Source organism: Peribacillus sp. 05N428, assembly GCF_056397085.1.
This window is the reverse complement of sequence record NZ_JBFTMS010000026.1, coordinates 1-57,527: the sequence shown is the minus strand read 5'-3', so window position 1 is coordinate 57,527 and position 57,527 is coordinate 1. Positions and strand designations below refer to the sequence as shown.

Annotated in this window: 61 protein-coding genes and 1 riboswitch (1 of these 62 running past the window's edge); of the genes, 48 read left to right on the top strand and 13 right to left on the bottom strand. The window is 41.1% G+C overall.

Annotated elements, in window-relative coordinates; all coding sequences use genetic code 11:
* The 6 genes from AC1DIV_RS20860 to AC1DIV_RS20835 all read left to right on the top strand — a co-directional run.
* On the top strand, window positions 1-21 hold the 3' portion of the coding sequence (locus AC1DIV_RS20860) for an ABC transporter permease (protein ID WP_048687496.1). 768 nt of this gene lie to the left of the window's left edge; the window shows 21 of its 789 coding nt (coding positions 769-789); its start codon lies beyond the left edge, outside the window; the stop codon is at window positions 19-21.
* A 15-nt stretch (window positions 22-36) separates the two neighbouring features.
* Window positions 37-1,101: an ABC transporter ATP-binding protein gene (locus tag AC1DIV_RS20855; protein ID WP_063575186.1), complete on the top strand. Its 1,065-nt coding sequence runs from the start codon at window positions 37-39 to the stop codon at window positions 1,099-1,101.
* A 16-nt stretch (window positions 1,102-1,117) separates the two neighbouring features.
* Window positions 1,118-2,836, top strand: a complete 1,719-nt coding sequence (locus AC1DIV_RS20850; protein WP_340877541.1) for an adenine deaminase — start codon at window positions 1,118-1,120, stop codon at window positions 2,834-2,836.
* A 186-nt stretch (window positions 2,837-3,022) separates the two neighbouring features.
* Complete coding sequence (locus tag AC1DIV_RS20845; protein WP_153246156.1) at window positions 3,023-3,175, top strand: hypothetical protein; 153 nt, start codon at window positions 3,023-3,025, stop codon at window positions 3,173-3,175.
* Between the two features lie 654 nt (window positions 3,176-3,829).
* On the top strand, window positions 3,830-5,734 hold the full coding sequence (locus AC1DIV_RS20840; RefSeq protein ID WP_340877540.1) for an endonuclease MutS2: 1,905 nt from the start codon (window positions 3,830-3,832) through the stop codon (window positions 5,732-5,734).
* Between the two features lie 635 nt (window positions 5,735-6,369).
* Complete coding sequence (locus tag AC1DIV_RS20835) at window positions 6,370-6,669, top strand: hypothetical protein (protein ID WP_340877539.1); 300 nt, start codon at window positions 6,370-6,372, stop codon at window positions 6,667-6,669.
* Between the two features lie 30 nt (window positions 6,670-6,699).
* Here AC1DIV_RS20835 and AC1DIV_RS20830 read toward each other — a convergent pair whose 3' ends face one another.
* The gene (locus AC1DIV_RS20830) at window positions 6,700-6,843 is read right to left on the bottom strand and encodes a YrzO family protein (RefSeq protein ID WP_264639427.1); all 144 of its coding nucleotides are present in this window, start codon (window positions 6,841-6,843) and stop codon (window positions 6,700-6,702) included.
* 10 nt (window positions 6,844-6,853) lie between these two features.
* Window positions 6,854-7,837 carry a DMT family transporter gene (locus AC1DIV_RS20825; protein ID WP_477577328.1) on the bottom strand — a complete coding sequence of 328 codons (984 nt, stop codon included), beginning with the start codon at window positions 7,835-7,837 and terminating at the stop codon, window positions 6,854-6,856.
* 134 nt (window positions 7,838-7,971) lie between these two features.
* Between AC1DIV_RS20825 and AC1DIV_RS20820 the strand changes: the two genes are divergently transcribed.
* The 5 genes from AC1DIV_RS20820 to AC1DIV_RS20800 all read left to right on the top strand — a co-directional run bounded on the left by AC1DIV_RS20820 (window position 7,972) and on the right by AC1DIV_RS20800 (window position 12,051).
* The gene (locus tag AC1DIV_RS20820) at window positions 7,972-8,868 is read left to right on the top strand and encodes a LysR family transcriptional regulator (RefSeq protein WP_340877536.1); all 897 of its coding nucleotides are present in this window, start codon (window positions 7,972-7,974) and stop codon (window positions 8,866-8,868) included.
* 372 nt (window positions 8,869-9,240) lie between these two features.
* Window positions 9,241-9,417, top strand: coding sequence for a hypothetical protein (locus tag AC1DIV_RS20815; protein ID WP_164855090.1), 177 nt, complete (start codon window positions 9,241-9,243; stop codon window positions 9,415-9,417).
* 318 nt (window positions 9,418-9,735) lie between these two features.
* Window positions 9,736-10,437 carry a hypothetical protein gene (locus AC1DIV_RS20810; RefSeq protein WP_340877535.1) on the top strand — a complete coding sequence of 234 codons (702 nt, stop codon included), beginning with the start codon at window positions 9,736-9,738 and terminating at the stop codon, window positions 10,435-10,437.
* Between the two features lie 196 nt (window positions 10,438-10,633).
* Window positions 10,634-11,503 (top strand): RNA polymerase sigma-70 factor, encoded by an 870-nt coding sequence (locus AC1DIV_RS20805; protein ID WP_340877533.1) that lies wholly within the window; start codon window positions 10,634-10,636, stop codon window positions 11,501-11,503.
* Between the two features lie 86 nt (window positions 11,504-11,589).
* Window positions 11,590-12,051 (top strand): carboxymuconolactone decarboxylase family protein, encoded by a 462-nt coding sequence (locus tag AC1DIV_RS20800; protein ID WP_054399644.1) that lies wholly within the window; start codon window positions 11,590-11,592, stop codon window positions 12,049-12,051.
* 64 nt (window positions 12,052-12,115) lie between these two features.
* Here AC1DIV_RS20800 and AC1DIV_RS20795 read toward each other — a convergent pair whose 3' ends face one another.
* From AC1DIV_RS20795 to AC1DIV_RS20785, 3 genes are all read right to left on the bottom strand, one after another.
* Window positions 12,116-12,343 (bottom strand): hypothetical protein, encoded by a 228-nt coding sequence (locus AC1DIV_RS20795; RefSeq protein WP_048683493.1) that lies wholly within the window; start codon window positions 12,341-12,343, stop codon window positions 12,116-12,118.
* A complete protein-coding gene (locus AC1DIV_RS20790) occupies window positions 12,343-12,663 on the bottom strand; it encodes a YbjQ family protein (protein ID WP_034304199.1) in 321 nt (106 codons plus the stop codon). Before AC1DIV_RS20790 ends, AC1DIV_RS20795 begins: the two co-directional genes overlap by 1 nt.
* Before the next feature lie 295 nt (window positions 12,664-12,958).
* Window positions 12,959-13,648 carry a response regulator transcription factor gene (locus tag AC1DIV_RS20785; protein WP_340877532.1) on the bottom strand — a complete coding sequence of 230 codons (690 nt, stop codon included), beginning with the start codon at window positions 13,646-13,648 and terminating at the stop codon, window positions 12,959-12,961.
* Window positions 13,649-14,321: 673 nt separating this feature from the next.
* On the opposite strand from AC1DIV_RS20785, the gene AC1DIV_RS20780 reads away from it, so the two are divergent.
* The 6 genes from AC1DIV_RS20780 to AC1DIV_RS20755 all read left to right on the top strand — a co-directional run bounded on the left by AC1DIV_RS20780 (window position 14,322) and on the right by AC1DIV_RS20755 (window position 20,678).
* On the top strand, window positions 14,322-15,446 hold the full coding sequence (locus tag AC1DIV_RS20780; protein ID WP_477577340.1) for a GerAB/ArcD/ProY family transporter: 1,125 nt from the start codon (window positions 14,322-14,324) through the stop codon (window positions 15,444-15,446).
* Window positions 15,447-15,685: 239 nt separating this feature from the next.
* On the top strand, window positions 15,686-17,443 hold the full coding sequence (locus AC1DIV_RS20775; protein WP_477577338.1) for a LytS/YhcK type 5TM receptor domain-containing protein: 1,758 nt from the start codon (window positions 15,686-15,688) through the stop codon (window positions 17,441-17,443).
* On the top strand, window positions 17,440-18,186 hold the full coding sequence (locus tag AC1DIV_RS20770; protein ID WP_477577327.1) for a LytR/AlgR family response regulator transcription factor: 747 nt from the start codon (window positions 17,440-17,442) through the stop codon (window positions 18,184-18,186). Before AC1DIV_RS20775 ends, AC1DIV_RS20770 begins: the two co-directional genes overlap by 4 nt.
* Before the next feature lie 141 nt (window positions 18,187-18,327).
* Window positions 18,328-20,121, top strand: coding sequence for a carbon starvation protein CstA (gene cstA / locus AC1DIV_RS20765; RefSeq protein ID WP_048679266.1), 1,794 nt, complete (start codon window positions 18,328-18,330; stop codon window positions 20,119-20,121).
* Window positions 20,122-20,264: 143 nt separating this feature from the next.
* The gene (locus AC1DIV_RS20760) at window positions 20,265-20,420 is read left to right on the top strand and encodes a DUF1540 domain-containing protein (RefSeq protein WP_065421101.1); all 156 of its coding nucleotides are present in this window, start codon (window positions 20,265-20,267) and stop codon (window positions 20,418-20,420) included.
* Window positions 20,421-20,552: 132 nt separating this feature from the next.
* Window positions 20,553-20,678, top strand: coding sequence for a hypothetical protein (locus AC1DIV_RS20755; RefSeq protein ID WP_477577325.1), 126 nt, complete (start codon window positions 20,553-20,555; stop codon window positions 20,676-20,678).
* A 74-nt stretch (window positions 20,679-20,752) separates the two neighbouring features.
* On the opposite strand, the gene AC1DIV_RS20750 is transcribed toward AC1DIV_RS20755, so the two are convergent.
* Entirely contained in the window at window positions 20,753-21,403 is a 651-nt protein-coding gene (locus AC1DIV_RS20750; protein ID WP_477577323.1) for an O-methyltransferase, read from the bottom strand.
* Complete coding sequence (locus AC1DIV_RS20745; protein ID WP_048681517.1) at window positions 21,390-21,722, bottom strand: hypothetical protein; 333 nt, start codon at window positions 21,720-21,722, stop codon at window positions 21,390-21,392. The genes AC1DIV_RS20750 and AC1DIV_RS20745 overlap by 14 nt, the downstream gene beginning before the upstream one ends.
* Window positions 21,723-21,953: 231 nt before the next feature.
* Between AC1DIV_RS20745 and AC1DIV_RS20740 the strand changes: the two genes are divergently transcribed.
* On the top strand, window positions 21,954-22,514 hold the full coding sequence (locus AC1DIV_RS20740) for a TetR/AcrR family transcriptional regulator (protein WP_340877527.1): 561 nt from the start codon (window positions 21,954-21,956) through the stop codon (window positions 22,512-22,514).
* Window positions 22,515-22,549: 35 nt separating this feature from the next.
* Entirely contained in the window at window positions 22,550-23,905 is a 1,356-nt protein-coding gene (locus AC1DIV_RS20735; protein ID WP_477577336.1) for a DHA2 family efflux MFS transporter permease subunit, read from the top strand.
* Window positions 23,906-23,952: 47 nt separating this feature from the next.
* Here AC1DIV_RS20735 and AC1DIV_RS20730 read toward each other — a convergent pair whose 3' ends face one another.
* Window positions 23,953-24,381, bottom strand: coding sequence for a MarR family winged helix-turn-helix transcriptional regulator (locus AC1DIV_RS20730; protein ID WP_048681510.1), 429 nt, complete (start codon window positions 24,379-24,381; stop codon window positions 23,953-23,955).
* Window positions 24,382-24,514: 133 nt separating this feature from the next.
* Window positions 24,515-25,606 carry a low temperature requirement protein A gene (locus AC1DIV_RS20725; protein WP_048681506.1) on the bottom strand — a complete coding sequence of 364 codons (1,092 nt, stop codon included), beginning with the start codon at window positions 25,604-25,606 and terminating at the stop codon, window positions 24,515-24,517.
* A gap of 223 nt (window positions 25,607-25,829) precedes the next feature.
* Here AC1DIV_RS20725 and AC1DIV_RS20720 point away from each other — a divergent pair, with 223 nt between their 5' ends.
* The 12 genes from AC1DIV_RS20720 to AC1DIV_RS20665 all read left to right on the top strand — a co-directional run bounded on the left by AC1DIV_RS20720 (window position 25,830) and on the right by AC1DIV_RS20665 (window position 37,477).
* Window positions 25,830-26,390, top strand: a complete 561-nt coding sequence (locus tag AC1DIV_RS20720; RefSeq protein WP_053536265.1) for an NADPH-dependent FMN reductase — start codon at window positions 25,830-25,832, stop codon at window positions 26,388-26,390.
* Between the two features lie 173 nt (window positions 26,391-26,563).
* The gene (gene ycaC / locus AC1DIV_RS20715; protein WP_048681500.1) at window positions 26,564-27,205 is read left to right on the top strand and encodes an isochorismate family cysteine hydrolase YcaC; all 642 of its coding nucleotides are present in this window, start codon (window positions 26,564-26,566) and stop codon (window positions 27,203-27,205) included.
* Between the two features lie 1,016 nt (window positions 27,206-28,221).
* On the top strand, window positions 28,222-30,288 hold the full coding sequence (locus AC1DIV_RS20710; protein WP_477577321.1) for a BglG family transcription antiterminator: 2,067 nt from the start codon (window positions 28,222-28,224) through the stop codon (window positions 30,286-30,288).
* Window positions 30,285-30,551, top strand: a complete 267-nt coding sequence (locus AC1DIV_RS20705) for a PTS sugar transporter subunit IIB (protein ID WP_048883162.1) — start codon at window positions 30,285-30,287, stop codon at window positions 30,549-30,551. Before AC1DIV_RS20710 ends, AC1DIV_RS20705 begins: the two co-directional genes overlap by 4 nt.
* A gap of 17 nt (window positions 30,552-30,568) precedes the next feature.
* On the top strand, window positions 30,569-30,835 hold the full coding sequence (locus AC1DIV_RS20700) for a PTS sugar transporter subunit IIB (protein ID WP_048883161.1): 267 nt from the start codon (window positions 30,569-30,571) through the stop codon (window positions 30,833-30,835).
* A 31-nt stretch (window positions 30,836-30,866) separates the two neighbouring features.
* On the top strand, window positions 30,867-32,135 hold the full coding sequence (locus AC1DIV_RS20695) for a PTS ascorbate transporter subunit IIC (RefSeq protein WP_048689424.1): 1,269 nt from the start codon (window positions 30,867-30,869) through the stop codon (window positions 32,133-32,135).
* Window positions 32,136-32,254: 119 nt separating this feature from the next.
* A complete protein-coding gene (locus tag AC1DIV_RS20690) occupies window positions 32,255-33,100 on the top strand; it encodes an HAD family hydrolase (RefSeq protein WP_323602807.1) in 846 nt (281 codons plus the stop codon).
* 29 nt (window positions 33,101-33,129) lie between these two features.
* On the top strand, window positions 33,130-33,348 hold the full coding sequence (locus AC1DIV_RS20685; protein ID WP_283932143.1) for an MFS transporter: 219 nt from the start codon (window positions 33,130-33,132) through the stop codon (window positions 33,346-33,348).
* Window positions 33,349-33,604: 256 nt separating this feature from the next.
* Window positions 33,605-34,573, top strand: a complete 969-nt coding sequence (locus tag AC1DIV_RS20680; protein ID WP_477577319.1) for an ABC transporter substrate-binding protein — start codon at window positions 33,605-33,607, stop codon at window positions 34,571-34,573.
* 85 nt (window positions 34,574-34,658) lie between these two features.
* Complete coding sequence (locus tag AC1DIV_RS20675; protein ID WP_477577317.1) at window positions 34,659-35,663, top strand: FecCD family ABC transporter permease; 1,005 nt, start codon at window positions 34,659-34,661, stop codon at window positions 35,661-35,663.
* Window positions 35,660-36,673, top strand: coding sequence for a FecCD family ABC transporter permease (locus AC1DIV_RS20670; RefSeq protein ID WP_477577315.1), 1,014 nt, complete (start codon window positions 35,660-35,662; stop codon window positions 36,671-36,673). The genes AC1DIV_RS20675 and AC1DIV_RS20670 overlap by 4 nt, the downstream gene beginning before the upstream one ends.
* Window positions 36,674-36,688: 15 nt before the next feature.
* A complete protein-coding gene (locus tag AC1DIV_RS20665) occupies window positions 36,689-37,477 on the top strand; it encodes an ABC transporter ATP-binding protein (protein ID WP_095393428.1) in 789 nt (262 codons plus the stop codon).
* A gap of 96 nt (window positions 37,478-37,573) precedes the next feature.
* Here the strand turns inward: AC1DIV_RS20665 and AC1DIV_RS20660 are convergent, their stop codons facing one another.
* Window positions 37,574-37,912 (bottom strand): YmaF family protein, encoded by a 339-nt coding sequence (locus AC1DIV_RS20660; protein WP_053537360.1) that lies wholly within the window; start codon window positions 37,910-37,912, stop codon window positions 37,574-37,576.
* 185 nt (window positions 37,913-38,097) lie between these two features.
* On the opposite strand from AC1DIV_RS20660, the gene AC1DIV_RS20655 reads away from it, so the two are divergent.
* The 10 genes from AC1DIV_RS20655 to AC1DIV_RS20610 all read left to right on the top strand — a co-directional run bounded on the left by AC1DIV_RS20655 (window position 38,098) and on the right by AC1DIV_RS20610 (window position 47,772).
* Entirely contained in the window at window positions 38,098-39,075 is a 978-nt protein-coding gene (locus AC1DIV_RS20655) for a zinc-dependent alcohol dehydrogenase family protein (RefSeq protein WP_340877514.1), read from the top strand.
* 180 nt (window positions 39,076-39,255) lie between these two features.
* The gene (locus AC1DIV_RS20650; RefSeq protein ID WP_477577313.1) at window positions 39,256-40,566 is read left to right on the top strand and encodes an amidohydrolase family protein; all 1,311 of its coding nucleotides are present in this window, start codon (window positions 39,256-39,258) and stop codon (window positions 40,564-40,566) included.
* Between the two features lie 420 nt (window positions 40,567-40,986).
* The gene (locus AC1DIV_RS20645) at window positions 40,987-41,322 is read left to right on the top strand and encodes a nuclear transport factor 2 family protein (RefSeq protein ID WP_477577312.1); all 336 of its coding nucleotides are present in this window, start codon (window positions 40,987-40,989) and stop codon (window positions 41,320-41,322) included.
* A gap of 93 nt (window positions 41,323-41,415) precedes the next feature.
* Window positions 41,416-41,892, top strand: coding sequence for a GNAT family N-acetyltransferase (locus AC1DIV_RS20640; protein WP_477577310.1), 477 nt, complete (start codon window positions 41,416-41,418; stop codon window positions 41,890-41,892).
* Between the two features lie 117 nt (window positions 41,893-42,009).
* A riboswitch (SAM riboswitch) is annotated at window positions 42,010-42,121 on the top strand.
* 259 nt (window positions 42,122-42,380) lie between these two features.
* Complete coding sequence (locus tag AC1DIV_RS20635; protein ID WP_072273526.1) at window positions 42,381-43,397, top strand: methionine ABC transporter ATP-binding protein; 1,017 nt, start codon at window positions 42,381-42,383, stop codon at window positions 43,395-43,397.
* A gap of 21 nt (window positions 43,398-43,418) precedes the next feature.
* Entirely contained in the window at window positions 43,419-44,069 is a 651-nt protein-coding gene (locus AC1DIV_RS20630) for a methionine ABC transporter permease (protein WP_477577334.1), read from the top strand.
* Between the two features lie 21 nt (window positions 44,070-44,090).
* Entirely contained in the window at window positions 44,091-44,963 is an 873-nt protein-coding gene (locus AC1DIV_RS20625) for a MetQ/NlpA family ABC transporter substrate-binding protein (protein WP_340877511.1), read from the top strand.
* 33 nt (window positions 44,964-44,996) lie between these two features.
* Window positions 44,997-46,208, top strand: a complete 1,212-nt coding sequence (locus tag AC1DIV_RS20620; protein WP_477577308.1) for a M20 family metallopeptidase — start codon at window positions 44,997-44,999, stop codon at window positions 46,206-46,208.
* Window positions 46,209-46,531: 323 nt separating this feature from the next.
* Window positions 46,532-47,107 (top strand): TetR/AcrR family transcriptional regulator, encoded by a 576-nt coding sequence (locus AC1DIV_RS20615; RefSeq protein ID WP_340877509.1) that lies wholly within the window; start codon window positions 46,532-46,534, stop codon window positions 47,105-47,107.
* A gap of 434 nt (window positions 47,108-47,541) precedes the next feature.
* On the top strand, window positions 47,542-47,772 hold the full coding sequence (locus AC1DIV_RS20610) for a Fur-regulated basic protein FbpA (RefSeq protein ID WP_063594715.1): 231 nt from the start codon (window positions 47,542-47,544) through the stop codon (window positions 47,770-47,772).
* Between the two features lie 211 nt (window positions 47,773-47,983).
* Here the strand turns inward: AC1DIV_RS20610 and AC1DIV_RS20605 are convergent, their stop codons facing one another.
* Together AC1DIV_RS20605 and AC1DIV_RS20600 are read right to left on the bottom strand one after the other, a co-directional pair.
* Window positions 47,984-48,577, bottom strand: coding sequence for a dienelactone hydrolase family protein (locus tag AC1DIV_RS20605; protein WP_477577307.1), 594 nt, complete (start codon window positions 48,575-48,577; stop codon window positions 47,984-47,986).
* Window positions 48,578-48,704: 127 nt separating this feature from the next.
* Window positions 48,705-49,100, bottom strand: coding sequence for an SRPBCC family protein (locus tag AC1DIV_RS20600; RefSeq protein ID WP_477577305.1), 396 nt, complete (start codon window positions 49,098-49,100; stop codon window positions 48,705-48,707).
* A gap of 184 nt (window positions 49,101-49,284) precedes the next feature.
* Between AC1DIV_RS20600 and AC1DIV_RS20595 the strand changes: the two genes are divergently transcribed.
* The 3 genes from AC1DIV_RS20595 to AC1DIV_RS20585 all read left to right on the top strand — a co-directional run bounded on the left by AC1DIV_RS20595 (window position 49,285) and on the right by AC1DIV_RS20585 (window position 50,859).
* Complete coding sequence (locus AC1DIV_RS20595; protein ID WP_477577303.1) at window positions 49,285-49,899, top strand: undecaprenyl-diphosphatase; 615 nt, start codon at window positions 49,285-49,287, stop codon at window positions 49,897-49,899.
* A gap of 113 nt (window positions 49,900-50,012) precedes the next feature.
* A complete protein-coding gene (gene fabZ / locus AC1DIV_RS20590; RefSeq protein ID WP_063575217.1) occupies window positions 50,013-50,438 on the top strand; it encodes a 3-hydroxyacyl-ACP dehydratase FabZ in 426 nt (141 codons plus the stop codon).
* A gap of 1 nt (window position 50,439) precedes the next feature.
* Window positions 50,440-50,859, top strand: coding sequence for an NUDIX hydrolase (locus AC1DIV_RS20585; RefSeq protein WP_340877504.1), 420 nt, complete (start codon window positions 50,440-50,442; stop codon window positions 50,857-50,859).
* Window positions 50,860-50,920: 61 nt separating this feature from the next.
* On the opposite strand, the gene AC1DIV_RS20580 is transcribed toward AC1DIV_RS20585, so the two are convergent.
* Window positions 50,921-51,502: an LOG family protein gene (locus AC1DIV_RS20580; protein WP_063594709.1), complete on the bottom strand. Its 582-nt coding sequence runs from the start codon at window positions 51,500-51,502 to the stop codon at window positions 50,921-50,923.
* A 97-nt stretch (window positions 51,503-51,599) separates the two neighbouring features.
* Here AC1DIV_RS20580 and AC1DIV_RS20575 point away from each other — a divergent pair, with 97 nt between their 5' ends.
* The 4 genes from AC1DIV_RS20575 (at window position 51,600) to AC1DIV_RS20560 (ending at window position 57,156) form a co-directional block, all read left to right on the top strand.
* Window positions 51,600-51,920, top strand: coding sequence for a MazG nucleotide pyrophosphohydrolase domain-containing protein (locus tag AC1DIV_RS20575; protein ID WP_477577332.1), 321 nt, complete (start codon window positions 51,600-51,602; stop codon window positions 51,918-51,920).
* Window positions 51,921-52,197: 277 nt separating this feature from the next.
* Window positions 52,198-52,773 carry a TetR/AcrR family transcriptional regulator gene (locus AC1DIV_RS20570; RefSeq protein ID WP_323598243.1) on the top strand — a complete coding sequence of 192 codons (576 nt, stop codon included), beginning with the start codon at window positions 52,198-52,200 and terminating at the stop codon, window positions 52,771-52,773.
* A 69-nt stretch (window positions 52,774-52,842) separates the two neighbouring features.
* A complete protein-coding gene (locus AC1DIV_RS20565; RefSeq protein WP_477577301.1) occupies window positions 52,843-56,013 on the top strand; it encodes a bifunctional cytochrome P450/NADPH--P450 reductase in 3,171 nt (1,056 codons plus the stop codon).
* Between the two features lie 693 nt (window positions 56,014-56,706).
* Window positions 56,707-57,156: an NUDIX hydrolase gene (locus tag AC1DIV_RS20560; protein WP_477577300.1), complete on the top strand. Its 450-nt coding sequence runs from the start codon at window positions 56,707-56,709 to the stop codon at window positions 57,154-57,156.
* The last annotated feature ends 371 nt before the right edge of the window (window positions 57,157-57,527 follow it).

Sequence of the window (57,527 nt, the reverse complement as noted above, 5' to 3'; positions counted from 1 at the left end):
TCTTATTTCACAAAACGATAAAGGAGGTAATGATGGGTGGCTTTATTCACTTTACAAGATATATCTGTAGCATATAACAAACAGAATATATTAAAGGATTTCAATCTTGAGATTGAAAAAGGGAAACTGGTATCCCTTCTTGGCCCGAGCGGCTGTGGGAAAACGACGACCCTCCGTTTAATTGCCGGGTTTTTACAGGCGAATGAAGGGAAGTTTTTATTCAAGGAAAAGGACTATACGAAAGTGCCCGTCAACAAGCGGAACTTTGGCTTTGTGTTCCAAAACTATGCATTATTTCCGCATTTGTCGATATTCGATAATATTGCATTCGGTCTCCGTCTGAGAAAGAATGCTAAAAGTGAAATCGAAAAAAAAGTAATGAATGTGCTCGAGATCGTTAATTTGAAAGGTTTTGAAAAACGATATCCCCAAGAGCTTTCCGGAGGGCAAAAGCAGCGGGTAGCGATTGCCAGGGCGCTGGTGATTGAACCGGACATCCTCTTATTTGACGAGCCATTGAGTAATCTTGATGCCAACTTACGGGTGAATATGAGAGTCGAGATTCGCCGTATCCAACAAGAGCTGGGGATTACAACGGTATATGTTTCCCATGACCAGGAAGAATGCTTTTCGATATCCGACCAGGTGGCGATCATGAACAAAGGGATCATCGAACAGCTTAGTGACCCCGCTACCATTTACAAATATCCTGAAACCAAATTTGTCGCGGACTTCATCGGCTTCAAGAACTTCATTGACTTCGATAAGCGGACAGATCATGACGGTAAAATCGAACTGAACAAATCTGGATACTCATTTGTGCTGCACAAGGATCCGCAGATGAGCAATTCAACGGGAAAAATAGGCGCCATCAGGCCGGACGATCTGCTGATCAGGGAAAAAGATAACACGGGAGCTGTTCAGGAAAATAGTTTACCTGGCCGAGTCAAGGTAAGTACGTATCTTGGAAGAAGCTATCAATATGTCGTTGAAACTCCAATAGGGGATTTCACTGTGAACAAGGAAATGGCGGAATCCTATCGGACGGGTCAGGAAATCATCCTTGAAATTCCGAGAAACCAGATGGTGCTTGTTGACTAGCTTAGGAGGGTAAGTTATGCGAATGGATATGCTTGTAAGGGATATCAACGTGTTTAACAGCTATTTTAAAAGATTCATTAAAGGGAATGCAGCCATCAAGGATGGAAAGTTCTATTATATTGGAGAACGTGAATTGGATGCCTTCGAACCGGATACAATCGTCGATGGACAGGGGAAGTATATGGTTCCAGGTCTGATCGATATCCATCTCCACATTGAAAGTACGATGGTGACGCCTGCGACTTTTTCCTACGGGTTAATCAAAAATGGCGTGACGACGATCGTGCCGGAACCGCATGAAATGGCCAATGTTTTCGGCATTTCCGGTGTGAAGGAAATGATCAAAGCAAGTCAAGATTGCGTAGCGGATATGTTTTATGCCATCCCGAGTTCCGTTCCAGCCACATCGATGGAAACAACAGGCGGTTCGATCGAAATAGATGATATAGACGAATTGATGCAAACGGAGGACATTATATGTCTCGGCGAGATCATGAATTACTATGAGGTCATAACAGACCCGGATTGCAAAACGAATAAGATCTTGTCCCATATCCGTTCCCGGTATCCAGATCTGATCATAGAGGGGCACGTTCCAAAGCTGCTTGACTTGGACTTGCAAAAGATTATTAATGCCGGAGTGAATTCAGATCATACACACCAGACCGTGGAAGGGATGTATGCGAGGATCGCAGCCGGGATGTTCATTGAGATTCAAGAGAAATCAATGACTGAAGAAGTGATAGATTACTTGAAGGAAAATCAGGTGGATGAACATTTCTGCTTTGTCACCGATGATGTCATGACCGACTCTTTCCAAAACAGAGGACATCTGAACGTCCTTTTAAAGAAAGCCATCCAAATGGGGATGACTCCGGAAAAAGCCATTTATGCATGCACCTATACACCTGCACAGCGGATGCGGATGTATGACCGCGGCGCCATTGCACCTGGAAAAACAGCAGACTTCCTGCTGCTATCGGATTTGGAAACATTTGAAATTGAACAAGTATACAAAAAAGGTGAGCTAGTTTATGAATCTTCACGCCCATATGTCCAAGAAGTGAAGGAAGAACAATTTCCTGAGCATTTCTATCAAAGTGTGAAGCTTGCGGAACTTACCGAAAATGATTTTAACATCACGATCCCGGATAGTCTTGAAAGCAGCAAGTGCCGGATCATAAACGTGCAGAACGGTTCTACTTTCACATCTGAAACCCATGATCGTATCGAAGGGAAGGATGGTCAATTAAGCTGGGAAGAAAGCCCTTATGGTTTAATCGCCACATTCGAACGATACGGGAAAAACGGTAATCGGGCGCACGGGTTGATCACCGGCGATGTATTGAAGCGTGGAGCTGTCGCCACAACCTATTCGCATGATAACCATAATCTTCTGGTGATTGGTCATAATAAGCAGGATATGATGATTGCCGCTAACGAAGTGATAAGGAAGCAAGGCGGTGTCTGCTGCGTCCACGATGGCAAGGTCCTATCGATGATTCCCCTGCCGGTAGGAGGGATTCTTTCCGAAGAGCCGATGGACATCGTATCAAAGCAGGTTCAGCACCTGACAGATGCACTTAAATCGTTAGGCTACGAACATTATAATGTCATCATGTCATTAAGCACCTTATCGCTTCCTGTCAGCCCGGCTCTGAAAATAACCGACCATGGATTGATCAACGTGAACGAAGGGAAAACAGTCCCTCTCATGATGAGTGATGAAGCTTAAACCGAAAAGGGGATTATCCAATGGATAATCCCCTTTCTTAATGCATCAAATGTTAGCTGGACTTGTTTATTTTCATATAATTACCATTAAGGTAAAAATATGATAAAATAGAGGAACAACTGAGGATAGAGTGGTAGGTCACGCTTTGCTTTTCCATCTAATGTAGATTGGAAAGGAGGTGACCGCTTGATTCATTTCTTATTGAACTTGATAACAGATATGGGTAAAGAGATATTTGTTGCAGTAGCAACCAGTCTTATCCTGTCTATGTTCGCCAAGAAACGGAAAAAGAACCACTCATCCTCCCAAGATGGCAATGGTTCTTCTTCTGACGATTAATTAAGTTAGTTGTGACCAACCACTCTTGCTAGTTGTCGGCCTCATGTTAGCGCATGAGGCTGTTTTTAGTTTATGTCAATATAAGGATAACATACCCCGATTTTAAAGTAAATATTCAGACAATGAATTGGGGAGTACCATGGGCTTGGCTGCATTTTTTTCTTGAATCTTTTAATGAAACTTTGGTAAACGGCAAAAAATGAATTGACTCTTTCTTACTGATATGGTATGTTAATTCCAATCTAAGAAAAGGTGTGGTGTTTTATGTCGGGAGTAGGTATCAACTAATTTAGTTGAATAAGGTATTTAATCACTGTTATGTCAGTGGATTACGTATGCCTTTTTTCACAATGCAATTCTGCATTGTGAATACCTACCTTAAGACTGCTTCCTTTTCCATAAATCGTGTAACATGTAGGTGTTACGGCGAAAAGCATGGTGGGATTTGTCCTATCATGCTTTTTTGTGCACGCAGGTCTATTCGAGCTGCCCTATTTGTTATCGATTTTAGGCACTTATCCATGGATAAGGCCGATGCCCGCAGGAGCTTTCTACTCAAATGGCTTGTTCATTTGTAAAGGTAGGGGGGACCATTGCGGGCATTTTTTGGATTCGGGAATTTCATTCACTCACTCATTCAAGGAGGATCATTAGATGAATACAATGACTTATGAAAAATTACAATATATCCAACTCAAGGAAATGGTCAAAAACCATTGCGTAAGCGGTTTAGGAAAAGCGTTATTGGATCAGCTTAAGCCGAGCAGCACCTTGAAGGTCGTTAAAAATCGTTTGAACGAGACCACGGAGGCAAGGAACTTACTGAATGCGGAAAGCCATATTCCCTTGAAGGGCATTTCACATATTGGCCTCCATATCGACAAACTGGAAAAAGGAATGATTTTGGAGCCGTCAGAGTTAGTGGCGATAGCAGACTTCTTAAGAGGATGCAGGAATATTAAGAAATTCATGACCGATAAAGAGTTCTTTGCACCGACACTGCATTCCTACGCCCGCTCCATGACTGAATTCAGGAGCATTGAAGAAGAAATCCAATTCACCATAAAGGGAAATGCTGTCGTTTCCGAAGCAAGCAAGGACCTGAAACGGATCAGGAACCAAATCATCAAGACAGAAGGTAAAATAGAGGAACGGCTGAATAAGTTCTTGAAGAGCGGAGCCAATAAAGAGTTCATTCAGGAATTTTTCATCAGTAAAAAGGATGATCGCTACACCATCCCGATCAAAGCCTCCTATAAAAATCAAGTGGCCGGAACAATCGTGGAAGTATCGGCAAAAGGGGCTACCGTGTTCATTGAACCTGCCTCTGTTACGAAATTGAATGTAGAATTGGCAAGCTTAAAGGCGGAGGAATCGATGGAAGAGTATCAACTTTTGGCCACATTATCCGGAACGGTTTTCGAACAGCTGAAACCGATCAAGATAAACATCGAGTTGATCAGTCAATATGACATGATCTTCGCAAAAGCCAAGTTCAGTAAAAGCATGGATGCCATCGAACCGAAAATCAATGATCACGGTTATATTAAATTAACGGGCTGTAAGCATCCACTATTGCCGCAAGGCAGCGTACCTTTGGATTTTGAAATCGGTAAGGACTATCGCAGCTTGATTATCACAGGCCCTAATGCCGGGGGTAAAACTGTCGTCCTGAAAACGATCGGCATCCTTACATTGGCTGTCATGTCAGGACTGCATGTTGCCGGGAAAGAGGGGACGGAGCTTGCCGTCTTTGACCAGGTATTCGTCGATATCGGCGATAATCAAAGCATGGAAAATGCACTGAGCACGTTTTCATCGCATATGAAAAACATCTCGGAAATCATGGGGGCAATAACCAATAACTCCTTGCTGCTGTTCGATGAAATTGGGAGCGGAACGGAACCGAATGAAGGAGCCGCATTGGCGATTAGCATCCTTGAGGAATTTTATCAAAGAGGGTGCATAACCATTGCGACGACCCATTATGGTGAAATCAAGCGCTATTCGGAAATACACAGTGATTTCATGAATGCAGCCATGCAATTCAACAGTGAAACACTTGAGCCAAAATACAAGCTGTTGATCGGTCAATCCGGGGAAAGCAATGCCCTTTGGATAGCCAAAAAAATGAATGTCCGTGAAAAGGTTCTGCAAAAGGCAAAGCTCTATATCGAAAATAAAGACTACGACTTGGAGCGTGTCCAGGAAAGTAAAATCAAAAAAGCGAAGCCAGCGGCCGTTCCTAAAGAATCATCTTATGAATATGAAGTCGGCGACAAAGTGAAGGTAAGCGAACTGAATGGGCACGCGATCGTTTATAAGAAAAAGGACTCCTTCAATAATGTCGTCGTACTTTTCGAAGATACCTTCAAGGAAGTTCATGCCAATAAGCTCGAGCTTGAAATAAAGGCCGTCGATTTATACCCTGAAGGCTATGATCTCAATACATTATTTGTCGGCTACAAAGAAAGGAAATTGAACCATGACTTAGAACGGGGATCGAAAAAGGCGCTAAAGAACGTAGCAGCGGATATCCGGAAGAAGCTTGGTGAATAAACAGGGATGGATTATGAACGGGAAAAACCAAATCCTGATGACTTATGAAATTGTAATATAGCGGTTGTGATAACCGTGTTCACCAAAAAAAGTTAGACATCGGCAGGGTATGAGTTCTGTTTTAACAGGGCTCATACCCTTTAATATTGTCATAATTTCTAGTGTGAAGAAAGAAGGATTAGGCTCTAGACTCAGATATAAAAGGTATTAAACAATCAAAATCAATTAGAGATGAAAGATAAAATAAGAAAGGGATACATACATCATCTGAAAAAGGCTGTTAGTATCACCTAGATATTTAGCCTCTTACATCTTTTGAATGATCAAACATCTTTAAAATAAAAATTGAACTTAGAAAAAGTACTGGTATTCCTACAACAAAATAATAAATACCTTTGGGCATATACATATCAAAGAAATATAAAAATAATACTACCCAGAGAAATAGGACAATATATTTTTTTGATTTTTTCATTATTAATCAATCATCCTTTGAATTTAATAAAAATCTATCCGACCATAGCAAAGCCAATTGCTCCGTTCAGGTTAAACACCCAAATACCTAGAATGAAAATCACAGTTTACTAATCCTTGTTTCCAAAATAAACGATTTTATTAGTCGGTGGGTTCCAGATATGACCAGTACAATTTCAAAAATGATACGGCCCTCCTTGTTTAGCGGGATAGATGTCGTCGTACTTTTCGAAGATACCTTCAAGGAGGTTCATGCCGATAGGCTCGAGCTTGATATAAAGGCCGTCGATTTATATCCTGAAGGCTATGATCTCAATACTTTATCTGTCGGCTACAAGGAAAGGAAATTGAACCATGACTTAGAGCGGGGATCGAAAAAGGCGCTAAAGAACGTAGCAGCGGATATCCGGAAGAAGCTTGGTGAAAAGTACGATCATCAAAATGCAAAAAAGCCTCTCTAAATGAGAGGATTTTTTACATTGAAGTCTATTTTATTGAATTCTTTTCCTTCTTTCATTATACAGATTGATCAATTCTGCATTTTGCTCATTCATCTTTTTCACATTCTTATTAATCGTTGCCAATTCCCAAAGTATAGCCAATCCAAAGATTAGCATAAGCGTTAATAAATCCATTGTTGCCCTCCTATTGATGTTGTGTACCTTTAATTAAATGATTCTCTTCACTTGGATTCATTTCCTTAACCCGGGAAGGCAAGTTCTTTCTTTGAAAATAATTGTTTTGAATCAAAGCATATATCACTAAAAAAGTTCCGAGTAATTCGTAGGATGATAGTGATCCTCCTTGGATGAAAACGATGGCCAACGTGGTGATTGGAACTAAATTGATAAATAGGATTCCATTGATCGGCGTTAAAAGTTTAATGCCTAAATTCCAGCTTAAAAGGGCTATGGCACCAGGGAAAATAATCATGAAAATCATTTCGCCATAAATGGATTGCATAACCTCTGCCGTAGGGACGGACAGGCCCATTGCCGTTGCGAGGAAGGTTATGATGGCTGATACTGCTGTTCCTAAAATGCATGTTAAAGTCGAATAGCGAAGTGTTGACCATCCGTTAAATTGGTTGCCGCCCATCGTATAAATAACCCACCCTATAACCCCGATAAGAATGAAAAGGATAGGGATGATACTATCTTTCAATAAAAATACGAATGATAAGCTGCCATTGGTAATGACAAGAATGGCCCCTATCAAGGCAAGGAACATGCTGGCGATTGTATACTTCATGGGTCTGGCACTTTTGAAAACCCACAGAATTAAAATTGAAATCATGGGCATTAATGATTCCATGATGGAAGCAACAATCACCCCGTTATGCCCCAGTAAATCTTGACCTGCGAAAATGAGAAAATTGTATACAGTGAACGCCATCGTCCCAAAAAACAATAATTTCTTTCCTTGCCCTTCCAGGCTAAAAGACTTCTTACCCTCTTTCATTAAAAGTAATATCCCTAAAAGGACGCTAACAGCTAAATATCGCAAAAAAGCGAAATAAAAAGGATCAATATACATTAAGGCCCTTTCTGCAACTGGAAACATCGCTCCCCAAGAAATGCTGGCAGTCAAACATAAAAGTGCACCGATTAAAACTTGATTTTTTTTCATAAAAGCTTCCCCTCAAAAATAATGATTGATTTAATTCCTATACACACCTTATGATAAAGTCATTATCATGTAAAATGACTTAAAATGAATATAATCATCATTATTAATGATAGTTGAGAAAGGGGGGCACTTTTATGGAAATGCGGGATTTGCAAATATTCCAGTGCGTCGCTAAATATGGCAGCGTAAGTAAGGCGGCTGTTGAGTTGAATTACGTCCAATCCAATGTAACGGCGAGGATTAAGCATTTAGAGCAGGAGTTACGGACGCCTTTATTCAATAGGCATAAACGTGGCATGTCACTAACTGCGGAGGCCAGAAAAATGCTGGAGTATGTAAACAAAATTTTGCTTGATGTGGAAGAACTCAAGCAAGTATTCCTGGATAGTGAAACACCTACAGGGATATTGAACATCGGTACAGTTGAAACGGTCAGCGATCTTCCCAAGATTCTAGCCTCCTATCATAAACAGTATCCAAATGTCGATTTATCCATAAAGGCGGGGTTAACGGAAGACTTAATCAAAGATGTCATTGAACACAGGCTGGATGGCGCTTTTGTTACAGGACCGATCAAACATCCGCTCATTCAGCCATACGATGTATGTACAGAAAAACTTGTATTAGTTACAAGAAATGAAACATTTAACCTTGAAGAAATCATAACGGAACCATTTTTAGTATTCAGTCAGGGGTGTGGCTATCGCTCCAAGCTGGAACAATGGCTGAGGGAAGAAGAAGTGATGCCTAAAAGGATCATGGAGTTCAATGTATTGGAAACGATCTTAACCAGCGTAACACTCGGCCTTGGCATTACCCTCGTACCACAATCGGCGGTGAATCACCTAACAGCCAATGAAAAAGTCCACGTGCATCCCATTCCGGAAGAATACCGCAATATCTCGACAGTCTTCATTCACCGTAAAGATGCTTATATGACAAACTCCATGAAAAGCTTTCTGCACACGATTGAAGCTCATCATGAAGACCGATTCAAGCAAAATCCAGAAGAAGCTCCTGAGCTGATATGAAGGGTGAGCAGCAACTCGCTTTGCATAGAATGATAGAGGATTGCTGAATAGGCTGCGAAACTATTCATAAAAAGTAAAACATAAAAAACATGGCGAAACTGGGACAGCGATATAGCATGGTATGGCATTTATTATTGTTTCGGTTCCTTATGCTTGTCGTTTATTAATCATGTTACTTCTAGAAAGTATTTTGGGAATTATTTAGACAAAAAGCCGACGATTTCGTTGGCTTTTTGTCTGTAGGATCCTTTCAATTATCATACATTCAAATAACCTTCTTAAACTAAACTGGTAGTTTAGTTTAAGAAAAATTGTATTACTTTTCATCAATTGGGAAAAAATATAAATAAGAACTAGAAGGAGGGAACAGAGATGGAAGTGAATATGAGTGTTGAAGAAGTCGTGAATCAAATTTCTGCATTGGTAGAAAAAGAAGGGAAGCCACCTCGAAAGAAAGAGGTAAAGAAGTCAGATCCGGAGTTAATGAAAAATGCATTGTATTATTTTCCTAGTTGGGATACTGCAGTAGAACATAGCATTGGATCTTAACCAAAACATTTATTTTTCAATTAGTACATATGAGGCAAGGGAAGTTATGAAGGCCGCCAATTGGCGGCCTTTTGAACGTGCGATTCTTTACATTATCATACATTCAAGCACTCCCTATTCAAACTATCTATCGAATAGTTTAGTTAAATAAAGATATAGACGCATCAAAGTGAATCAATCTCATATTTTCTTTTCGGAACGAGTGGAGTATCAATCTTTTTAGTCGATAAAGTCTGATATTTCAATGAAGCATAGTGTAACTTTTTTCCATATGGGACCGTATAATAATTTGTTAAAACACAAGAAAAGAGGGTTCCAATGAAAAAGATATTGTTGATTTTGGCAGCCGTTTTTTTGGTAACAGGACTTAGTGCTTGTAAAGAAGTCCAGGAGGGAAATGAGGAATCTCCGCCAATTTCAGAAAAGCCAAGTGATAATCCTAAGCAAACCGACGGGCAAGAAGATCCTCCAGGTGAATCGGTCGATGATCCGGCAAAAGATCTGCCAAATACGAAAACGGATACGATCATATTAGAAGGTATGGAAGAACCATTCCAATTCACGCTTCATCACAGTCAGGCATTGGGATTCTCAACCTACATCGTGGATGACATGGTCGTTGAAGAGGCTAGTTCTGGTGAAGGAGATGGAATGATTGTTTTTGCAAATTTTGCAGGAAAGAGAAATGAGAATGCCAAAGTTCAGATTTTTTCCAAAAGTGAGGGTACGAATGCGACAATAGAAGAACAGGCGGAGTTTGCGAGGGAAGTTGTGATAAGCAACGGCTTTGAGATAAAACAGCGATCTGATAATTCGCCTAACCGATTTGATTGGTCTGAGGTGGAATTTGACATTAGCCAGAAGGGCAGTAATTATTCCATATTGGGTACAGTGTCGGTTTTTCAACATGGCGACCGCGTTTACTATGCGATCGTTCAATACCCGGAAGAATATGAAGAAGGCTTCATACCGCGGGTTGTAAAAATGTTTGATGATATCGTATGGTATGAAGCACCTTGATAAATGAGTATCCGAAATTGGGTACACCATTTTAACAGAGGGAGCTAGTTTGTCTGCAGTCTGAGAGCAGCTCTTTTGCTGCTCTTTTTAAGTTGTTTGAATTATAGGATGGACTGCTGAAGGAGAAATGATTGGGTTAGAGAATAATTAGTGATAGGATTTCGAAAACGAATTTGATAGAAAATAGGTGAAGCAAGTGGAGTTGGATTCATTATATAAGACATATCGACCTTTTCTTTTTTCCATCGCATACCGGATGCTCGGATCGGTTACCGATGCAGAAGATATCGTTCATGATTTATTCCTGCAGCTTAAGCTTGATACCGACGAAATTAAGGACATAAAAGCATATCTTGCGAAAATGACGACAAACCGCTGTCTGAATTACTTGAAATCAGCCCGTAAGAGAAGAGAGGTTTACACAGGTCCTTGGCTGCCAGAACCTCGGGTAAACGAAACAGATCAGCCTCTAGATAAGGTCGTAACGGATGAAACGGTTGCATATGCCTTCCTCGTTTTGCTGGAACAGCTTTCACCTGTTGAAAGAGCGGTTTTCGTACTTAGGGAAGCATTCACTTACAGCTATGAAGATATCGCCGAGATGCTGGAAAAGAATGAAGTGAACTGCAGAAAGATCTACAGCCGGGCTAAGCGGAAATTACAGAATGATAGGCCCGTCCATCCGGAGGATACGAAACATGTCGATCTGTTGGCAAAAAAATTCATAAAAGCATCTGCGACAGGAAACTTTGAGGAGTTTTTGGATCTTCTTACAGAAGATGTTGTCCTTGTTACTGACGGCGGAGGTAAAGTGCTTTCTGCATTAAACCCAATTGTAACCAGACAGCGCGTAACCGCCTTTCTTAAAGGCGTTTCTGCTAAAGGGGGCTTCATAGGAGAACTTCTTCCGGTGATGGTCAATGGCCAGGAAGGAATTTTGCAAATGAAAGAAGGAAAGCCTACCAAAGTCATCTGCTTTGAATTAGATCCAAAACAAAAAAATATCCGCAAAATCTTCATTGTTACCAATCCCGATAAATTAAATCATATTCCTGTGATAGATTGAGGGGTCTTTTTTTGGGGATGTCACAAATCAAACCTCTATTTTGTCTTATAAGTGGAACCTAAAAAGATTTAATGGAGGAGATTGACATGGAACAACGGATTAACTACATGAAGACAAATCGTGAAGTGGTCAAATTAATGATGGGTTTGGAGGAGTACAAGAAAACAACGGAAATCGATAGCGCATTAATCGAATTGATTAAAATTCGCGCGTCTCAAATCAACGGCTGTGCGTACTGCTTGGATATGCATACAAAGGATGCCCGGGCAATGGGTGAAACGGAACAAAGAATTTACTGTTTGAGTGCTTGGCGTGAAACACCATTCTATTCTGATTCGGAAAGGGCAGCGCTGGAATTGACGGAAGCGGTCACGGCCATTTCTGCCAACGGTGTACCTGATGAACTGTATGAGAGGGTCCGCCTTCATTTTGATGAAAAACAATATATCGATCTCGTTACCATAATCATCACCATCAACGGCTGGAACCGATTGGCCATTTCAGCCCAAAACATACCTGGGCACTATAAGCCTGTAATGGAAAAATAATGTCGTTATCAAACCCCTTGTATGGTTACAAGGGGTTTTAATTGTAAAAATCGTGGCTTTTTAACTATTTTTCTTTTTTATAAAAGCGTTCACCCGTATCAGGATTATAATACACCCTTGTTTTTTCTCCTGTCACGGGGTCTATATTTATTTCATCTGTCGATTGAAATCCATCAGGAATTTTTACACCGTGATTGCGTTTAAACCGTTTATCATAGATAAAGTATCCAAGTAAAATGCATAAGATAACTATAATAATTTGTAATATATAGTACCCTATGATGAATTTCATTATATTTTCTCCACAATGACGGCGGTTCCATATGCAACAATTTCGCTCATATTCGTACCGATTTCACCAGAATCATATCTCATCATAATAATTGCGTTTGCACCCATTTCATTGGCATTTTTTATCATACGGTCCATAGCTTCTTTTCTTGAATCTTCAAGCATCGCTGTATATTGCTTGATTTCTCCGCCTACCAGGGATTTTAACCCTGCCATGATATCGCCGCCAATCCCTCTGCTTCTAACAATTAGACCGAAGGCAGGCCCTTTTACCTCTACAATTTTGTACCCTTCAATCTTTTCTGTGGTAACTACCAACACATTAATCGCCTCCGACTTATTTACTTTATTATTTAAAACTACTCATGAAATTTTCCTGAACTGAAAGCATAAACAAATGATCCAAGTTCGCATGAAGTTTAAACATCCCTTTAAATTTTAACATAATATAAGCTTTATCCCTCTTATACAATAGATAACATATTTCGGGTAAGCATAAAAAATCCCATTTCGCCGAAAAGAAATGGGATTAAATTCATCAGTGTTTTTACTGCTATTTTTTGATTGTTATATGTGTAGATTTATGATGCTCATTGGCTTTTTATTTCTATAAGTACTATAAATTGCGGTTTTCCATCTTCACTTCATGAAGAATTTCATGCAATTTATTTTCATAATGCAAGCTGATTAATTGTGATCTGGAGGCCACGTCTAATTTTTCAAACAATTTATTTATATGGTTACGAACTGTAGAAACACTAATATTCAGATTATCAGCTATTTCTTTATCTTTGAGACCTTGCGTTATATTCTGGATGATCCGCAAATCAACTTTATGTTGCGGTTCCCTGGTGAATAAAGATGATCTATCTGTTTTTATTATTTCTTCAATTGATATTTTCTCACGGTACACATGTAATTCGTAGGAGATTTGATTAGCGAGCATTTCAGAAATCATTTTGAAATTTTCACTATCATCCGTTGTGAATATACCTACATAGCCTTGCAATTCCTTATTTTTATTTTCATGGAACGGGGAAGATATGACACTAAAATCCTTTCCGGAAATTTTATTTTTAGTTTTTACAGTAGTATTTTGCAATGAACTTAAAATAAATGCATTATTTTCAACAGATTCTTCTATAACCAGTTTACATAAATCTTGATTTTCATCATTACTTTTGGCGTATAAAACATTTAGCTCTTTATCAAAGATAAATATAGTAGTTTCAAAATTAAATTCGAAATTCTTAATACTATTCAATACTTTTTTACTGATATAAATGATTTGATTTCTCAATTCCATATTCATACCTCATACTCGTTCCTAAAATGAAATAACCTGTTTACTTTCCTCGTTTAACAATAAACTATTTTTGGGTGTGAAGGGTTCCAAAAATGACAATTGCTATTTCAGAAATGATACCGATCATAAACCTTCCAATCAGGTAGAGCAGAAGAGAGCGGGACAGAAGCTTTAAGGAATTCATGACAAATTATTTCATTTAAATGGATATATTTACATCCAAGGTGAAAACATAACCGTAACGTTCATATGTCTGCCCGGCTGTTGGAGCAGCAATGAGTTGAATGAATTTGCCATCGTTACTGCCTTGGGAATGAAACAGAAGGTGGATATGCATTCGGAAGTGAATGTAACCGTTAAAGGATTCGCCATTTAGGCACCATAACAGAATCCTTTCAAAAAGAAGTCGAGGAGTAAAGATCTATGTGGGCAATCATAGGAACCGTGTTTACTGGAGCAATTATTTCATATTTTGAAATACCTCAACTTTTTAAAAATAAATGCTGGAGGGAAATCTCCGTCTTTATTCTATTGCTTTTAGTTGGTATGACGTTGAGTATTTTATTAATTAAAGATGTTACCATTCCTAATCCCTTAGACTGGATAACAAACATTTATAATCCCTTCACATTTTTCATGGAACGGATTTTGTCTTAGGGGGGATTTATTGATTATGCTCGAGAAAGGCAAAATTAGCTCAGGAGAATTTCTTATATTGGTCATCATATTTACGATAGGAGGTTCGATACTCAATGTACCTGCGCTGCTTGTCCATTTAGCAAAGCAGGATGCCTGGATTTCCTATATAATAACTACTCTCGTCAGTTTGTGTTTTGTTTTCTTATATAATAAATTAGCCTCGATTTATCCTTCTAAGACTTATGTCGAAGTTAATGAAAAAATATTGGGAAAATGGGTTGGGAAAGTTTCGGCACTGCTCTTTCTTTTTTATATTTTGTACCTTTTATCCGCTTTATTGTATGAAATTGGAAGTTTTTCAACGACGCAAATTTTGGTTGGAACACCTATTGAAATGATTATGATTCTTTTTTTATTGACATGCATAATCGGTGTACGATTAGGATTGGAAGTCATCAGTCGAACTGCAATAATCTTTTTTCCTTGGATTGTCTTTATGCTTTTCATGTTATTTTTACTTCTTATCCCTGAAATCAAAGTAGAACATATTCAACCTATTTTTGAAGAAGGCATGAAACCAATTATTAAGGGCTCCTATCACACTTTAGCGCTCCCGTATGTACAGCTCGTTTTCTTTTTAATGATCATGCCCTATGTAAATGAAAAGGCTAAAATGAAAAAGAACTTTTATCGAGGAACATTATTGGGAGGCTTCGTTCTTTTATTAGTAATTATTTTCTCTATCCTCGTATTGGGTATTGATATAACCGCACTGCAAAACCATCCTTCTTATAGATTGGGAAAGAGGATGAGTATTGGTGATTTTTTGGAGCGTATTGAAGTCACTGTAGCCTTCATTTGGATTCTATCCGTGTATTTCAAGCTAACGATTTGTTATTATGGACTGTCTCTCGGGTTAGCTCAAGTTTTGGGATTGAAAAATCACAAACTTCTTCATTTCCCATTAGCATTTTTAATTTTTGCCTTCTCCATCATTACACATCCAAATACAGTACATAGTCAAAACTTTACTGTAAAAGCATGGACGCCCTTTTCCTTAACCATTTGTTTTCTTCTCCCGGTGTTATTGTTGGTGATCGGAATATTGAAAAAAAAAAGCGTTCTGATTCAAAGGCGGCCAAAGGATGTTAATAAATAATTCAATTACTGCCTCTGGTCCCTGATGTCCGATTCCGCGATAAACGACTCGGAAAAAAATGATTTCTTTCTATTGAAAAAGCCTTGGTATCTATAGGCTTTTTTTTAGATAGAATCTAGCTTTTTCTCCGATATGGTCCCTCATTTTTTCCATGTTCTTGGAATCGTAAAAACAAAATTCGACAAGGATTTCATGGCTGGTGTAAGATGAATGAAAAAGCCAGAAATGGGGTGAATGCTTTGGTTGATTTATTACCGTCGCTGTTTGAAAAAGTGGGGATTATCGTGATTGCTGCCTTCCTGCTTTCTTATATGAAACCCTTTCGGCAAATGATAGGCCATGAACATGAAATGTCGAAGAAAATCATGTTTATCGCACTTTTTGGAACATTCGGCATCATAAGTAACTATACAGGAATCGAAATCGGAACTCATGCTATGCCGGATGGTGATTGGCATGCTGAGATTGCTCCCGATAACGCGATTGCCAACACAAGAATTATGGGCGTGGCTATCGGCGGTCTGCTGGGAGGACCCTTTGTTGGGTTGGGAGTAGGTTTGATTGCGGGGCTTCACCGTTATTTTCTCGGGGGCTTTACGGCGGAGGCTTGTGCGATCGCTGCAATTTTGGCTGGGGTTTTATCGGGTCTTTTGGGGAAAAGGCGGCGAAAGCATGGGACGATCACCCCTTGGTTTGCCCTTCCCATTTGCATGGCATTGGAAGCGATCCAAATGGGCATCATCCTGGTAACGGCCAACCCCTTTGAAAGGGCATGGGAGCTCGTACAAGTAATCGGGATTCCCATGATCATCATCAATGGATTCGGGACTTTACTTTTCATGCTCATCATTCAATCGATCACAAGGGACGAAGCACGGACTCGGGCCGTACAAACCAATCTTGCGTTCCTGATTGCGGATCAGACTTTGCCCTTTTTCCGGCAAGGTCTGAATCAAACTTCATGCAAGAGAATAGCCCAAATCATCTTGGGGCTGACTGAAGCCGATGCCGTGGCCATTACCAATGAACATAGCGTGCTTGCCCATGTTGGTGCTGCGTCAGATCACCATGTCCCTAAGGTGGGGATAGCGACAGGCTTAACGAAACAAGCCCTTGAACAAGGGAAAATCATCGTGGCCAAAACAAAAAAGGACATTTATTGCTTTCATGAACAATGTCCATTGCAAGCGGCCGTAGTCCTGCCGTTGCAGGTCCAACAGAAAACGGTCGGGACTTTAAAGATGTATTTCAAGCATCCGGATAAATTAAGCCAAGTGGAACAAGAGTTAGCTGAAGGATTGGCCAAGCTATTTTCCACTCAATTGGAACTGGCAAAAGCGGAAATGCAAACGAAATTATTGAAAGATGCTGAAATTAAAGCATTGCAGGCACAGGTCCATCCTCATTTTTTATTCAATGCAATCAATACGATATCCGTTCTATGCCGGACGGATGTCGAGAAGGCAAGAAGTTTATTGCAGGAGCTCAGTTCCTTCTTTCGCTCTAATTTACAAGGTGCCCGCCAAATACTGGTGCCGCTAGAAAAGGAATTAGAGCATGTTAACGCATATTTATCACTGGAGCAGGCGCGTTTTCCAGATAAATATCATATCGATTATCGAATTGAGCCAAGGCTTAAGGAAGTTCTCATCCCTCCATTCACATTGCAGCCACTTGTTGAGAATGCGGTACACCATGCATTTCCACATGTGAAAAACAAAGGTCAAATCATCATCCGAGCATACTTTAAAGACGATGCGATGCACATTGTTGTGGAGGATGACGGAAAAGGGATTCCGGGCGGGAGAATAGATGAATTGGGCAAGCATGCTGTAGAATCGGCTAAGGGAACAGGAACGGCCCTTCATAATATCAGTGAACGGCTGGAAGGGATCTATAAAGGTCAGGCCAGCCTCTCGATCGAAAGTGAAGCGGGACACGGAACCAAAGTGAACATATCAGTACCACTCAACGAGAAAGGAGTATGGCAACGATGATGAAAGCATTTATCGTAGAGGATGAACCACTGGCTAGAGATGAATTGAAATATCTATTGAAGAGAAGCAGGCAAGTTGAAGTTGTGGGTGAGGCCGAGGGGATAGAAGATGCCATGAGGGATATCTCCCGCCTTAAACCGGAGCTTGTCTTTTTGGACATTGAGCTTGCAGATGGCAATGGTTTGCAGTTGGCTAAGCAATTGGCGGAACTTGACCCCGCACCTTCGCTCATTTTTGCGACCGCTTATGATGAGTTTGCCCTCCAAGCCTTCGAGTTATATGCATTTGATTATTTATTAAAGCCCTTTAATGAAAAAAGGATACGTCAAACTTTGGATAAGCTCATGAAGCATCGTCAAATCGGGAAAGACGAATCCGGAACAGCAGCTCCCGCCAGCCGAATGGCGGTGGAACAGACAGGTAAGTTGGCTGTGGTGATAGATGATCGGATCGTTTTGATAGACCGGGATCATATTTTGTTCATAGGACTCGTGGAAGGGAAGACGGTCATTAAAACCGGGGAAAATGAATATAAAATCGGCGATCCTCTCATCGTGCTTGAAAAGAAGCTCGATAAGCGATCATTTTTACGGGTGCATCGCAGTTTTATCGTGAATGTCATCCATATATCCGAAATACAGCCTTGGTTCAACTCGACTTATAATCTCATTATGAGTGACGGGTCAAACATCCCGGTAAGCCGGACGTATGTGAAGGAGCTAAAGCAGCTGATCGGTTTTTAAAAATTTTCATAATTCTGCATTTTAGCTTCATCATAATGCAGTCCATCCCTCGATATCTGCATTATAACTTGAAAACCCATTGAATTCGCTTTCATTGTGATATCATTTTTTTACGATGTAAGTAATAGAGGGGGTTCAAATATGAATGCGGTTACAATTGTCATAGGCTCCATTTGTATATTAATGATTGCCTACCGTTTATACGGGACATTCATAGCACTTAAAGTATTAAAACTTGATGATTCCAAGCCGACTCCGGCCCATAAATTAGAAGATGGAAAAGATTATGTTCCAACAAATAAATGGGTGGCATTCGGCCACCATTTTGCAGCCATTGCAGCGGCTGGTCCTTTGGTGGGACCCATCCTTGCTGCACAATTCGGGTATTTGCCAAGTTTATTATGGCTACTGATCGGGGCTGTAATCGGGGGAGCCGTCCATGATGCCGTCGTGCTTTTCGCGTCGATGCGTAAAGACGGCAAATCCCTTTCGGAAGTTGCGAAAGAAGAACTTGGACCTGTAGCAGGCTTCTGTACAGGACTCGCGATGCTTTTTATCATCACGATCACGATGGCAGGACTTTCAATGGTCGTTCTGCATGCTCTGGAAAACAATCCATGGGGGACGTTCGCTGTCGGGATCACCATTCCGATCGCCATGGGTGTAGGGCTTTACCATAAAAAAACCGGCAACCTGAAAGGGGCGACCATCGTCGGGTTCGGGCTCATCATGGCCGCAATTTTACTTGGGCCGAACATACAAGGAACGGCATTTGGCGACTTATTGACACTTGAGGCGAGCACACTTGCCATCATTTTGCCGATCTATGCTTTCTTCGCTGCCGCCTTGCCTGTTTGGCTGCTGCTGGCACCTCGTGATTACCTGAGTACATTTATGAAAATCGGTGTATTTGCCGCATTGATTATCGGCGTTTTCGTAGTGAATCCAGAAATCCAGTTTCCTGCGTTTACCGAATTCATTAATGGCGGGGGCCCGATTGTAGCCGGTCCGGTTTGGCCATTCATTTCAATCACCATCGCCTGTGGCGCGATTTCAGGATTCCATGCATTTGTCGGATCCGGCACAACTCCAAAAATGTTAAACCGTTGGAGTGATATCAAATCCGTTGGTTTCGGAGCGATGCTTGTAGAATGTGTCGTTGCTATCATGGCATTGATTGCTGCGGTTTCACTGCAGCCAGGAGATTATTTTGCGATTAACTCCACACCTGAAGTATTTCAAACATTAGGTATGGAAACCGTACACCTTGACGAACTCAGTGAAGAAATCGGCATTAATCTGGAGGGACGGACAGGCGGGGCAGTTACACTTGCTGTCGGCATGACCTATATTTTCACCGAAATACCCTTCTTTGACAAATTGGCTTCATTTTTCTTCCAATTCGTCATCATGTTCGAGGCGGTGTTCATATTGACTGCCATCGATTCAGGGACACGTGTTGCCCGTTACTTAATCCAGGACTTCTTCGGGGAGTTCTATAAACCATTAAAACGAGTCGACTGGCTGCCGGGGAACATCTTCGCCAGCGCATTAGCCTGCTTTATCTGGGGATATTTGCTTTACTCTGGGGACATCGGTTCGATCTGGGCACTCTTTGGCGTATCCAACCAGCTCATGGCTTCGATTGGACTCATCATCGGTGCGACCGTCGTACTGAAAATCGCAGACAAACGCTGGTATATCTGGACATGCCTCGTACCCCTTGCCTACTTATATGTAACAGTCAATGTAGCAGGGTACTGGATGGTGAAAAACGTATACCTGAACCCGGACTCTGCAGGATTCAGCATCTTGAACGGAATATTATCGATCACCATGTTAATCCTAGGCTTGATCATCCTGGTTGCCGCCTTGAAAAAATGGCGGGAGCTTTGGAAAATCCCTCAAGCAGAACTATTGAAAAGATCCGCATAAGCATACAAAAATCCGGGCGGAAACTGCCCGGATTTTTGTACGTCATGACGCCCGCAATTAAAATTAAGACACCAAAACCTGAAAAAGGAAAGTATCAATAACCCCAACTTTGTTAATGATAGCAAATGAGGAGGTGTGATAAGATGGCAAAAGATGTTCTATGTGAAGTGAATAATTGTAAATATTGGGATTCTGGAAACAAATGCAGTGCAGATGCTATTTATGTTGTCAGCCATAAAGGGAAGCAAGCATCAAATAGCAAAGAAACGGATTGCAAAACATTTGATCCAGAAATTTAAAACATCGGGGGTAACCATCAACTGGTTACCCTTCTTTCATTTTATTATTGATAATAAAAATCATTTTCATTCAAGAATATAGAAATTCATTTTAATTTTCTTGGATGAAAAGGATATTTGGGTGACAATATCGTGAGTTTGAGCGATATATTCGTGATTTTGATGGATATAATCGAAAGTTTGATCGATAAAATCGAGAATTTTGCGATGTCCCCGAGAATTCGTGCGATATCCCATGAATTCGTAGTTTACTCGTGAATTTAGGCCGTTTACTCGTGAGTTTGGGCAGTTTACTCGTGAGTTTGGGCAGTTTACTCGAGAGTTTGAGCAATTTACTCGTTAGTTTGATCGATTACTTTTGAAAGGGTCAGTCCATCACCGATTGGGATTAGCATGGATTCCAGTTGAGGATGTTTGGCCACCGTTTCATTGAATGCCTTCATAAAGGCAGTGTGACGTTTAGGTTCAGCATCCGGATCAGCGACACTGCCCCTTGCAAGTACGTTATCCATGACGATTAAAGCACCCGGCTCTGCCAGTTTAATGCAATATTGCAGGTAATTTTCATAATTGTCCTTGTCAGCATCTATAAAGAAGAAATCAAATTTCTTGTTATCATGAGCGAGTTTTTCAAGGCTTTGCAGGGCTTCTCCGGTCATATAGGATACTTGATCGCCAAAGCCAGCTTTGGTTAGATTGCGATAAGCTAATTTTGCGTATTCCTCCTTTAATTCAAGGGAGGTTAATTTTCCTTCGCTGCCGAATCCCCTGGCAAGGCAAATCCCGCTATAGCCTCCAAGAGCGCCTATTTCCAACACATTTTTAGCTCCTGAAATGGATATAAGCATGGTAAGAAGTTTGCCAGATGAGGGAGATACCGAAATGGACGGCATTCCGTTTTCTTGTATGGACGCAATGACTTCTTCCAAAAGATCATCTTTAGTATAAAATAATGAATCGATATAACTGTTAATTTGTTTCATTCATTTCCATTCCTTTCTCATTGGAGGTTTCCTTTTCTTCATTGCCCTTTTCGGCTGCTTCTTCATTTTCTTGTATTTCAAATAATTGAATGAATTCGTTGATTAACATATCAATCGCTTTTAATTCACCGACTAAGATTTGCTGAATGGATTGAAATTCTGGTTGATCTAACTGTTCCTTAATGGTTGAACGTTTAAGGTTCATCATGTCTAAAAAAGCGATGGCTCTTCCGCGGCGAAACGTTTTTGGGCCACGATGGTGTGCAGCATGGTCTTTTCCTCTGTGATGTCCATCTTTTTTGGATTTTTCATTTCTCATGTAAACAACCTCTTTCTGTGTATACATACGTATACATTTTTCTCTCTTATGTTAAATGTATACGTATGTATACAAGATGTCAAATGGCAATCAAATAGAAAAATTAAATTAAAAGTTTGTCTAAATTGTGAATTCGTTATTTTGAGGGGTAAAAAAGTACTTACATTCAAAGATTTTTTTTTGCTATAGTTACAAATAGACCGGTTGGTATGGCGGGGGTGTGCTACGGAAATGGATACAAAATCGTTGATAATCGACAATGCAACGATTCTTTTCCAACAAAAAGGATATAAAGGTGTTGGACTAAGCGAAATCTTAAAAGTATGCAATGTTACGAAAGGTTCGCTTTATCACCATTTTCCTAATGGAAAAGAGGAATTATTAATCGCTTGCCTTCATTCTTTGAATGAAGTTATTACGATGGATATCGTGGATATTTTTGAACGATATCCGACAACGTTAGAAGCGACAAATTCCATGATTGAAAAGCTGATCGTCAATTTAGAAAGGGAAGGGACGATTACGGGTTACACATTTAGTAGTATGGTAAGTGAAATGGCCACATTAAGTGATCCCGTACGAAAGGCTTGCGCCGATCTCTATGCGAAAATTCAAGGGATTTATTTTAAAAAGCTATTGGAAGACGGATACCCAAAAGAGTCAGCTTCCAATATGGCATTGATGATGACAGCCACTATCGAAGGGGCAATGATGCTTTGTTTGGCCGAAACATCGGCAAAGCCGCTAAAAGTAATTTCGCAATTGATACCTAATATATTGAAGGAGTTTTAACAGTGGATAATAAACATATTAAAACAGGACCGATAATGGCTGCTCTTTTAGTAGCAGGCTTTGTTGGGCTTTTTAGTGAAACCGCATTGAACATCGCCTTGGGTGAATTGAGCCACATTTTTGGCGTGGATGCGACGACAATACAGTGGCTTGCAACAGGCTACTTTTTAACGCTTGGTATTTTAGTGCCGGTAACAGGAATTTTAATGCAAAAATTCACAACACGCCAAATGTTCATGGCGTCTTTATTCTTTTCGATCATCGGAACGGTCATCGCCGCAGTAGCACCGGTTTTTAGCGTGTTATTGACGGCCCGTGTCATTCAGGCAGCTGGACTGGCGATCATTTTGCCATTGACGCAAAGTGTCATTTTCACGATTTTTCCACCGAATAAACGCGGCGGGGCAATGGGTGTGATGGGCTTAGTCATCTTGGCGGGTCCAGCATTCGGTCCTACATTGGCAGGGATGATTTTAGATACGCTATCATGGCCTTGGATATTCTGGTTTACGCTTCCATTCTTGTTATTCTCGCTTATCTTCGGCTATATCTATATTCCGAATGTCAATGAAACCAGGAAAGTATCAATCGATATCTTGTCAGTTGTGTTATCGACGATTGGCTTTGGTGGAGTTGTATACGGTGTAAGTGTAGGCGGGGATCATGGTTGGACGAGTATGACGGTAATTGGCATGATCATCGTTGGATTGATCGCCCTGATTCTCTTTGCAATCCGTCAAACGAAGATGGAAAACCCAATGTTGAATTTAAAGGCATTCAAATACCCGTTATTTGTGCTAGGTCTTGCGATGAACATGATTACGTTCCTTAATATGTTATCGATGCTGGTTGTGTTACCCATGTATATGCAAATGGCGCTATTGGTATCTGCGTTCGCCACTGGGCTGATCATGCTGCCAGGCAGTCTATTAAACTGTGTTTTTGCCCCGATCATCGGCCGGCTATTCGATAAATATGGACCACGTGCCGTAATTACACCAGGGACGATTCTGGTCGTCATTGGCTATGGGCTATATGCAATGTATGGAACGGACACAGCACTATGGATCATGGTTGTTACGCATATCGTGATGATGCTTGGCATTGGCATGGTACTTGCTTCCGTACAAACGAATACATTGAATGCTTTGCCAAAACAATTCTATCCGGATGGCATTGCGATTACACAAACATCTCAACAAGTATCAGGGGCAATTGGCATAGCGGTCATGGTGTCTCTATTCTCTGCGAAGCAAAATGGCTACTTGACTGATGTGGCAAATGATTTACCGGCAGCTGCTGCCTCTGGTTCATCACTTGTATTTAAAATTAGTTTGATTTTCGCCATCGTGAATGTGGTGCTTTCATTGTTCATGAAAAAACCGAAGTAACAAAAATAAAAAAACAGATCACCTTTCAAACGGGTGATCTGTTTTTCTTATTTTTGAACTTTACTTAGTAAATCCAAAAGCTGCTGTTTTTCCGTCTCATTCAAGTTGGCAAACTGTGACGCCTGAAAATGCTCTTGTTTTGGAACGACTTCATGAAAGAACTCTTTACCTTGCTCAGTCAATGACAGGTACTTCGTTTTCCATTCCTGCTCCCGTTTAATCAATCCCAAATCTTCCATTTTCCTTAATAGTTGAGTGATATTGCCTTTCGTTACAAAAAGCTTGTTTGCCAGTTCTTGCTGAGACAATCGTTCATGGGAACCCACTTGAACCAAGATATCGAATTGGGCTGCCGATAGATTCCATTTCTTTAAATGTTGATTGGATTCCCGGATACTCTGGTTATATATCCGTGTGATCCGGAACCATAACATTAAACCTAGTCTTTCCTCATTATTAGATGTGGAGGGATGCATGAATGTCACCTCATACTTTCTTTGTTCCAATCAGTTTATGAATAAACCAATTGCGTGTCAAATGCAAAAAATTCCAACTTCCATATGAAGAAACCAGTATGATCGTATGATACTGGTTTCTTTGATTCCTTTATTATGTAGTCGTTAATTTAGCATAGATGATAAAGAACAGTGTTAATTCGGCTATTATCACAATATTCGGTACCCCGACAAACAAATTAAAAATAAAAAAGACGGCTAAAATCCCTAAAAATAACCCTAAATGATATATTTGCAACCGCTGGTGCTTATGTCTATATTGGTGGAAAACAAACGTGGCTGACATGAAATAGAGCAATACGGAACCAAAAACAAAATAGAGGATAAATGAATAATGGACCTCATGTAAAAACAATAACCTGATGGCTGCTGCAATCATGCTTATAGACATTAAAATAAACAGATGACCGTAAATGATGATTTGGCCGGAAGATTGTACAGACTTGTCGACTTTCTTGTCCATATTATCGAAATATTGCCACCACATGGCTATTATCAGGGCAAATGAAATGATGGAAAAGGCTATCGAATCCCAATTTCCTTGTTTAGGCTGAATGACCGCAAGCGTGCTGACAAGAGCTTCCCCAAAGAGAATGATGGTAAATAGGCCAAAGCGCTCCAACAGGTGGGCCGTATTTGTAGGAACCTTTTCTAAGCACTTTCTTCCAAGGATCGGGACAATGATATCGACCAGGATGCCCAAATACAACACTGCATACCGAAGCCAAGAATCAAAAAGGACGGAGAATAATGAAATGGCGATTCCAATCCAAAAATACCTTCCCAAAAAGAGTGCTGCCTTTTTTCGAAATCCCTCTTCTATCCGCTGTACAACGAGATATTGGATAGCAGTAACGGCTCTTAAACCAATATAACCAATTAAAAAAGAAAGGTAATAAGGATCAAAATCAGCAGATAAGCTTGAGGTCATGATCAGGACAAAAAACATTTGCAATATCAAAAATAGCCGTTGATGAAATACATCCTTCCCAAACCGGTTAATAAATATGGTTTGCCCTACCCAAGCCCACCAAATAGGGATAAAAATCAGCACGAACTTTAATAAATACTCTGGATGGATATATCCATCTTCAACATGCAGTAAAACATGAGTTGCGCCTGCAACGGCCGCCACAAATAACAAATCATAAAAGAGCTCTAACCATGTAACTTTCTTTTCATCCATTTCTGTACTCCTCCCAACGCCTTATAGGTTATAGTATGTTTGAAATATTCAGAAAATGGAAGGGGCCAATATAACTTTGGGGTAAGAAATGAAGTTCTTTTAACCCAATATTAAGTTAAGCCAAATTTAGTACATACAAGCGTGTAATTAGGAATAACGTCACTTTTTACCTTTGGTATATTATGGTACTATAGGATATGATTTCAAACAGGGAGGGAAGTAGATGACCAGAACCATCGGCCTTATTTGCGGCAGTTTACGGGAAAATTCTTATAATCGAATCATTGCTCAATCATTGACGGATATGGTTGATTCGTATCAATTTCGCTGGATCGAAATTAATGATCTTCCGTTGTTTAACGAAGACTTAGAAATAAGTGGGGTTCCAGAAACAGTGACATCATTTAAATCCGCCATCCAGGACGTCGACGGTATCATTATCGTAAGTCCAGAGTACAATTCTGGAATGCCAGGCGTATTAAAAAATGCATTGGACTGGGCATCAAGACCTCGGGAGTCCGCCGTTCTTACCAAAAAACCAGTTGGCCTGATTGGAGCTACTCCAGGTGGAATGGGTACTGCATTTGCTCAAATGCAAATCAGGCAAGTACTGGAAGCCATGCAAGTACATGTCCTTCCATTTCAAAAAATGCTGATTTCGCAAGTACATAAAAAGATTGATTCTGATCGGAAAGTGCTTACCGACGATCAAACAAAACGTTATCTTGAGCGTTATTTACAACAATTCATTCATTGGATCGATCACACTCCAGCTATAGATTAGTCAATAATCAATGATTCTTAGTATATATATGATTGACAGGCTATAAGTTTATAGATAAACTTAGAACAACATTCAGTTAAGTTATAAACTGATTGGAACCAATGGAGGAGTTGGGGGATTTCCCTACATATGAACTTTCTTCGATAGCTTTTAATAAAAGGAGGACTTTAAAAATGTCTGATCTCTATTCCCGTCTTTCCAAGGATGATGCTGCCGTTCTTCTGGTGGATCATCAAACCGGTCTTATTTCCGGGCTAGTGCGTGATTATGGTGTTGATGAATTCAAGAACAATGTCATGGCCCTTGCCAACACAGCAAAGTTTTTTGATTTACCAGTCATTTTGACGACAAGCTTTGAAAACGGACCAAACGGACCGCTCATGCAAGAATTGGAAGAACTTTTTCCTCACGCACCAAAAATAGCTCGGCCTGGACAAATTAACGCATGGGATAATGAAGATTTTGTTAAAGCAATCGAAGAAACTGGAAAAAAACAACTAATCATCGCGGGCGTGGTTACAGATGTCTGCGTCGCTTTCCCGGCGCTATCCGCTTTGAACGCCGGTTATGAAGTATTTGCTGTCACTGATGCGTCTGGAACAGTCAGCAAACAAGTAGCTGATGCAGCATTAGCGCGTATGGCCCATGGCGGTGTGCAGCTTATGAACTGGTTTAGCGTAGCATGCGAATTACAACGTGATTGGCGCAACGATGTCGAAGGTTTTGGTGCTTTACTTTCCAGCCAGCTTCCTGGTTATCAAAATATCATCGGGAGCTATAGGGGAGCGCAGCGCGACTTCAGCAAGCAGATCTAGATTGTGTCTTAACCAAGTTGAATAAGGGAGAGACAATATGTCCTTCCCAGTTTGTAAACAAAAAGGTTTCGGAATGTTCTCATTCCGAAACCTTTTTTATTTTTTTAACGGATTTGAAACGTTCTTAATCGCGTTTTATAAGCTGCAGCTTTCAAATAAAAAAAGAATGTACCATGATTATTCTTCAAAACCTTATTCATTTGAATAGTTAGAGGATACCCCTTTGTAAAGTCTTCTTTTTGTTTATCGTTTTTTGAACCATCTTTTTATCATTATGCATTCTCCAATTAATAAACCTACTAGAACACAAGTAATGCCTATAAAATAATCTGGATTTTCAAATAAAATGTCAGCAAGTATTGTACCAATAAAAATCCCTAAAAGAATAATAATATATGATTTATATCTAAACCTTAGGTAATTAAACATGAAAATACAATTCCTCACTTTTTTAGTTAGTATATTACGCATTGTAATCGAAATATTTTGAATTTACAAATAAAAAGAGGAGGTTTTACCTATGGTAAAAGAGATTTTAAGTCTATTGGTTGCCTTTTTCATTACTTTTTCATTATTTTCAAGTAGTACTATAGCATTTGCTTCTCAATAATATGAAAAGCAAGAAGTATTGTTTGAAGGTACTAGCGGTGTGAATTAGTAATCTGGAACGGAAGGTAAAAAGATTCCTGCGGGAGATACGTGTCCAAGGAGACCGAAGGCGAAAAGGCGCGCCTAGGCAGCTCCCAGAACGCCTGCAGAAAGCGAGTGCCTGGAACGTACAAGGAACACCCCCTCCAATAGTGTGTGCAATTTCATTTTAATACTGCATAATGCACTTTTAATTCATTCGCTTTTCTACAAGGCAGAATGGTAATTGACCTAGCAAGGATGCGGTATTGTGCACAAATGTTTAAAGAGTATATTATTGTGCAGTACCTATGACAACATTCGGACTGAGAAACGCTACATTTTTAATAAAAAGTGAGATATCGTAGAAGCAGGGAGAGGGATTGAGAATGTTTTTAGATGAAAGAAGCGCCAATTTACTAAAACTATTACAGCATTCGCCCATTTCAAAAATGAAAGAACTTGAAGCCCAAACAGGTCTGACGAGAAGGCAGATTCAATATGGATTGAGCAAAGCGAATGACTGGCTCCAATTTCATGGATATCAACCGATTCAATATAATCGTGAAATGGGCTACTCCTTTTCTGAAACAATCAGGGATGAAGAATTGAATGTAAAACTGACAAAACGCAATTATATATTTTCAGAGACAGATAGGGAAAAGGTTTTTTACCTCATGATCCTGTTAAGCCAAGAAGAATTGTCCGTCTATCATTTCCAGACGATCACCGGGGTTTCGCGAAATACGGTGCTGAAGGATTTAAAAAGACTTAAAGAGAAAAACAGGGACATATCGCTCAAAATCCAGTATTCCAAACAAGATGGCTACGTGGTGATTGGGGAAAGCCGAACAAAGAGATATATCATTGAACGTCTCGTGCATGATGTACTGAACAGTCCCAATAGTGATTGGATCATGGAGTGCATATGGGGAAATCATGAAAAGCAAATCAGCTCGATCCGGTTACAGCTTGAAAGGGCCGAACGTAAATTGGGCATCACCTTTACGGATGAACGGCTTCATGAACTGAGCTATTTATTTCTATGTACAGATCAACTCATAGGAAAAGGGGAAGAGTTACAGGCCGACCAGAGCTGGGCGCCGTTTGTTGCGACGGAGGAATACAAACTGGTTGAGGAGATGACCAGGACGAATGCGTTTCAATCAGTATGGAGCGAAACGGAAAACTTATACGCAGCCTTACATTTATTGAGCATGAATCGAACGAAGGATATTTCCCCTCTTAAGGATGATGAAGTCATTCAACACTTATTGCAGGAAATCGTGGAAGAGTTCGAGAGGCTTGCATTTGTTCACCTGAAAGACAAAGAGCAGCTATGCCAGCAATTATACGTTCATTTTAAACCGGCATATTATCGCCTGCGGTATGGTCTCCCGCAAATGAATCCGATGACGGGACGGGTGCAGAAGGTATATCCCGAACTGCATCATTTGACAAAAAAATCCCTGTGGGTGTTGGAGAAAGAGGTTGGCTGTCCAGTATCGGAAGAAGAAGTGGCCTATTTCACGATTTATTTTGGCGGATGGCTGCGCAGGCAAGGGACAACATTGGATGATCGAAAACGGGCGATTGTCGTATGCCCAAATGGTATCGGCATCAGCAATATCCTCATTTATACATTGAGGGAATTATTTCCTGATATTTTGTTCCTGGATGTTTTGTCCGTTAGAAATGCAGCTGAATACCCGCTGTCGTACGATCTTGTTTTCTCGACGGTGCATATGAGAACAAAAGCGGCATTATTCGTTGTACCGCCGATTTTGGAAATGCAGGACAAACATACATTGCGCCAGCAAGTCATGCAGGAATTGTATGGATATACGACGGAAAGTGTGGATGTTGCAGCTTTATTAAAGATCATTTCCAAGTATGCAACCATCCATGAACAGGATCAGCTTGAAAAGGCTTTGAAATCGAATGTGTATACCCATACACCAAAAATAACCCAATTTTCTTTAAAGGAGGCAGAGAAGCCCGTGTTAGAAGAACTGCTCAATATGCAAACGATCCAATTACAGCAGCAAGTTTCCGATTGGAAAGAAGCCATTCAAGTCGCGGCCAAGCCTCTCGTGGACTTAGGTACCGTCGAAGAACGATATGTGGATGCCATGATCGAGGCCATAGAAACGAACGGACCATATGTAGTGATAACGCCTGGAGTGGCGATTCCCCATGCACGTCCGGAGCAGGGGGTCAGGTCTTTATCCATGAGTTTGCTGAAATTGGAGGAAGCCGTGGACTTTGCGCCGGATAAACCGGTCCGCCTGATTATCATTTTGGCGGCCGTAGATAACGATTCGCATCTGCGGGCATTGATCCAGCTCACTCAATTATTGAATGAGCCGGCCAATATAGAAGAAATCTTAAGCACTTCAGATAAATCGGTCCTTATGGAGTACGTTCATAAATATTCGAAGGAGGAAGCGGAATGAAAATCATGGTAGTATGCGGAAACGGATTGGGAAGCAGCTTCATCATGGAGATGAATGTGAAGAAAGCATTGACGGAAATGGGGAAGACGGCCGAGGTGGATCATACGGATCTCGCATCCGCAAAAACGGTTCAAGCTGACATTTTCCTGGGGGCAGCGGATATTGTCGGCCAGCTGGATGATGGAACCCGGACGATCGTCACATTGGAGAACATGATGAGCATCCCTGAAATCAAATCTAAATTGGAAATGCATGTAGGATAAAAAAAGGAGAGATTGATATGAAGAAAATCATGGTAGTGTGCGGTAATGGATTGGGAAGCAGCTTCATCATGGAGATGAATGTGAAGAAAGCATTGACGGAAATGGGGAAGACAGCCGAGGTGGATCATACGGATTTGGCATCAGCAAAAACGGTTCAGGCCGATATTTTCCTGGGAGCGGCGGATATTGTCGGTCAGCTGGATGATGGAACCCGGACGATCGTCACACTGGAAAACATGATGAGCATTCCTGAAATCACATCGAAATTGGCTTCACATCTATAAGAAGAAAACATAAAGAAGAGGGGGAGAGGCAATGCTGGAACTTATCATGAATGACATCTTGGGCACACCTTCCATACTTGTGGGGCTGTTTGCCCTCATTGGACTGCTGTTACAGCGGAAATCCAGTGCGGATGTCGTATCTGGAACGCTAAAAACCGTCATGGGCTTCATTATCATCGGAGCGGGAGCGGCAGTGCTCATTGGCGCCCTTGATATATTCAGTAAAATGTTCGATCATGCATTCAACGTACAAGGCGTCATACCGAATAACGAAGCCATTGTCGCAGCCGCCCAAAGTGATTTTGGGACTTCGACTGCACTTATCATGGTATTTGGGATGGTTGTCAATGTTTTGCTTGCTCGTTTCACGCCATTTAAATATATATTTTTAACGGGACACCATACCTTATTCATGGCTTGTTTACTTGCAGTCACCCTATCCGTCGGCGGGCTCAGCGGATTTCCGCTTATCTTGGTCGGCTCCATTCTATTAGGAGTATGCATGGTGTTGTTCCCAGCCCTCCTTCAGCCATACGTACGGAAGATTACCGGCAGCGATGATTTTGCCATCGGCCATTTCGGGACAATCGGATATTTCGTATCCGCGACTGTGGGAAAATGGTTTGGAAATAAGGAAAAAACGACAGAACAAATCAAGGTTCCAAAGTCTTTAGGATTCCTGAGGGACACATCGGTCGCTGTATCGCTTACGATGACGATGTTCTTCGTGATCGTCGCGTTGTTTGCCGGGCAGAACTATATTGAAACGGAATTATCCGGCGGTTCGAACTTCATCGTATTCTCTTTCATCCAGGCGATAACATTTGCTGCAGGAGTCTACATCATCCTTGCAGGAGTACGGATGTTAATTGCTGAAATCGTCCCTGCATTCAAAGGGATTGCCGATAAAGTGGCACCGAATACAAAACCTGCATTGGACTGTCCGACCATCTTTCCATTCGCTCCAAATGCAGTGATCATCGGGTTTCTATTCAGTTTCTTGGCTGGACTATTATCCATGTTCCTCCTTCCGGCACTTGGATTGAAAGTAATCGTGCCGGGGCTCGTACCGCATTTCTTCACCGGAGCTGCAGCAGGTGTTTTCGGAAATGCCACGGGAGGCAGACGCGGAGCGATGCTTGGATCGTTTGCCAACGGACTCATCATCAGTTTCCTGCCGGCAATACTCCTGGTCTTCTTGGGGGATGTAGGGTTTGAAGGCACAACATTTGGTGATTCGGACTTCGGTGTGGTAGGTCTCTTGATCCTGAGTGTCATGAAACTTTTAGGATTATCCTAAACTGTTATACTGATAAGGTACAGAAATAAAAATATATGAATGAAACCAACAGCCTAAGATCTTATAGATAATGGGCTGTTGGCATTTTCATCATCATTCTGATTTTTGAGGTGATTGGCATGGCCAACAAAGCAATTGTGCTCGATTTGGATGGCACGACATTGAACGAAAGAAATACTGTGAATGAGACGCTGGAACAATACATAGGCGAACTTAGGGAAAGCGGTAAGCTGATTTTCATTGCAACAGGAAGAACGCTGGAAGAGGTGAGGGACGTTTTGCCGGCCGGCATGGAGGCTGATGGAATGGTGACCGCCAATGGAATGTCCGTATTCATCGGAAAGGAACAGATTGTCGAACACGCCCTGTCGACGGAACTTGTCGAAGAATTGGTCGCCAAAGCAGGAGCCGAAGAGATTTTTTACGAAGTTCATCCGAACGAAGGAACAAGGATGGCATTACTTAAAGATAAAGACTATATGGTTAAACAAGGTTTGATACCAAAACCTGAGACAGTCGATGAAAATGAATGGCTATCAAGACAGGATGCAGTCGAAGACAAAATAAGATGGTCAGAACAACTGGATATAAAGAGCGTCGCCAAGATCTACTTTTTCAGCAATGAAATGAATACGATTCGAAAATGGAAAGCTGAGTTGGGGAAAATCAAGCAGTACAATGCCTTTACCACAGCTTCCTCCACCCATCATAATGTAGAAGTGACCGTGGAAGGCATCACAAAAGCAACAGGCGTTCAACTGCTGCTGAAACATTTTCAGCTAGCACCCGAAGAGATCCTGGCAGTAGGCGATGGCGAAAATGACCTCCCGCTATTTAAACTCGCCGGACATTGCGTTGCCATGAAAAACGCCACTGACCTTGTCAAAGAACAAGCCGATGAAGTGACGGAGTATTCATATCGAGAAGATGGACTGTATCGCTTTTTGAAGGGAATGTTTCACTAAAATAACCTGGAAGGAAACAATCTACGAGAATGGGCCTGTTCCAAAGTTTATATTCGGCTGGAATGTTTTTGGGACCCGTCCTAATCGGCATCTTGATTGAAGTGTTTTCAAGATCGACAGGCTACCTGATCATGGGTGCATTATCAATTGTTTCTACCATTCTTATTAAAACCTCCATAAAACGCCCAAAAAAAGAAGCTACAAATGAAGAATATCCTCTTGAAGAGATGCTGATTGAAAGAAAATAGTTTCTTTGAAAAGGCAAGGCAAGGAGAGCAGACCTTAATGGGTTTGCTCTTTTTTACTTTTTTTAAAGTTCAACTTCACGTTATTAATAAAATGCATGCAGATTGTCTTAATGGCCATAATGATTTTTATTCACAAAATTTCATTAATATTGACGGTATCAATCTATGACTTTATCATAACAGCAGGATAATGATAATCATTTTCAATTATGATTAACTCGTGAAGAAGGTATAGATGACGGGAAGGGTGCAAAATATGAGGGAATTTAGAAAAGTAAGAACGTTTGGGGGAGGAGCATTCATCCTGTTACTTGCGATTATGGTGATGTTATCAGGATGTAATAATTCTCAAAAAACAACAGAAGCAGAGAAGACTTCTGCTGATACAAGTAATCAAGAAATAAGGACGATTAAGCATGAAATGGGAGAAACGGAAATGAAAGATACTCCGAAAAAAATAGTTACACTTGAGTTATCTTTCGTTGATTCTTTAAATGCCCTAGGGATAAAACCTATCGGGATTTCGGATGACAACAAAAAAGAGATGATTACAAAACTTGTAGGTCAAGAGATGGATTATACTTCTGTAGGAACACGCGAGCAGCCTAATTTGGAGGTGATCAGTTCTTTACAGCCGGATTTAATCATTGCGGATGCTGAGCGGCATAAAGGGATTTATAAAGATTTACAGCAGATTGCTCCTACCATCGTTTTAAAAAGTCGGGAATCTACCTATCAAGAAAATCTGGATTCATTTAAAACGATTGCAAAGGCAGTAAACCAGGAAGATGCTGCAGCAAAAAGATTGAGCGAGCATGAAAAAACGATTAAGGAACTTAAATCAAAGCTTACTGTTGATCCAAATATGACGGTTTTACCAGCAGTTGTACGAGATACTTCATTCCAAGCCCATACTTCATCTTCTTATGATGGAGAATTGCTTGAGCGCATGGGATTGAAAAATGCCATTCAGCAGGAACTGCCACATGCCGAGATGAATCTGGAGCAGCTTGTCGAGATTGATCCGGATGTGCTGCTTTTAGCGAACAATGAGGGTAAGTTACTTACTGATGAGTGGAAAGACAATCCTCTTTGGAAAGACTTGAAGGCTGTAAAAAACGGACAAGTGTATAGTGTTGATCGAGATTTATGGACGAGGTACCGCGGTGTTGTATCCGCAGAGGCCATTGCTAAAGACACTTTAAAAATGCTTGGAGAAGAATAGACGAACAAAAGCGAAGTAAGAGATCCCATTCTTACTTCGCTTTCCATTAGGATTAAATTTTGTCAGGAAGTGTGTTGTATGGTCAATGGAAACTGTAGGTAGAAGTAAACTGAAAGTATTATGTACGGCTATAGCTGGAATCGTTTTGTTAATTTTAGGAATCCTGGCGAGTATTTCTGTGGGAGCGGCCGATATTGATGCATCAATGGTTTTGAAGTCCTTTTTTGATGCCGACTCGTCCAAGGAACAGACTATTATCAGGACTCTTCGATTGCCACGAGCTTTAGTTGGGGCGTTGGTCGGTGCTAATTTAGCGGTAGCGGGTGCTCTCATGCAGGCTATTACCCGGAATTCATTAGCTTCTCCGCAAGTGTTTGGTGTTAATGCCGGTGCCTCATTTTTTATTGTGTCAGCTTTTGTTTTCTTTCCTAACCTTTCTTCCGTGTCTCTAGTTTGCGTTGCATTCATTGGTGCAGCAATGGGAGGGATGGCAGTCTATTCTTTTGCTTCGGGAGGAGGAATGACCCAAGTGAAGCTGGCATTGGCTGGAATGGCTGTTCACTTTTTTTTATCTTCTTTAACGCAAGGCATGATCATATTTAGTGAACAAGCGAAAGATGTGCTCTATTGGTTAGTTGGGTCTGTTAATGGAAAAACATGGGCGCACGTGAACATGATCCTTCCTTGGTCTCTTATCGGTCTGCTTGTTGCTGCCATGTTCTCTCGCTCTGTTTCCATCCTTGTCTTAGGAGAAAATATGGCGCAGGGACTTGGGCAGCGGGTGTACCGAATCCGTATTTTGGCAGGAATATTGGTGATCATTTTGGCAGGATCTTCGGTTGCCGTCGCAGGCCCAGTGGGATTTGTGGGATTGATCATCCCTCATATCGTCAAGAGACTGGTGGGCGGGGATTATCGAAGAATCATCCCTTTTTCTGCATTATTCGGCGCTTTACTCTTAGTTTACGCAGATATTCTCGCACGTTTCATCGCTTATCCTTTTGAGTCGCCGGTAGGCATCGTAACCGCTATGATCGGTGCGCCATTCTTCCTTTATTTAGCGAAGAGAGGGAGGAATATTAAGCAATGAAACTAAAACGGACATTTGGGTTGAAATCAACTTTGCCCCCTTATTCCATTATCCTGTTGCTGACGGTTACCGTGCTGATTTTAGCAATCGTGAGCTTGGGCTTAGGGGCCATTTATATTTCACCTTTAGAAATTCTTCAAAATTTCCTTGGAAATGGCATGCAAAGTCAGACATTCATTCTGCACAACTATCGCATACCGCGCATTCTAATTGCCGTGATAGTGGGGGCCGGATTGGCAACGGCCGGAGCCATTCTGCAAGGTGTCCTTCGAAATCCGCTGGCTTCTCCAGATGTGATTGGGGTAACAAAAGGGGCCGGATTGGCAGCAGTTATCGTCATTGTTTTATTTCCGCAATCGCCCATTATCATACTGCCTCTTTCAGCATTTATCGGAGCGGCGGTCATGGCGGCCATTTTGATGATATTTGTTTATAAAAAAGGAGCTCAACCAAATACGATAGCTTTGGTCGGAATCGCTTTAGGGGCCATATGTCAAGCTGGCATAGAGTATTTCATGGTCAAGTTCCCGGATGATGTAAACACGACACTGCTGTGGTTGACTGGCAGTCTATGGGGAAGAGGATGGGATCAAGTATTCATTTTGCTTCCATGTCTTGTGCTTGTACCGGTATTGATTGCATTAACTTCTAAAATGGATGTACTGAGCCTTGGAGACGATATGGCCACAGGTCTCGGTGAAAGGTCAAAATTACTGCGTTATATATTGTTAAGTGTTTCTGTCATATTGATCGGAGTCTGTGTAGCTGCGGTTGGTTCCATTGGGTTCATTGGTTTGATCGCCCCCCATATTGCAAGGAGAGTGGTAGGGTCAAAATTCAAGGTTTTACTTCCTGCTTCAGCTCTTTTTGGTTCGATCTTTCTACTTGTTGCCGATAGCCTGGGAAGAGGATTATTCCCTCCAATAGAAATCCCCGCCGGAATTATCACTGCGGTGATTGGTGTACCATATTTTTTATATCTATTGCGCCGTGAAAGAAAAATAACATAAGGAAGGCTGAATATCATGACAACATTATCAGCAGAGCATCTTTCGCTCTCTTATGGGGCAACTCAAATCATTGATAATATCGATTTGGAAATTCCTGAAGGTAAGATCAGTATAATCATTGGTTCCAATGGTTGTGGCAAATCTACGATTCTGCGGTCTCTAGCTAGATTATTGATGCCGCAGCAAGGCACGATCTATCTAGATGGAAAGGCCATTCATCAGCAATCTTCCAAAGAAGTGGCCAAGAAATTGGCCATCTTACCCCAAGCTCCGGAAGCTCCGGAGGATATAACCGTTAAAGAACTATGCTATTATGGCAGGCATCCGCACAAAGGCTTATTTTCCAGACAAACCCCAGAAGATCATAGGATTGTCGACCGTGCCTTATCAGCAACAAAAATGACGGAGTTCGCTGATCGGACATTGGATGCATTATCTGGAGGACAAAGGCAAAGAGCATGGATTTCGATGGCCTTGGTACAGGAAACCGACCTTTTACTGTTAGATGAACCGACAACCTATCTGGATTTAGCGCACCAAATTGAAATATTGGAATTACTGCGCGATTTAAACGAAACGTATGGACGCACGATTGTCATGGTTCTGCATGATTTGAATCAAGCGGCACAGTATGCCGATCATCTGATTAGCATCAAGCAGGGAAAAATCTATAAAGAGGGACCGCCTGAAACGGTATTCACAAAAGAGATGATCAAGGACGTTTTCAGACTGGAATGCTGTATTATTGAAAACCCTGTTGATCAAACGCCTCTATGCATTCCCATTGGTTTATCTCAGGATTGAAAAACTAATTCTGATAAAGTTAGAGATGCATTTAGAGTCTATCGAAGTCAAAAAAACATCAGGGGGATTTCCCATCCCCCTGATGTTTTTTTGTTCTTATTTATTTCCTGGGGCAGGTTGATCGACCCCTGTAATTCTATGTCTATGCCCATCATCTTCCGTTGTATAAAAATCATAGTAATGAACATGCATTCCATTTCCAACCGGAATGGGCGGTCCCGAATATGCCTTATAATAATGGGAATGTCCATCCTCAAATAACACATATCCTTCAGTATAATGAATATGTCCTCCCTCTTGTGATGAAATTGGCGGGGATGTTACATCTAAACATTGATGGACATGGCCGTCCGCTATGGAAGTATAATCAACAGATCCATGATTGTGATGTGGTACAAACCCAGATACAAAATCATTTTTTCCTACCTTATTCAATCTCTTCACCCCTTGTACATAATAAAAAACGTTTTATAAAACATATGCTTGGAACAACAAGATGATTCTTAACGACAAATTTATGGAAGGAGGGGTTAAAACGTGGAAAACCAGAATCATAATATAATAATTCCACAGTTAAATGTTAAAATGGAAAGACTTATATATTAAAGGAGACTACTATTTTGGAAGCCAAATGTATTACATTCTATGAGTTTGGGGATCCGCAAACGGTTTTAAAAGTTGAAAATAAATGTATTCAAAAACCTTTCGAGGGGGAAGTCCTCGTTCGGATGATCACACGTCCCATTAATCCGTCTGACTTGCTGCCCATTCGCGGTGCCTATTCCCACCGAATCCCTTTGCCTTCCATACCTGGTTATGAAGGGGTCGGCATTGTAGAAGAGGTGGGTCCAGCGGTTTCGAAAGAGCTGATAGGCAAGCGAGTTCTGCCTTTGCGCGGTGAAGGGACCTGGCAGGATTATGTTAAAACATCAGCGGAGCTGGCAATCGTCATTCCGGATTCGATTGAAGACCATATAGCAGCGCAATTATATATAAACCCGATAACTGCATGGCTTATCTGTACTGAAGTATTAACTTTGAAACCGGATGATGTATTACTCGTAAATGCTTGCGGATCTTCCATTGGCCGTATACTCGCCCAGTTATCCAAGATTCTTGGATTTAAGCTGATTGCTGTAACGAGAAACGATAAGTATACGGAAGAACTGCTTGAACTTGGTGCGTCATATGTGATCGATACATCCCGATCATCATTGCATGATACAGTGATGGAAATGACGAATGGTCGCGGTGCGAAAGCGGCCATAGATTCAGTGGGCGGCATCGATGGTTCAGAACTAGCTTTTTGTGTACGGCCTAAGGGCATCTTATTAACGATTGGCCTTTTATCAGGACAGTCTGTGAATTGGGCGGAAATTTCACAAAGGACAAAAGTGGATGTTAGAATGTTTCATCTTCGGCATTGGAATCAGCAGGCTTCCGTTCGAACTTGGCATGAAACATTTAACCTTTTGATGGGGTTCATTGCAGATGAAAAGTTGAAGTTCATGATGCCGGATTCCCACTACAGCCTTCAAGATGTTCAAGAAGCGATTATTGTCACGAGCAATAAAGGGAAGATATTTTTAAGCAGCTGATTTCGCAAAGGATAACTACTTAATTGAAGGAAGCATTCATCTTGGTGCTCTTCCAATAGGTTCCTAAGGTAAAGTGAAATGGCCCCTGATAATATGGAATTACTTGATTACCTGTAAGGTGCTAGTTTAGAATGCGGAATAGGACATGTTGATACTGATACAACTTTGGAGGAAATACTTATGAAAACAATATATGTGAATGCTACATTTTTTACGATGGACAAGGAAAACCAAATCATTGAAAACGGCATGATGATTGTACAAGATCATACCATATCCTACATCGGCCAGCATGATGAACAACAATTGGCAGATGCAGATCAAGTGGTCAACCTTGGCGGGAAATGGATCATGCCAGGCCTTGTGAATGCCCATTCGCATATTGTAATGACCCTTTTACGCGGTATCGGGGACGATATGCTGCTGAAGCCATGGCTTGAAACGAAAATATGGCCGATCGAAAGCCAGTTTACAACGGAAATCGCCTCTGTAAGTTCACAGCTAGGCATTATGGAAATGATGAAATCAGGAACCACGACATTTTCGGATATGTTCAATCCTAATGGAATAGATGCAGGTGCTGTCATGGAGACGATAGGCGAAACAGGAATGCGCGGAGCCTTTTCCTATACGATCTTCAGCTTGGGTATCGAAAAAGACCAGAAAGCGAACCTCATGGGGGCTGAGCAGTTTTCAAAAAACTATAAAGCATTTGCCGATGGCCGCCTGACTACCATGGTCGCACCGCATAGCCCATATGCCTGCACACCTGAAGCAATCATGGAAAGTGCACGAATTGCAAAAGAGAATGATTTGATGGTGCACATCCACGTATCGGAAACGGACTTTGAAATCCTCGACATCGAAAAACGTTACGGATCCCGTCCTGTCGAGCACCTTCGCCGTCTAGGCCTGTTCGATCAGCCTACCGTCATGGCACATGGAGTGGTCCTTAATGATGAAGAGCGGGCGATCCTAAAACAGCATGATGTTCGCGTTGCCCATAATCCAATCAGTAACCTGAAGCTCGGATCTGGGATAGCAGATGTTGTCAGCCTTCTTGATGCAGGCATTAAAGTGGGAGTGGCAACAGATGGCGTCGCCTCCAATAATAACTTCGATATGTTCGAAGAAATGAGGACAGCCGCATTACTGCAAAAAGGAATGTATAAGGATGCCACAAAATTCCCTGCACAAACAGCACTCGCCATGGCCACAAGAATGGGTGCCGAAGCGATAGGCATGGGTCACACAGGATCACTGGAAGCTGGTAAAAAAGCAGATTTCATCACCATTTACCCATATAACAAAGAACACCTGCAGCCACTGAGTGAAGCCTATTCGCACCTGCTTTATGCAGCACGCGGAAATGACGTATGTGATGTTTACATCGATGGCAAAATGGTCGTGAAAGATGGCCGCTGCTTAACGATCGATGAAGAAAAAGTAATCGCCGAAACCAATCGTCTGCAAGGAACCCTATCACGATAACACTGATGGGAGAACAACCGGATGCCCAAAGAAAGGAGCTGCCATTTGCAGCTCCTTTTTTTTATGGGTTGCGGGAGTAAATATTTAGAGGTAAAAAAGGAATGGCCGCTAGTATTGTGGAATAAATGGTTTACTTAGAAATCTGTTGTGAGTCCAGTTACGAAGTAAGCCAGCTAAAAATAGTAATATAATGGGGACGGCAAAAACGGTTAAAAACGAGAAAATGCCGCTGACCGCAAGATGAGCCAACTGCTAATCAGCAAGCAGCTGGATAAAAAAACTTAAATCGCATGGTTCATGAATTACTGAAAATCTACGTATTAATTATTCACGATTTTCCTATTTCGTTTCTTCGAGGGAAATGGTTGAAAAAGGAGGACAAGATGAATGGACAGGGAATCTTAATTATTAAAAGAGCATTTGTATCAGCTGGAGGAGAAATTGTTAAAATCTGAAGTTCGTACATCTCCAGAAGTGCTTTCATCCTTATTGAAAGATGATTTCTTTGAGTTCGGCAGTTCGGGTAACATATGGTCAAAAAGCGATTTTATGGGGCAAGAGGGAGCCGGAGCGGTGAACATGACATTAAGTCAATTTGAGATGCATCCATTGTCTGATGATACCGTGCTAACTACATACCGGATTTTTGATGAAGATAAGCTGGAACATACCTTAAGAAGTTCAATCTGGAAATGTGCGAATGGAAGATGGCAAATGTTTTTTCATCAAGGTACAAAAACAAAAGGGCTCCTTTAAGCTTTTTTTTTATGAAAAAGAAAGTTTTTAAATTTTGAAAGGTACATGAGTTTTCCTAGCATGAAAACTATTTCACTAAAATGATAGGGGTGGATGAAGTTGATCTTTCGGACCATTGATACGGACAAAGATAAAGATACTATCATTAATTTCCGGAAAGATTCCTTTGTTGTAAGTTTTGGAACTGATGCTGGTTTTGGAGATGAACATGCCTATCTGCAACGAATGGAAGAAAGGGTCCGCAAATTTCCGGATGGACAGGTGATCATTGAAAAGGACCAAGAACCGATTGGACAAATGGAACTTCAAATTCGGGAGTATGAAGGAACTGAAATTGGCTATGTGAATCTATTTTATCTTATTCCCGAATACCGCAGTAAAGGCCTTGGCAAGGAATTGGTTCGCTACGCAGAAAACTTTTTCAGGCAATTTAATGTAACCGAATATCATCTAAGGGTTTCTCCGGATAATCAAAGGGCGATTTCTTTATATACGAATTCAGGCATGGTGAAGATAAGGGAAGAAAATGAAAAATACCCTGTATGGAGAATGAGTAAATCATTATATTAATATAATTAAAAAGTATCGATTCACTATACTGTGAAACTATTTATAGCGATGAAAAATATGGTTGACTTTAGCGAAATTAGAATATATAGTGAAGGACATAATTAAATATAACGTTAATTCTTATCAAGAGATGTGGAGGGACTTGGCCCTATGATACCTCGGCAGCGGGTTTTTACTTTTGTAAAAATACTGTGCTAATTCCAACGGACGAAAGTTTGAAAGATAAGAAGGAGCTTTTCTTAGATAATTAATTTAAGAGTTTACTCTTTTTTATGTCTAAAAGAGGCCTCTTCTGTCTGATGACGGAAGAGGCCTCTTTTGTTTATTCAAAATGTATATGGTTATTTGGAGAATTGGTGCAGTTACTCGTGAATTTTGCAGTTTTACTCGTGAATTTCGAAAATTTAACCCTATCATTATGAAGCGTTGCAAAGCTCTTCTCTCTGGATAAGGAATTCGTACAAATAAACAGCATGGGGGGAGATTGGATGATTGAGTTTCAAGGTGTTAAAAAGGTTTATCAAACAAAGAAACAGACTGTCGAGGCTTTGAAGGGCATTGATTTGACAGTGGAAAAGGGGGATATATTCGGGGTAGTCGGTTATAGCGGGGCCGGAAAGAGTACGTTGATCAGGTTGGTCAATTTGCTTGAACATCCTTCAGATGGTTCGGTGGTTGTTGGGGGCAAGGATTTAACCAAATTAAGCCCGAAGGAATTACGGGCAGAAAAGAAAAAAATCGGGATGATCTTTCAGCATTTCAACTTACTAAACTCAAAAACTGTTTTTGATAATATTGCCATGCCGCTGGTTTTATCGGGAACTCCAGCTAAGGAAATCAAAGAACGTGTAGGCGAGCTATTGGAGTTCGTTGGCTTATCGAGCAAAGCAAAGAGTTATCCGGAACAATTATCCGGCGGGCAAAAGCAGCGGATCGGCATTGCGAGGGCGTTGGCTACGAATCCATCGATCTTATTGTGTGATGAAGCTACGTCGGCATTGGATCCACAAACAACGAGTGCAGTTCTGCAGCTCTTAAAAAAAATTAATAAAGAATACAATATCACCATTTTGCTAATCACTCATGAGATGTCTGTCATTCGGGAAATTTGCAATAAGGTAGCGGTCATGGAGGGCGGCTGCGTTGTTGAACAAGGTTCGGTTTTCGAAGTTTTTGCCAAGCCGCAAACGGATATTGCAAAAAACTTCGTGAGAACGGTCATACATGACGAAATTCCACAAAGTTTCTTAAAAAGCATAGGGTCCCATATCCCGATTATTTGGAAAATTAATTTTATTGGAACTACTTCGGGTACTCCTTTACTTTCAACCATCTCGAAGAAATATGATGTTCATTTAAGTGTCTTATCAGCCAATATTTCTGAAATCCAGGAAACTCCTTTCGGGAATTTGATCATCGAAGTGACGGGGAGCAAAAATGAGGTCGACAAGGCTTATCAATATATTAAAGATGAGGGGATTCTCGTCCAGGAGGTGCAAGTATAAATGGGTAATACGCTTTGGGGAATGGAAATAACGGCAGAGCAGCTGTCGACAGCTTTCGGTGACACACTTTATATGGTAGCCATCTCATTGATATTTTCCGGATTGATCGGGCTTCCGCTCGGTATCCTGCTTGTCATTACAAGAAAGGGTCACATCCTGGAGAATAAATGGATTTTTAATGTATTGAACCCGATCATCAATATCCTGCGGTCCGTTCCTTTCATCATCTTGCTTGTAGCACTCATTCCGTTTACAAGAATGATTGTCGGCAGTGCGATCGGAACGAATGCGGCCATTGTTCCGCTTATCTTTTACGCGGCTCCTTATATTGCCCGGCTTGTGGAAAACTCACTGTTGGAAGTGGACAAAGGGATCATCGAGGCAGCTCAGGCGATGGGGGCGACAACATGGCAAATCATTTACCACTTTTTGATTCCCGAGGGACTTAGCTCGTTGATCCTGACATTTACAACAGCGACAATCGGGCTTGTTGGATCTACGGCGATGGCAGGTGCCGTCGGTGCAGGCGGGGTCGGGGATTTAGCCTTGGCTTACGGTTATCAAAGGTTCGATACGATGACGATGATTGTCACAGTAGCGGCACTCGTGATCATCGTTCAATTATTGCAATCCACCGGGAATTTTGTTTCAAGAAAAATCAGAAGAAGATAAAACTAACAGGAGGCAGGAAAAATGAAAAAAATCTTATTAACGATCATGGTATTGGCATTGGCCATCGTGGCTTCAGCATGCGGGAATGAAGAGGGTGCATCAGGGAGTTCGGGTGATGTGAAAACAGTGAAAGTCGGTGTCAGCAGCGGGGATACGAGAACATGGGAATACATTGTCGACTTGGCGAAAGAGGACGGACTTAATATCGAACTGGTCACTTTCAATGATTATATCCAACCGAACCTTGCGTTAAGCGAAGGTGAAATTGATGCCAATTCATTCCAGACCGTCGCCTATTTCGATGAATTCGTTCAAGATCAAAATCTGAAATTGGAGGCCATCGGGTCGACTGTCATTGCACCTATGGGCCTTTATTCGAAAAAACATAAAAGTCTCAAAGATCTTCCGGATGGTGCTACGGTAGCCGTTCCGAATGAAGCAACAAACTTTGGCCGTGCACTGCTCCTGCTTCAGGAAGCTGGATTGATTACATTGAAAGAAGAATTCAATGGATCGGGATCATTGGAAATCATTAAGGAAAATCCGAAAAACTTGAAAATCCAGCCTGTTGCTGCCGGCAATACACCGCGTCTATTGGATGATGCCGATGCTTCAGCCATCAATAATAACTTTGCCGTCGAAGCAGGCCTTACATTAAAAGATTCTTTATTCCATGAAAGTAAAACGGCGAAACCATATATTAATATCATTGCAGTTAAAAAGGGTAATGCCGATCGTCCTGAGCTGCAAAAATTAGTGGAGCTTTATCAATCGAAAGAAGTGGAAGCGTTCATTGAAAAAACGTTTAAAGGAAACACCATTCCTGCCTATGTTTCTGTAGATGAATTAGTGAATTACCAGGATGCTTGGACAAAACCAGCTAATGAAAAGTAATGGATGGATTCAAGAAAAAGGGGAGATTAAGACATGGCGAGAGAATCAGTGCTGAAGCAGCATAAGCAAATCATTGAAGATCATATCGACCTTCATTCCGAATTATATATCGAAACGAGCCAAGCCATTCATGCTAAACCTGAAATTGGAAATCAAGAGTTCTTCGCTTCGGATACATTAACCGGAATACTTCAAAATGAAGGATTTGAAGTGACCCGCAATATTGCCGGGCATGAAACAGGGTTCATCGCCAAAAAAACCTCTTCAAAGAAAGGACCTACAATTGCCTTTTTAGCCGAGTATGATGCATTGCCGGGTTTAGGCCATGCTTGCGGCCATAATATCATCGGCACAACGAGTGTGGCGGCAGGCATTTCCCTGGCTCAAGTGCTGGAGGAAACGGGCGGAGAGGTGATCGTTTTCGGAACACCGGCTGAAGAGGGCGGGCCGAATGGAAGTGCAAAAGGAAGCTTTGTGAAGCACGGTCTATTTGATGGGGTGGATGCGGCCATCCTTATCCATCCTGCAGGAAAAACGGGGGTAACAAGTCCGTTTTTGGCTGTCGACCCCCTTGATTTTCATTTTTACGGGAAGTCTGCACATGCAGCAGCTGCACCTGAAGAAGGCGTGAATGCACTTGACGGGGTGATTCAGCTGTTCAATGGCATTAATGCTTTGCGTCAGCAGCTCCCGGCCGAGGTCAAAATTCACGGAATCATCACCAATGGCGGGGAAGCGCCTAACATCATTCCTGAATATGCTTCCGCCAGATTTTACATTAGAGCAACAACGTGGAAACTTTGCCAAGAAGTATCCAATAAAATACGTGCTGTTGCTGAAGGGGCGGCACTTGCCACAGGAAGCACGGTTAAAGTGGAACGTTTCCAAAATGAAGTACTCGATTTTGTCATCAATCCAGTTCTGGATGGACTGCTAAAAGAAGAACTGACTCAATTAGGGGAAGCGGTGGCTCCTCGAAAAGAGAGTGGCTTTGGCTCGACGGATGCAGGTAATGTAAGCCATGCAGTGCCGACAGCACATCCTTATATAAAAATTGGACATGATGAGTTGATTGCCCATACGAATGAATTCCGCGACTGTGCCAAATCTCCTGCTGGAGACAAAGCCATCCTGACCGGAGCAAAAGCTCTAGCACTTACGGGGTATAAATTGCTTTCGGATAAAGACCTGTTAGATCAAGTGAAAGCGGCATTTCATGAAGCGAAGCAAACGGAAAAATTTTGAGTAGCAGCCATTATTTTTTCGATTCTTGTATAATCGCCTAATAACCTTATTATCTCGTTAATCCCTGTGATTCTTGCGTTATACATTATTGTCACGAACAGTTATAAGTAAAGGAATGAATTTTATTTGTTTCTTTCTTATTCTGTTCTTTTTATTTCCCGTCTTTTTCTGCATAAAATCCTTCAAATTCTTACTTAATTGAGTAACTTCTTTCCTGACATTTCAGATTCCCCCTACAATTTTTCACTCTATAACAATTGGTATAGCAGGTTTAGCCTTTACTTGTTGACTTTTTAGTACGGTCGTACTAAAATGTGGGTATCGTGAAAACAAAAGATAAAATCATTCGAAAATCAGTAGAACTTATCTCTCTATATGGTTATGTTAATTTTTCTATCGGAAATGTTGCTAAGGAGGTACAGGTAAGTAAAGGTGTTGTAAATTACCATTTCCCTCAGAAAGAATTATTATTGGAAGCAATAATTACTCAATATTATGAAAAAGCGGCCATTTATATGGGAGAGCACATAATCTTGGAGGAAGATGCAAAAAGGATGTTAGAATCATACATCGAGTCTAACTTAAGATTCGTGTCGGAAAATAAAGCAGAAACATTGGCAATAACGGAAATAGTGCTTAACGGAAGAAATGAAAACGGAGAATTGATCTTTGTGGATGAAAATAACACCATATTAAATCCACTAATCGAGATTTTTCAATACGGGCAGGATGTTGACAGGAGTTTTAGAAAATTTCCTCCTGAAATAATGGCTAGAGCAGTTAGAAACGTAATTGATAGCTTTAGTTCAACAATCGCAAAAGAAGAAATAACTGATATTGATTCTGCAATAATGGAAATAAAAACCATATTTGATAAAGCCACCGAAAGAAGTGATTAATAATGTCTAAAATTACGAATGAAGTACTAAGATTTATAGGGATTGTCCTATTTATATTTGCAGTTCAGGGATTGATAAGACCGTTGTTCAACATGTTTTTTGGTCATTCGTTAACTTTTAACTTATTCTCTCTTCCAAGTACAGCTTCACTCGTCCTCTATGTGATCATTTTAGTATTAGGAATATGGTTAGTTAAAAAGACAAAACCATTTGACAGTGAAAAAAAATAATGGCTTTATAAAACATTGCCTTTTCCCCAGGAAAAAAATAGTTGACTACGGAGCATGTAGTTAGTATTATAATAATACCGAGTAATTAAATAGGAATTATAGGTTAATTGACCGGAAAACCGGAGACTTTTCTTTCATGTAAAGAGGTGTCTCCGGTTTTTTTGTGAATGGGCAAGTCAATACGTATTAAAAGGAGGATTTATCATGGGGACATTATTGCGTAAAGCCATTGAGAAAAAAAGGAACTTCCTGATCAACAAGTTGATTAACAAGGGAGTTTACAAAAAGAATGACATCCATCTATTTGAATTGACCTTAACCGATTTAGAGAATGAATATATTAAAATAAGTAAAATTGAGGAGAAGGAATCCGACGATCATTCCCCCTGTCTAAGGAAACATTTCATATTCTATGAGAATAGAAGGAGAGGGTGAAATGGGGAAGGGCTTGGAAGAAAGGCGGAAGGAATTAATCTATAAACTTATGATCCATACTGTAAATAAAACGGTGGAACAGCTTATGAAGTTAACCTTGAAATAATTGGAAAAAGAATATAAAAAGGTTCAAAATGACTGTCACCCCCATAGTGATGCGGGTTCTATACATTGGGTCCATACAAAACGGCAGTAGGGTGAATGTGGAACATTAATTCACCATAAAAAATTTCATCATTTTGCTAACGGCTGCTTGTGCTGATTCTGCATGATATTTTGAATGGTAAGGGTCGCTGAATCCGTGTTCCCCCATGAATTTATGAACTTCGACATCCTTACTTTCTAAAGCTGAAATTAACTCATCGACATTAAATGATGGCTCTTCTAGGGGGAAAAATAGCAGTGCAGGGCATCGTGGCGCCAATTCTGCATAATTCCTAATACGCGAACCGTAGTAACCAACAATTCCATCGACACACTCTTCCTCACTGCACAGCCAAGCTACAGTTGCCCCTGCACTGAATCCAAGAATGAAAATCTTTTGGTATTCATCTTTTATATCCGATAATATATCCTTTATCTTATATAAAGCATCCATGAAACCTACGTTCTCCATAAAATGTCGATAAGCAGCATCCTCTTGGGAATAATCAAATGGCATCCCACGTCCTAACAAATCCGGACAGATCACATCAAAACCTTGATTTGATAATAACTCACAATAACCCTGCATATGTTGATTCAGTCCATATATTTCATGAATGACAATGATGACAGTATCGGACTTTTTCTGTATGTGCAGCATCTTTTACCTCCTTATGCGAATTTCTTCTATTATAAATACAGCCGTCTCCCTTCAGACGCTATATACGAAGGGGCATAGCAGTGATTTTTTAATAAACATGGAAATGAACTAGGTTCTCTTTGAATGATTAGGTATAGGGAAGTTCTTTTCCTTCTAAACATGCCTTTAAGTTAGCCAAACTAAGTTCATATCCGTCCATGTTAATAAATACTCTAGTGCCTTGGGATTCTGGGAATATTTCGAAAGTGAAAACGAGTTTATCCGAATCCGAAGAATAAGAAAACCTTTCGTAAGGGATTATCTCTTGGATTGTAAAGCTCATTGGGATGCTTTCATTCTCTTTAAGATTGTTATGTGCACTAGGCATTAATACGAAGATTGCCTTCTCTCCAACCTGGAGTTTAGGAATATTCCATTTTGAACCCGGGGCATACCATTTTGAAATGATTTCATCATTCGTGATCGCATTCCAAACCGTTTCCTGTTTTTCTTGAATTAGAACAGAGTTCCTGTCATTATTCATTTGACTAACCTCCGTATTTTTCCTTGGATTATATAGAAAGTTCAGGAAATATACAAGACACCACTAAGCTTCTTTAACCGCGTGACAATATTGTAAGACGGCAGCTTAAACTGTTAGGAAGAACGATGGCGATATATTTCCTTTCTCTTTAATATGTAAGAAAAAGAGGAAGGTTGGGTATGAAATGGACTTTTTTGAGTTGAATACCAATGTATTCAGAATGATCAATGACTTAGGGAAACAGTACGATTATTTAAACCCTTCTGCCATTTTCATTGCCGAGTACATGGTATTTTTATTAGCTTTGGCAGTCATCTTAATATGGTTCACTCGAAATGAACAGAGTAGGATGATGGTTGTTTGTGGGATGATTACGTTTGTAATGGCTGAAATGATGGGGAAAATGGCAGGGAGATTGCATTCGAATAATCAGCCATTTGCCGAATTGGCCAATGTTAATCAGTTAATTGAAAAAGCAGTGGATAATTCATTTCCTAGCGACCATACCATCTTGTTTTTCTCGTTTTGTGTATCTTTTTGGCTTTTCAAAAGAGGATGGTGGTTGTTATGGATCATGCTGGCTTTTCTTGTTGGCATTTCCCGTATTTGGGTAGGTGTCCACTTTCCGGCGGATGTGCTGGCAGGAGCAATACTGAGCACCATTTCAGGATTGGCGGTTTACCTTGTTGTTCCTAAAATAAGCTTGATTCATAAATTATTAGGGGGATATGAGAGGTATGAAGAAATGGTTCTATCCCCGTTAACTAAATCGAAGGAAAAAAAATCAAAGGATTTGTAAGCGAAAACAGGGTTGCTCAGGCAGCCTTTTTTTTATAATACAAAAATATCCATATGGTGATTCTGATGGTAAAATTAAGTGATAGCAATCCATCGCAATGGGGGGACTTAATATTGATTGATATCCAAGAAATCAAAGACATTATCAGGCATCGCTATCCATTTCTTTTAGTTGATAGAGTTTTGGAACTGGAAGAAGGAAAGAGGGCGGTGGCCATTAAAAACGTCACGGCAAATGAAGAGTTTTTTTCTGGTCACTTTCCCGATTACCCAGTGATGCCAGGTGTGTTGATCGTGGAGGCATTAGCACAGGTAAGTGCTGTTGTCATGCTTACAAAAGAAGAAAATAAAGGACGGATCGGACTTTTGGCCGGGATCGATGGATGCCGTTTTAAAAGGCAAGTAAAACCAGGGGACCAATTACGTTTAGAAGTGGAGATTACTCGCTTGAAAGGTCCTATCGGTAAAGGAACAGGAAGGGCTACTGTCGAGGGGGAAACTGTATGCGAGACAGAGCTCATTTTTGCTTTTGGTGATTGAGGTGATACCGATAAAAAAAGCTTACGGGTATGTGACAAGAATCAATAATGGAGAAACACAGGTATTGGTTTTTCAACATCCCATTAAGGAAGCCGGTATACAGATACCCAAGGGAACGGTGAAGCCTCAAGAAGATGCTTACCAAGCAGTGATTAGGGAAATGAAAGAAGAAACAGGTCTGGAAAATTTTCATGTAGAGAAATTAATAATAGAAGATTTTTGGGAGAACGTCGATGGTGCCATACATAATAGATATTTTTATCAAATAAGTGTGTCGAATGTTCCTGATGAATGGGACCATCAGCCGACGGGTGGAGGAGATGAAGCGGGGCTGACATTTCATTTCTTCTGGATTTCATCCGAACATGAAGTGCAACTTATCAAAGGGCATGGAGATTATTTAAACCGGATATTTACCTAACCTGCAGTTTATCACAGCCGGCCAAGATCATTATTGATCTTGGCCGGCTGTTTTTTAATGATCAGGTTTGTTTCTCGGTAATGAAAGTTTTTACGGTTGGCGGTTCATATGTAATGAATTGATCAAGAAGTCCATTTGGTTCAACATCCACCAGCGCCATGGAACGGAATTTTTCATGAAGGAACTGTTCGTCGGACATATGGTTGAATAAAGCAACCAAAGGATCATAATAGTGATTGATATTTAAGAGTCCGCAAGGTTTTTGATGAAGACCAAGCTGAGCCCAAGTGAAAATCTCAAAGAATTCTTCCAATGTTCCTGGCCCGCCTGGCAAAGCCATGAACCCATCTGCAAGCTCAGCCATCTTTGCTTTTCTTTCATGCATGGATTCCACGACGATCAGCTCGGTTAAGTTCTTATGTGCTATTTCCTTTTTTTCTAGGAAATCTGGCATTACGCCAATTACATTTCCGCCTGCTTCCAAGACGGAATCTGCAACTGCACCCATGATTCCTACACTTGAGCCTCCATAAACAAGGGTAATCTTACGTTTTGCCAGTTCCGCACCCAGTTTTTTAGCCTCTTCTACATAGACAGCAGATGCACCTTTGCTTGATCCACAAAATACAGCTAGACTTTTCAAAATATCACATCTCCCATTTAGTAATCTTCCTTTCTTATCATACAAAATTAAAGGGGATTTGTTAAACTTGAATGATAAAAAAGAAGGGTGGATGGATATGGACGTCACTGAATTTCAACAATGGGTAAAAGATTATTATGAAGTACGGGGATGGTCAGAATTGGACATCTTCATTCGCATTGGCTTTTTGGCAGAAGAAACTGGCGAGGTTGCACGAGCCATTCGTTCCCTTGAGATCGGCAGGGATAGACCTGATGAAGTTATTGGTTCGTTTGAAGAAAACATACAGGAGCTAACCGAAGAGTTGGGAGATGTGTTAGGAAACTTGATTGTGATTGCGAACAAATACAATATCCCCTTGGAGGAAGTGTTCAATGCCCATAAAAGGAAACTATCTGAACGTTATAATCAAGCATAAGTTTCTTCTCGTTTAATAGGTGAACAAGAAGTTAATTTCAGTAAACCTGTGAAAGAGCTGTGACTATCAGCTCTTTTTCTTATGGGGCAAACGATAGTTTATCATTCCATTTTATTCCTTAAAAAGAAATACTTTCAGTCTTTTATCCCCCTCCATTAATAAAGAATTCACAAAATATGGGTAGTATGCGCGATTGAGATTGGATTTTATTGGGTATACACTTGGATTAAAGGAATGAACGTTCATTCCGCATCTTTTGAAAAAAGGGGGGATCATTATGATCACGGCAGCAAATAAACGAGACAGTATAATAAAAAGCGCTTTAGTGCTTTTCGCAGAACGGGGATATGATGCGACGACGATTCCGATGATTGCTGCATCGGCAGGAGTTGGAGCGGGTACCATTTATCGTTATTTCGAGAATAAGGAAGTGCTGGGCAACAAGATCTTTCAAGAGTACTTGGATATTTTCACTGAAACGGTCAAGAATGGATTTCCTCATGATGATTCAATTCGCACGCAGTTTCACCATATTTTTAAAACGATGGTTCACTTTACAACCGAGCAGGACCAAGCTCTTTATTTTATTAAAATCCATAGTGGGGCCCATTTTTTAAATGAAGATAGTCATGCCAGCTTTCAAGGGCTATTGAATATATTCAAAAACTTCTTTGATTCAGGAAAAGAGAAAAAAGAAATTAAGGAGCTTCCTTCTTCAGCTTTGATTGCCATCATTTACGGAGCTTTTCTTGAGCTTGAGCGACTTGTTCGCATCGGGGAGTTAGAACCTGAACCAAAACTTTTGGCAGATGTGGAAGAAAGCTTTTGGGATGCAGTGCGATTGCACGTTTAAGACACTTTCAAAATAAACGGAATGAACGTTCATTCCGCAATCTAACTATCGTAAAGAGGTGCTAATAAAATGGAAAATACAACTCAGTTTCCACAGCCAAAGACATATGGCCCCCTAGGCAGCCTGCCTATCATTGATAAGGATAAGCCCCTTCAGTCTTTCATGAAGCTGGCACGAGAACTTGGGCCGATTTTTCAGTTTCAATTTCCGGGTCGAATCACTACATTCGTCTCCAGTGCTGCCCTCGCTAAAGAAATATGTGATGAAACAAGATTTGATAAGAAAGTCGGTCCAGCCCTGCAGAAAGTGAGGGCGTTTGGCGGTGATGGTCTCTTCACAAGTGAAACGAAGGAACCGAATTGGAAAAAGGCCCATAACATCCTGCTTCCCAGCTTTAGCCAGCAGGCAATGAAGGGCTATCATGCTAAAATGGTGGATCTTGCTACCCAACTCATTCAAAAATGGGCTCGCCTGAATCCGGCTGATGAGATAGATGTTCCTGAGGATATGACACGATTGACCTTGGATACGATCGGACTATGCGGGTTCAATTACCGCTTTAACAGTTTTTATCGGGAGACCACCCATCCATTTGTCAACAGTATGCTGCGTGCGTTGGATGAAGCGATGAGCCAAACGCAGCGGCTTGGAATCCAAGATAAACTGATGATCAAATCTAAAAAACAATTCAGGGAAGACATTCAATATATGTTCTCTCTAGTGGATGAATTGATTGCCGAACGAAAACAAAATGGCGATCACGGAGAAGATGACCTTCTTTCCCATATGTTAAAAGGAGTCGACCCTGAAACGGGTGCATCACTGGATGATGAAAATATTCGTTTTCAAATCATTACCTTTTTAATAGCTGGGCATGAAACGACGAGCGGTCTCCTATCGTTCGCCATCTATTTCCTCATGAATAACAGAGACAAGTTAAAAAAAGCGCAGCAGGAAGTCGATGAAGTGCTGGGTGATGATGTTCCTGATTATAAACAAGTGAAAAAGCTGAAATATGTCCGGATGGTACTGAATGAAACGCTTCGTCTGTGGCCGACAGCTCCGTCGTTTTCCGTTTATGCGAAAGAAGATACCATGCTGGATGGAAAATACAATGTGAAGAAAGATGATGTGTTCTCACTGCTCATTCCCGAGATTCACCGTGATCCATCCGTTTGGGGTGATGACGTTGAATCGTTCATTCCTGAGCGGTTCGAGGATTTGGATTCCATCCCTTATCATGCGTATAAACCGTTTGGAAACGGGCAGCGCGCCTGTATCGGACAGCAGTTTGCGCTTCATGAAGCGACACTGGTGCTTGGAATGGTTTTACAGCACTTTGACCTGATCGATCATGAAGAATATCAATTGGAAGTTAAAGAAACATTGACTCTTAAACCGGACGGATTGACCATGCGCGTTTCACCGATGAAGCCGGCGATGTCGTTTACCGTTGCTTCTTCAGAACCAAACTCTCCGGAAAAAGGTGCCGCGGTATCTCCAACCGAATCAGTACATGGAACACCATTACTCGTCCTGTTTGGATCAAACATGGGAACAGCGGAAGGGATTGCTCGTGACCTTGCCGAAACAGGGAAGCGGCAAGGCTTCCATGCCGAAGTTGCCCCTTTAAATGATTACACCGATCGGCTTCCCAAAGAAGGAGCTGTTCTCATAGTTACGGCATCCTATAATGGAAATCCCCCTGATAATGCAGGTGATTTCGTTTCATGGCTGAAGGAAAGCCATGGTGGCACATTGGATGGTGTTCACTATGCGGTCTTCGGCTGCGGTGACCGCAATTGGGCCAATACGTACCAACGCATTCCAAACCTCATTGATGAGCGGCTGGAACAAAAAGGTGCAGTGCGGCTGTCAGAAACAGGCTATGGAGATGCTAGCGATGACTTTGAAGGGGATTACGAGAAATGGACAGAAGCCCTTTGGCCGAATCTTGCCGAAGCCCTGAACATTAAAGTCAATGAGAATGATCGGGAAGTCAGCTCGATTACGATGAACTTCGTAAGTGATGTGAGCGGCACACCGCTTGCCCGCACGCATCATGCGTTTACATCCATTGTAAAAAGGAATGCTGAATTACAACATGAAGATAGCGGAAGAAGTACACGTCATATAGAATTAACGCTGCCAGAGGGAATACACTATCAGGAAGGCGATCATCTCGGGGTGCTTCCGCAAAATCCAGCGGAACTTGTCGAGCGAGTGCTCAGTCGATTTAACCTAAACGGCCAAGATTACGTGAATCTGACTGGGGATTCCGGAAAAGCTGCCCATCTTCCTACAGGAAAACCGGTAAAACTGGAAGAGTTACTATCAAACCATGTGGAGTTCCAAGAACCCGCCACCCGGTCTCAAATACGGGCGCTTGCCACTCATACGGTATGTCCTCCACATGTAAAAGAACTTGAAGATCTTCTATTGGACAATACCTATAAACAAGAAATCCTGAACAAGCGCATAACCATGCTTGACCTAATCGAAAAGTATCTTGCATGTGAAATCCCGTTTGAACGTTTCCTGGCTTTACTGCCACCTTTAAAAGCAAGATACTACTCCATCTCAAGCTCACCACTCCACAACGAAGGAGAAGCAAGCATCACCGTAAGCGTCGTCCGTGGAGAAGCTTTGAGCGGCAACGGGGAATACAAAGGAATTGCATCGAATTATTTGGCAGAACGCTCCCAAGGAGACAAAATAGCCTGCTTTATCAATATGCCGCAATCCAACTTCCAGCTGCCAAAGCAAACAGGAAAACCAATCATCATGATCGGCCCTGGAACAGGCATTGCACCATTCAGGGGATTCATACAATCACGTCGCGCCTTGAAAGAAAAAGGTGAAACGCTAGGGACGGCCCACCTCTACTTTGGATGCCGTAATCCGGAACACGATTTCCTCTATCAAGAAGAACTCGTCCATGCCGAACAAGAGGGCCTTGTAACACTGCACACCGCTTACTCCAGATGTCCCGGTCAAGAAAAAACATATGTCCAGAACCGATTGGCGGAAAACGCCCAAGACATCCTTCCTTTATTAAAAGAAGAAGGAGGACACCTATACATCTGCGGAGACGGAAGCAAAATGGCGCCAGATGTTGAACGAACCATAATTGACAGCTATATGCATATCTATCAAACACAGAGAGAAGAAGCCACAGAATGGCTGCAATCATTAGAGGAGAATGGCAGATATGCGAAAGATGTTTGGGCAGGAGCATAAATAAGAAAAGCAGCGATCCTTAAAGGAATCGCTGCTTTCTTATGAAAATACGAACTCACGAGTATATAGTGAAATTCACCAGTAAAGTGCAAATTCACGAGTAAAATAGCAAAACTCACGAGTAAATTGCGGAAATTCACGAGTAAAACAGCAAAACTCACGAGTAAATTGCTCAAACTCACGAGTAAAATAGCGAAACTCACGAGTAAATTGCGAATACACGAGTAAAACAGCGAAAATCTCGAGTATATCGCTCAAACTTTCGAATATATCGCTCAAACTCACCAGTAAAGTGAGAATTCACGAGTAAAATAGCAAAATTCACGAGTAAATTGCTCAAACTCACGAGTAAAATAGCGAAACTCACGAGTAAATTGCGAATACACGAGTAAAACAGCGAAAATCTCGAGTATATCGCTCAAACTTTCGAATATATCACTCAAACTCTTGAATATATCGCCCAAACTCACGAATATATCGCTCAAACCCCCGAGTGATGACGGAGAGCGTTTACGGATTCCATTTTCATTGTTAGAATTTGAGAATGTGTTAATACTTTGGAGGCAGTGGAAGTGAGGGATGTTTGGTCATGATCCTTCTTATTTATATGTGTTAAGTATTTTTTGCTTCACTCCCATTAACCAGCTTAGCCATGATGGGGCACGAACTAACGATAAAGGGGTTCTTTTTAAAATGTTTACGTATACTGTTTGTTTTGTAAAGAAGAATAATGAACTTCTCATGCTTAACCGGGAGAAAGCTCCAATTATGGGTGTCTGGAATGGGGTGGGTGGCAAAATCGAGAAAGGTGAAACACCTGATATGGGTGCGCAGCGTGAGGTATTTGAGGAAACGGGGATAGAGGTAAACTCCTTTTTTTCTAAAGGAACCGTAACCTGGGAGACTCCAGAAGGTGAATTGGATGGAATATATGTATATTTGTATATGGCGGATGAGGATTTAATTTATGAAACACCGAAAAAAACGCGGGAAGGCATTCTTGATTGGAAATCCATTGATTGGATACTTCATCCGCTTAATCTCGGAATTGCTGAGATGGTTTCACAGTACTTGCCGGTTTTATTGAAAAAAGAAGGAAACTATACATTCACTTACAAAAATGGTCAAATGCATAGATTTTGAACGAATCTCGTACCCTTTTGAAACTTGAATCCTTAAAGGCGAACTTCATCAGAATAATAGTTGCTTTATATGCCTATCAGCTAATTACCGGAAGTGTTCGATTTTGTTAATAACAGGATTAGCTGAACCTCAAAAAGATAGAAAATGAGGTTTTTTGAAGTTTGCTATTGTCTCATTATTTCTATTCGTTGTTTCCATACTGGGTTTCTTAATGGACTAACAAGGTTAGCATTCCTGTAGTTCGTTATTTTTCAGCTTTGAAAAAAATAGGGCTCCTCAGTAAGATATGAGTAAGACACCACTCAAACTCAAAACCTTAGGAGGAACCCTAATATGAAGTTTAAAATGCAAGATAAACAAAATCAACTAAT

What these genes read in the sequence shown, in the direction of transcription:
- AC1DIV_RS20850 (WP_340877541.1), top strand. Translation starts at nt 1,118, where the DNA reads ATGCGAATGGATATGCTTGTAAGGGATATCAACGTGTTTAACAGCTAT.
- AC1DIV_RS20840 (WP_340877540.1), top strand. Translation starts at nt 3,830, where the DNA reads ATGAATACAATGACTTATGAAAAATTACAATATATCCAACTCAAGGAA.
- AC1DIV_RS20835 (WP_340877539.1), top strand. Translation starts at nt 6,370, where the DNA reads ATGACCAGTACAATTTCAAAAATGATACGGCCCTCCTTGTTTAGCGGG.
- AC1DIV_RS20830 (WP_264639427.1), bottom strand. Translation starts at nt 6,843, where the DNA reads ATGGATTTATTAACGCTTATGCTAATCTTTGGATTGGCTATACTTTGG.
- AC1DIV_RS20825 (WP_477577328.1), bottom strand. Translation starts at nt 7,837, where the DNA reads ATGAAAAAAAATCAAGTTTTAATCGGTGCACTTTTATGTTTGACTGCC.
- AC1DIV_RS20820 (WP_340877536.1), top strand. Translation starts at nt 7,972, where the DNA reads ATGGAAATGCGGGATTTGCAAATATTCCAGTGCGTCGCTAAATATGGC.
- AC1DIV_RS20815 (WP_164855090.1), top strand. Translation starts at nt 9,241, where the DNA reads ATGGAAGTGAATATGAGTGTTGAAGAAGTCGTGAATCAAATTTCTGCA.
- AC1DIV_RS20810 (WP_340877535.1), top strand. Translation starts at nt 9,736, where the DNA reads ATGAAAAAGATATTGTTGATTTTGGCAGCCGTTTTTTTGGTAACAGGA.
- AC1DIV_RS20800 (WP_054399644.1), top strand. Translation starts at nt 11,590, where the DNA reads ATGGAACAACGGATTAACTACATGAAGACAAATCGTGAAGTGGTCAAA.
- AC1DIV_RS20795 (WP_048683493.1), bottom strand. Translation starts at nt 12,343, where the DNA reads ATGAAATTCATCATAGGGTACTATATATTACAAATTATTATAGTTATC.
- AC1DIV_RS20785 (WP_340877532.1), bottom strand. Translation starts at nt 13,648, where the DNA reads ATGGAATTGAGAAATCAAATCATTTATATCAGTAAAAAAGTATTGAAT.
- AC1DIV_RS20780 (WP_477577340.1), top strand. Translation starts at nt 14,322, where the DNA reads ATGCTCGAGAAAGGCAAAATTAGCTCAGGAGAATTTCTTATATTGGTC.
- AC1DIV_RS20770 (WP_477577327.1), top strand. Translation starts at nt 17,440, where the DNA reads ATGATGAAAGCATTTATCGTAGAGGATGAACCACTGGCTAGAGATGAA.
- cstA (WP_048679266.1), top strand. Translation starts at nt 18,328, where the DNA reads ATGAATGCGGTTACAATTGTCATAGGCTCCATTTGTATATTAATGATT.
- AC1DIV_RS20760 (WP_065421101.1), top strand. Translation starts at nt 20,265, where the DNA reads ATGGCAAAAGATGTTCTATGTGAAGTGAATAATTGTAAATATTGGGAT.
- AC1DIV_RS20750 (WP_477577323.1), bottom strand. Translation starts at nt 21,403, where the DNA reads ATGAAACAAATTAACAGTTATATCGATTCATTATTTTATACTAAAGAT.
- AC1DIV_RS20745 (WP_048681517.1), bottom strand. Translation starts at nt 21,722, where the DNA reads ATGAGAAATGAAAAATCCAAAAAAGATGGACATCACAGAGGAAAAGAC.
- AC1DIV_RS20740 (WP_340877527.1), top strand. Translation starts at nt 21,954, where the DNA reads ATGGATACAAAATCGTTGATAATCGACAATGCAACGATTCTTTTCCAA.
- AC1DIV_RS20735 (WP_477577336.1), top strand. Translation starts at nt 22,550, where the DNA reads ATGGCTGCTCTTTTAGTAGCAGGCTTTGTTGGGCTTTTTAGTGAAACC.
- AC1DIV_RS20730 (WP_048681510.1), bottom strand. Translation starts at nt 24,381, where the DNA reads ATGCATCCCTCCACATCTAATAATGAGGAAAGACTAGGTTTAATGTTA.
- AC1DIV_RS20725 (WP_048681506.1), bottom strand. Translation starts at nt 25,606, where the DNA reads ATGGATGAAAAGAAAGTTACATGGTTAGAGCTCTTTTATGATTTGTTA.
- AC1DIV_RS20720 (WP_053536265.1), top strand. Translation starts at nt 25,830, where the DNA reads ATGACCAGAACCATCGGCCTTATTTGCGGCAGTTTACGGGAAAATTCT.
- ycaC (WP_048681500.1), top strand. Translation starts at nt 26,564, where the DNA reads ATGTCTGATCTCTATTCCCGTCTTTCCAAGGATGATGCTGCCGTTCTT.
- AC1DIV_RS20710 (WP_477577321.1), top strand. Translation starts at nt 28,222, where the DNA reads ATGTTTTTAGATGAAAGAAGCGCCAATTTACTAAAACTATTACAGCAT.
- AC1DIV_RS20705 (WP_048883162.1), top strand. Translation starts at nt 30,285, where the DNA reads ATGAAAATCATGGTAGTATGCGGAAACGGATTGGGAAGCAGCTTCATC.
- AC1DIV_RS20700 (WP_048883161.1), top strand. Translation starts at nt 30,569, where the DNA reads ATGAAGAAAATCATGGTAGTGTGCGGTAATGGATTGGGAAGCAGCTTC.
- AC1DIV_RS20695 (WP_048689424.1), top strand. Translation starts at nt 30,867, where the DNA reads ATGCTGGAACTTATCATGAATGACATCTTGGGCACACCTTCCATACTT.
- AC1DIV_RS20690 (WP_323602807.1), top strand. Translation starts at nt 32,255, where the DNA reads ATGGCCAACAAAGCAATTGTGCTCGATTTGGATGGCACGACATTGAAC.
- AC1DIV_RS20685 (WP_283932143.1), top strand. Translation starts at nt 33,130, where the DNA reads ATGGGCCTGTTCCAAAGTTTATATTCGGCTGGAATGTTTTTGGGACCC.
- AC1DIV_RS20680 (WP_477577319.1), top strand. Translation starts at nt 33,605, where the DNA reads ATGAGGGAATTTAGAAAAGTAAGAACGTTTGGGGGAGGAGCATTCATC.
- AC1DIV_RS20675 (WP_477577317.1), top strand. Translation starts at nt 34,659, where the DNA reads ATGGAAACTGTAGGTAGAAGTAAACTGAAAGTATTATGTACGGCTATA.
- AC1DIV_RS20670 (WP_477577315.1), top strand. Translation starts at nt 35,660, where the DNA reads ATGAAACTAAAACGGACATTTGGGTTGAAATCAACTTTGCCCCCTTAT.
- AC1DIV_RS20665 (WP_095393428.1), top strand. Translation starts at nt 36,689, where the DNA reads ATGACAACATTATCAGCAGAGCATCTTTCGCTCTCTTATGGGGCAACT.
- AC1DIV_RS20650 (WP_477577313.1), top strand. Translation starts at nt 39,256, where the DNA reads ATGAAAACAATATATGTGAATGCTACATTTTTTACGATGGACAAGGAA.
- AC1DIV_RS20640 (WP_477577310.1), top strand. Translation starts at nt 41,416, where the DNA reads ATGAAGTTGATCTTTCGGACCATTGATACGGACAAAGATAAAGATACT.
- AC1DIV_RS20635 (WP_072273526.1), top strand. Translation starts at nt 42,381, where the DNA reads ATGATTGAGTTTCAAGGTGTTAAAAAGGTTTATCAAACAAAGAAACAG.
- AC1DIV_RS20630 (WP_477577334.1), top strand. Translation starts at nt 43,419, where the DNA reads ATGGAAATAACGGCAGAGCAGCTGTCGACAGCTTTCGGTGACACACTT.
- AC1DIV_RS20625 (WP_340877511.1), top strand. Translation starts at nt 44,091, where the DNA reads ATGAAAAAAATCTTATTAACGATCATGGTATTGGCATTGGCCATCGTG.
- AC1DIV_RS20620 (WP_477577308.1), top strand. Translation starts at nt 44,997, where the DNA reads ATGGCGAGAGAATCAGTGCTGAAGCAGCATAAGCAAATCATTGAAGAT.
- AC1DIV_RS20610 (WP_063594715.1), top strand. Translation starts at nt 47,542, where the DNA reads ATGGGGACATTATTGCGTAAAGCCATTGAGAAAAAAAGGAACTTCCTG.
- AC1DIV_RS20605 (WP_477577307.1), bottom strand. Translation starts at nt 48,577, where the DNA reads ATGCTGCACATACAGAAAAAGTCCGATACTGTCATCATTGTCATTCAT.
- AC1DIV_RS20600 (WP_477577305.1), bottom strand. Translation starts at nt 49,100, where the DNA reads ATGAATAATGACAGGAACTCTGTTCTAATTCAAGAAAAACAGGAAACG.
- AC1DIV_RS20595 (WP_477577303.1), top strand. Translation starts at nt 49,285, where the DNA reads ATGGACTTTTTTGAGTTGAATACCAATGTATTCAGAATGATCAATGAC.
- AC1DIV_RS20575 (WP_477577332.1), top strand. Translation starts at nt 51,600, where the DNA reads ATGGACGTCACTGAATTTCAACAATGGGTAAAAGATTATTATGAAGTA.
- AC1DIV_RS20570 (WP_323598243.1), top strand. Translation starts at nt 52,198, where the DNA reads ATGATCACGGCAGCAAATAAACGAGACAGTATAATAAAAAGCGCTTTA.
- AC1DIV_RS20565 (WP_477577301.1), top strand. Translation starts at nt 52,843, where the DNA reads ATGGAAAATACAACTCAGTTTCCACAGCCAAAGACATATGGCCCCCTA.
- AC1DIV_RS20560 (WP_477577300.1), top strand. Translation starts at nt 56,707, where the DNA reads ATGTTTACGTATACTGTTTGTTTTGTAAAGAAGAATAATGAACTTCTC.